This is a genomic window from Oribacterium sp. HCP28S3_H8, assembly GCF_052064775.1.
Lineage (GTDB): Bacteria > Bacillota > Clostridia > Lachnospirales > Lachnospiraceae > Oribacterium.
On sequence record NZ_JBQHUZ010000008.1, the window covers coordinates 1 to 57,671 of the forward strand.

48 protein-coding genes, 1 tRNA gene and 1 riboswitch (1 of these 50 running past the window's edge) are annotated in these 57,671 nt (G+C 48.5%); of the genes, 37 read left to right on the forward strand and 12 right to left on the reverse strand.

Going from position 1 to position 57,671, the window contains the following annotated elements; translation table 11 throughout:
* Window positions 1-143: 143 nt before the first annotated feature.
* Genes ACTNEN_RS10005 through thiM form a run of 3 tightly spaced genes read right to left on the reverse strand, consistent with a single transcriptional unit; the run spans window position 144 to window position 2,384 of the window.
* Window positions 144-866, reverse strand: a complete 723-nt coding sequence (locus ACTNEN_RS10005; RefSeq protein WP_441206210.1) for an HAD family hydrolase — start codon at window positions 864-866, stop codon at window positions 144-146.
* 31 nt (window positions 867-897) lie between these two features.
* Window positions 898-1,545: a thiamine phosphate synthase gene (thiE, locus tag ACTNEN_RS10010; RefSeq protein WP_441206211.1), complete on the reverse strand. Its 648-nt coding sequence runs from the start codon at window positions 1,543-1,545 to the stop codon at window positions 898-900.
* 17 nt (window positions 1,546-1,562) lie between these two features.
* Window positions 1,563-2,384, reverse strand: coding sequence for a hydroxyethylthiazole kinase (thiM, locus tag ACTNEN_RS10015; RefSeq protein ID WP_441206213.1), 822 nt, complete (start codon window positions 2,382-2,384; stop codon window positions 1,563-1,565).
* A 128-nt stretch (window positions 2,385-2,512) separates the two neighbouring features.
* Window positions 2,513-2,620: riboswitch (TPP riboswitch) on the reverse strand.
* A gap of 299 nt (window positions 2,621-2,919) precedes the next feature.
* Here thiM and bsh point away from each other — a divergent pair.
* From bsh to ACTNEN_RS10035, 4 genes are all read left to right on the forward strand, one after another.
* Window positions 2,920-3,924, forward strand: a complete 1,005-nt coding sequence (gene bsh, locus ACTNEN_RS10020; RefSeq protein ID WP_441206214.1) for a choloylglycine hydrolase — start codon at window positions 2,920-2,922, stop codon at window positions 3,922-3,924.
* Window positions 3,925-3,957: 33 nt separating this feature from the next.
* Window positions 3,958-4,398, forward strand: coding sequence for a NusG domain II-containing protein (locus ACTNEN_RS10025; RefSeq protein WP_441206216.1), 441 nt, complete (start codon window positions 3,958-3,960; stop codon window positions 4,396-4,398).
* A gap of 123 nt (window positions 4,399-4,521) precedes the next feature.
* The gene (locus ACTNEN_RS10030) at window positions 4,522-7,080 is read left to right on the forward strand and encodes an FAD-dependent oxidoreductase (RefSeq protein ID WP_441206218.1); all 2,559 of its coding nucleotides are present in this window, start codon (window positions 4,522-4,524) and stop codon (window positions 7,078-7,080) included.
* 503 nt (window positions 7,081-7,583) lie between these two features.
* Window positions 7,584-8,591, forward strand: coding sequence for a dipeptidase (locus ACTNEN_RS10035; protein ID WP_441206219.1), 1,008 nt, complete (start codon window positions 7,584-7,586; stop codon window positions 8,589-8,591).
* A 302-nt stretch (window positions 8,592-8,893) separates the two neighbouring features.
* On the opposite strand, the gene ACTNEN_RS10040 is transcribed toward ACTNEN_RS10035, so the two are convergent.
* The 4 genes from ACTNEN_RS10040 to ACTNEN_RS10055 form a co-directional block, all read right to left on the reverse strand.
* Window positions 8,894-10,249, reverse strand: a complete 1,356-nt coding sequence (locus tag ACTNEN_RS10040; protein ID WP_441206221.1) for an amidohydrolase — start codon at window positions 10,247-10,249, stop codon at window positions 8,894-8,896.
* Window positions 10,250-10,637: 388 nt separating this feature from the next.
* Window positions 10,638-11,990, reverse strand: a complete 1,353-nt coding sequence (locus ACTNEN_RS10045) for an MATE family efflux transporter (RefSeq protein WP_441206223.1) — start codon at window positions 11,988-11,990, stop codon at window positions 10,638-10,640.
* Between the two features lie 220 nt (window positions 11,991-12,210).
* Window positions 12,211-12,858, reverse strand: coding sequence for a DUF1275 family protein (locus tag ACTNEN_RS10050; protein WP_441206225.1), 648 nt, complete (start codon window positions 12,856-12,858; stop codon window positions 12,211-12,213).
* 192 nt (window positions 12,859-13,050) lie between these two features.
* Window positions 13,051-13,557, reverse strand: coding sequence for a GNAT family N-acetyltransferase (locus ACTNEN_RS10055; RefSeq protein ID WP_441206226.1), 507 nt, complete (start codon window positions 13,555-13,557; stop codon window positions 13,051-13,053).
* Window positions 13,558-13,769: 212 nt separating this feature from the next.
* Here ACTNEN_RS10055 and ACTNEN_RS10060 point away from each other — a divergent pair, with 212 nt between their 5' ends.
* From ACTNEN_RS10060 to ACTNEN_RS10085, 6 genes are all read left to right on the forward strand, one after another.
* Window positions 13,770-14,960, forward strand: coding sequence for a cation diffusion facilitator family transporter (locus tag ACTNEN_RS10060; protein WP_441206228.1), 1,191 nt, complete (start codon window positions 13,770-13,772; stop codon window positions 14,958-14,960).
* Window positions 14,961-15,373: 413 nt separating this feature from the next.
* Window positions 15,374-16,012 carry an ECF transporter S component gene (locus tag ACTNEN_RS10065; RefSeq protein ID WP_441206229.1) on the forward strand — a complete coding sequence of 213 codons (639 nt, stop codon included), beginning with the start codon at window positions 15,374-15,376 and terminating at the stop codon, window positions 16,010-16,012.
* 471 nt (window positions 16,013-16,483) lie between these two features.
* Window positions 16,484-18,010 (forward strand): polyamine ABC transporter ATP-binding protein, encoded by a 1,527-nt coding sequence (gene potA, locus ACTNEN_RS10070; protein WP_441206230.1) that lies wholly within the window; start codon window positions 16,484-16,486, stop codon window positions 18,008-18,010.
* Between the two features lie 16 nt (window positions 18,011-18,026).
* A complete protein-coding gene (locus tag ACTNEN_RS10075; RefSeq protein WP_441206231.1) occupies window positions 18,027-18,764 on the forward strand; it encodes an ABC transporter permease in 738 nt (245 codons plus the stop codon).
* 44 nt (window positions 18,765-18,808) lie between these two features.
* Window positions 18,809-19,612: an ABC transporter permease gene (locus ACTNEN_RS10080; RefSeq protein WP_441206233.1), complete on the forward strand. Its 804-nt coding sequence runs from the start codon at window positions 18,809-18,811 to the stop codon at window positions 19,610-19,612.
* Window positions 19,613-19,619: 7 nt separating this feature from the next.
* Window positions 19,620-21,179, forward strand: a complete 1,560-nt coding sequence (locus ACTNEN_RS10085; protein ID WP_441206235.1) for an extracellular solute-binding protein — start codon at window positions 19,620-19,622, stop codon at window positions 21,177-21,179.
* A gap of 134 nt (window positions 21,180-21,313) precedes the next feature.
* On the opposite strand, the gene ACTNEN_RS10090 is transcribed toward ACTNEN_RS10085, so the two are convergent.
* Window positions 21,314-22,411 carry a L,D-transpeptidase family protein gene (locus ACTNEN_RS10090; RefSeq protein WP_441206236.1) on the reverse strand — a complete coding sequence of 366 codons (1,098 nt, stop codon included), beginning with the start codon at window positions 22,409-22,411 and terminating at the stop codon, window positions 21,314-21,316.
* A 275-nt stretch (window positions 22,412-22,686) separates the two neighbouring features.
* Here ACTNEN_RS10090 and ACTNEN_RS10095 point away from each other — a divergent pair, with 275 nt between their 5' ends.
* The 6 genes from ACTNEN_RS10095 (at window position 22,687) to ACTNEN_RS10120 (ending at window position 28,272) form a co-directional block, all read left to right on the forward strand.
* The gene (locus ACTNEN_RS10095; RefSeq protein ID WP_441206237.1) at window positions 22,687-23,631 is read left to right on the forward strand and encodes a DUF2232 domain-containing protein; all 945 of its coding nucleotides are present in this window, start codon (window positions 22,687-22,689) and stop codon (window positions 23,629-23,631) included.
* A gap of 405 nt (window positions 23,632-24,036) precedes the next feature.
* Entirely contained in the window at window positions 24,037-24,282 is a 246-nt protein-coding gene (locus tag ACTNEN_RS10100) for an ACT domain-containing protein (RefSeq protein WP_441206239.1), read from the forward strand.
* A 275-nt stretch (window positions 24,283-24,557) separates the two neighbouring features.
* Window positions 24,558-26,204 carry a dihydroxy-acid dehydratase gene (gene ilvD / locus ACTNEN_RS10105; protein WP_441206240.1) on the forward strand — a complete coding sequence of 549 codons (1,647 nt, stop codon included), beginning with the start codon at window positions 24,558-24,560 and terminating at the stop codon, window positions 26,202-26,204.
* Window positions 26,205-26,428: 224 nt separating this feature from the next.
* Window positions 26,429-27,388 (forward strand): D-2-hydroxyacid dehydrogenase, encoded by a 960-nt coding sequence (locus ACTNEN_RS10110; protein WP_441206241.1) that lies wholly within the window; start codon window positions 26,429-26,431, stop codon window positions 27,386-27,388.
* 29 nt (window positions 27,389-27,417) lie between these two features.
* On the forward strand, window positions 27,418-28,062 hold the full coding sequence (locus ACTNEN_RS10115) for a flavin reductase family protein (RefSeq protein WP_441206242.1): 645 nt from the start codon (window positions 27,418-27,420) through the stop codon (window positions 28,060-28,062).
* A 139-nt stretch (window positions 28,063-28,201) separates the two neighbouring features.
* Window positions 28,202-28,272 (forward strand) — tRNA-Gly (locus ACTNEN_RS10120).
* A gap of 209 nt (window positions 28,273-28,481) precedes the next feature.
* On the opposite strand, the gene ACTNEN_RS10125 is transcribed toward ACTNEN_RS10120, so the two are convergent.
* The gene (locus ACTNEN_RS10125) at window positions 28,482-30,002 is read right to left on the reverse strand and encodes a polysaccharide deacetylase family protein (RefSeq protein ID WP_441206243.1); all 1,521 of its coding nucleotides are present in this window, start codon (window positions 30,000-30,002) and stop codon (window positions 28,482-28,484) included.
* Between the two features lie 169 nt (window positions 30,003-30,171).
* Between ACTNEN_RS10125 and ACTNEN_RS10130 the strand changes: the two genes are divergently transcribed.
* From ACTNEN_RS10130 to ACTNEN_RS10160, 7 genes are all read left to right on the forward strand, one after another.
* Window positions 30,172-31,284: an acyltransferase family protein gene (locus ACTNEN_RS10130; protein ID WP_441206245.1), complete on the forward strand. Its 1,113-nt coding sequence runs from the start codon at window positions 30,172-30,174 to the stop codon at window positions 31,282-31,284.
* Window positions 31,284-32,432, forward strand: coding sequence for a DUF4317 domain-containing protein (locus tag ACTNEN_RS10135; protein ID WP_441206246.1), 1,149 nt, complete (start codon window positions 31,284-31,286; stop codon window positions 32,430-32,432). The genes ACTNEN_RS10130 and ACTNEN_RS10135 overlap by 1 nt, the downstream gene beginning before the upstream one ends.
* A gap of 184 nt (window positions 32,433-32,616) precedes the next feature.
* Window positions 32,617-33,768 (forward strand): phosphate/phosphite/phosphonate ABC transporter substrate-binding protein, encoded by a 1,152-nt coding sequence (locus tag ACTNEN_RS10140; protein ID WP_441206247.1) that lies wholly within the window; start codon window positions 32,617-32,619, stop codon window positions 33,766-33,768.
* 73 nt (window positions 33,769-33,841) lie between these two features.
* Window positions 33,842-34,594, forward strand: coding sequence for a phosphonate ABC transporter ATP-binding protein (gene phnC, locus ACTNEN_RS10145; RefSeq protein WP_441206249.1), 753 nt, complete (start codon window positions 33,842-33,844; stop codon window positions 34,592-34,594).
* Window positions 34,591-35,412: a phosphonate ABC transporter, permease protein PhnE gene (phnE, locus tag ACTNEN_RS10150; RefSeq protein WP_441206251.1), complete on the forward strand. Its 822-nt coding sequence runs from the start codon at window positions 34,591-34,593 to the stop codon at window positions 35,410-35,412. Before phnC ends, phnE (ACTNEN_RS10150) begins: the two co-directional genes overlap by 4 nt.
* Window positions 35,413-35,424: 12 nt before the next feature.
* Window positions 35,425-36,234 (forward strand): phosphonate ABC transporter, permease protein PhnE, encoded by an 810-nt coding sequence (phnE, locus tag ACTNEN_RS10155; RefSeq protein WP_441206252.1) that lies wholly within the window; start codon window positions 35,425-35,427, stop codon window positions 36,232-36,234.
* Between the two features lie 149 nt (window positions 36,235-36,383).
* Window positions 36,384-38,066 (forward strand): bifunctional metallophosphatase/5'-nucleotidase, encoded by a 1,683-nt coding sequence (locus tag ACTNEN_RS10160; RefSeq protein ID WP_441206253.1) that lies wholly within the window; start codon window positions 36,384-36,386, stop codon window positions 38,064-38,066.
* A 67-nt stretch (window positions 38,067-38,133) separates the two neighbouring features.
* On the opposite strand, the gene mnmA is transcribed toward ACTNEN_RS10160, so the two are convergent.
* Window positions 38,134-39,222, reverse strand: coding sequence for a tRNA 2-thiouridine(34) synthase MnmA (mnmA, locus tag ACTNEN_RS10165; RefSeq protein WP_441206255.1), 1,089 nt, complete (start codon window positions 39,220-39,222; stop codon window positions 38,134-38,136).
* Window positions 39,223-39,436: 214 nt separating this feature from the next.
* Here mnmA and rfbA point away from each other — a divergent pair, with 214 nt between their 5' ends.
* From rfbA to ACTNEN_RS10220, 11 genes are all read left to right on the forward strand, one after another.
* On the forward strand, window positions 39,437-40,345 hold the full coding sequence (gene rfbA / locus ACTNEN_RS10170) for a glucose-1-phosphate thymidylyltransferase RfbA (protein WP_441206257.1): 909 nt from the start codon (window positions 39,437-39,439) through the stop codon (window positions 40,343-40,345).
* Window positions 40,342-41,376: a dTDP-glucose 4,6-dehydratase gene (gene rfbB, locus ACTNEN_RS10175; RefSeq protein ID WP_441206258.1), complete on the forward strand. Its 1,035-nt coding sequence runs from the start codon at window positions 40,342-40,344 to the stop codon at window positions 41,374-41,376. Before rfbA ends, rfbB begins: the two co-directional genes overlap by 4 nt.
* Window position 41,377: 1 nt before the next feature.
* Window positions 41,378-42,301 (forward strand): dTDP-4-dehydrorhamnose reductase, encoded by a 924-nt coding sequence (rfbD, locus tag ACTNEN_RS10180; protein WP_441206259.1) that lies wholly within the window; start codon window positions 41,378-41,380, stop codon window positions 42,299-42,301.
* 24 nt (window positions 42,302-42,325) lie between these two features.
* Window positions 42,326-43,687 (forward strand): phosphoglucosamine mutase, encoded by a 1,362-nt coding sequence (gene glmM / locus ACTNEN_RS10185; RefSeq protein ID WP_441206260.1) that lies wholly within the window; start codon window positions 42,326-42,328, stop codon window positions 43,685-43,687.
* A gap of 68 nt (window positions 43,688-43,755) precedes the next feature.
* Window positions 43,756-45,510: a 2-isopropylmalate synthase gene (leuA, locus tag ACTNEN_RS10190; protein ID WP_441206261.1), complete on the forward strand. Its 1,755-nt coding sequence runs from the start codon at window positions 43,756-43,758 to the stop codon at window positions 45,508-45,510.
* 52 nt (window positions 45,511-45,562) lie between these two features.
* Window positions 45,563-46,687, forward strand: coding sequence for a UDP-galactopyranose mutase (gene glf, locus ACTNEN_RS10195; protein WP_441206262.1), 1,125 nt, complete (start codon window positions 45,563-45,565; stop codon window positions 46,685-46,687).
* Between the two features lie 26 nt (window positions 46,688-46,713).
* The gene (locus ACTNEN_RS10200) at window positions 46,714-47,778 is read left to right on the forward strand and encodes a glycosyltransferase family 8 protein (RefSeq protein WP_441206264.1); all 1,065 of its coding nucleotides are present in this window, start codon (window positions 46,714-46,716) and stop codon (window positions 47,776-47,778) included.
* Window positions 47,753-48,619, forward strand: a complete 867-nt coding sequence (locus tag ACTNEN_RS10205) for a glycosyltransferase (RefSeq protein WP_441206266.1) — start codon at window positions 47,753-47,755, stop codon at window positions 48,617-48,619. The genes ACTNEN_RS10200 and ACTNEN_RS10205 overlap by 26 nt, the downstream gene beginning before the upstream one ends.
* Window positions 48,616-49,590 carry a glycosyltransferase family 2 protein gene (locus tag ACTNEN_RS10210; protein ID WP_441206268.1) on the forward strand — a complete coding sequence of 325 codons (975 nt, stop codon included), beginning with the start codon at window positions 48,616-48,618 and terminating at the stop codon, window positions 49,588-49,590. Before ACTNEN_RS10205 ends, ACTNEN_RS10210 begins: the two co-directional genes overlap by 4 nt.
* 12 nt (window positions 49,591-49,602) lie before the next feature.
* The gene (locus ACTNEN_RS10215) at window positions 49,603-50,583 is read left to right on the forward strand and encodes a glycosyltransferase family 2 protein (RefSeq protein ID WP_441206269.1); all 981 of its coding nucleotides are present in this window, start codon (window positions 49,603-49,605) and stop codon (window positions 50,581-50,583) included.
* A 5-nt stretch (window positions 50,584-50,588) separates the two neighbouring features.
* Window positions 50,589-52,043, forward strand: coding sequence for a lipopolysaccharide biosynthesis protein (locus ACTNEN_RS10220; RefSeq protein ID WP_441206270.1), 1,455 nt, complete (start codon window positions 50,589-50,591; stop codon window positions 52,041-52,043).
* Here ACTNEN_RS10220 and ACTNEN_RS10225 read toward each other — a convergent pair.
* Together ACTNEN_RS10225 and ACTNEN_RS10230 are read right to left on the reverse strand one after the other, a co-directional pair.
* Window positions 51,976-53,052, reverse strand: coding sequence for a glycosyltransferase family 2 protein (locus ACTNEN_RS10225; RefSeq protein WP_441206271.1), 1,077 nt, complete (start codon window positions 53,050-53,052; stop codon window positions 51,976-51,978). The two genes, ACTNEN_RS10220 and ACTNEN_RS10225, sit on opposite strands and share 68 nt — an antisense overlap.
* Window positions 53,053-53,191: 139 nt before the next feature.
* The gene (locus tag ACTNEN_RS10230; RefSeq protein WP_441206272.1) at window positions 53,192-54,787 is read right to left on the reverse strand and encodes a L,D-transpeptidase family protein; all 1,596 of its coding nucleotides are present in this window, start codon (window positions 54,785-54,787) and stop codon (window positions 53,192-53,194) included.
* A gap of 163 nt (window positions 54,788-54,950) precedes the next feature.
* On the opposite strand from ACTNEN_RS10230, the gene ACTNEN_RS10235 reads away from it, so the two are divergent.
* The 3 genes in view from ACTNEN_RS10235 to ACTNEN_RS10245 are tightly spaced (at most 52 nt apart) and all read left to right on the forward strand, a layout consistent with a single transcriptional unit that may run on beyond the window.
* Window positions 54,951-56,072 (forward strand): DegT/DnrJ/EryC1/StrS family aminotransferase, encoded by a 1,122-nt coding sequence (locus tag ACTNEN_RS10235; RefSeq protein ID WP_441206273.1) that lies wholly within the window; start codon window positions 54,951-54,953, stop codon window positions 56,070-56,072.
* A gap of 52 nt (window positions 56,073-56,124) precedes the next feature.
* Window positions 56,125-57,123, forward strand: a complete 999-nt coding sequence (locus ACTNEN_RS10240) for an ATP-grasp domain-containing protein (RefSeq protein WP_441206274.1) — start codon at window positions 56,125-56,127, stop codon at window positions 57,121-57,123.
* Window positions 57,111-57,671, forward strand: partial view of a glycosyltransferase family 2 protein gene (locus ACTNEN_RS10245; RefSeq protein ID WP_441206275.1) — the 5' portion only. 165 nt of this gene lie beyond the right edge of the window; only the first 561 of its 726 coding nucleotides appear in the window; its start codon is at window positions 57,111-57,113; its stop codon lies beyond the right edge, outside the window. Before ACTNEN_RS10240 ends, ACTNEN_RS10245 begins: the two co-directional genes overlap by 13 nt.

Below are 57,671 nucleotides of genomic sequence, written 5' to 3' on the forward strand. Positions count from 1 at the left end.
AGGGCTTATCCAAAAGGTTTTTGGTCCGGTTAGGTTTGATGTTTTATGAAATGTGTTTATGGATAAAGCGGTATGCGATTTTCAAGGCATGAGAGAAGAGCAGGTCAGATGGCCTGCTCTTTTTTTGTGAAGGCGACCGCTCATCATCGAGTGTAAAGCACAGTAAAGTCCGGCAGGTAATAATCTGCAGTTTCCAGGATCTTTTTGCGGTCGGAATCATTTGCAGGGTCCTCTACGGCGGCAGTCTGAAATCCGGCGGTTTTGGCAGAGGAGAGCGCCTGCAGGATATCTTCAAACACAACTGTTTCTGCTGGTTTTGCGTGTAGAGCAGCCGCGGCGATTTCATAAATCCGGGGTTCCCGTTTTGTCGTTTGATAATCCGTACAGACAAATAGATCCTGAAATATAGACAGGACATGGAGTCGAGTCAAGGCGGCTTTTGCAAGCTCTGCCTCTCCGACGGTGCAGAGCACCATAGGGATACCGGCGTCTGACAAGCCTCGCAAAAGCTTTTCAGCTCCTTTTTTTAGAGGCACTTCTTTTTTATAAAAATCTTCCGTGATCCGGTAAAGCCCGTTTTGGATTTCATCCTCGTTTTCTTTAAGATCATAATGTGCTTTCAGATAATGTACACTTTCAGGTATCGTCATTGGAAACAAGATATCTCGTAGATTTGTCTCTGGTGTTAAGCCATGCGCTAGTAGATACCTAGCGCCCAGTGTGTCCCAGATCGGCATGGAATCCAGCAGAGTGCCATCAATATCAAATATTGCGGCGTGAACGTTGTTTTTTATGAGACCGCGCACGATATCCGCGCCTGTAAGCTTTACAGTATAGTTCAATGAGTATAATAAACAATCTTCCATCCTGACTCCTTTACAGGTCTGCAGGCATACATTACTTACTTTGTTCCAGCGCTTTCCGTGTCTGTTGCTTCAGGTCAGCTGTGGCAGCGGTAATATCCTCTTTTGCAAAAATGGCGGAGATTACTGCGATCCCGACGATGCCAGTACCGGAGAGCTCATTGACATTATCTCGTGTGATTCCCCCGATGGCTATTACGGGAATGCTTACGGACCGGCAGATGTCCCGTAGAGTTTCGTGGCTTACCTCATCGGCATCATCTTTGGAGCCCGTTGGAAAAACAGCCCCTACACCCAGGTAATCGGCACCTGCTTTTTCTGCAGCGATTGCTTCTTCTACGGTTTGTGCAGACACGCCGAGGATCCGGTTGGGTCCAAGTTTTTGCCTTGCACAGTTTGCCTCCAGATCCTTCTGTCCTACATGCACGCCATCTGCATTGATTTCTACCGCCAGGTCAACATCATCATCCAGAACAAACGGAATGTGATATGCACGGCAAAGTGCCTGGATTTCAAGGGCTTCCGCTTTAAAGGAAGCCCGGTCGAGATCCTTTTCTCTCAGCTGTATAAAGGTAGCCCCTCCCTTGATAGCTTTTTCCACCTGATCTTTGAGGCTGTTGCCATTTAGCCAGCGGCGATCCGTGACAGCATATAATAGTAAAGCATTTTTATCCTCCAGCATTTGTGCTCCTCCCTTGTTCAGCGAATTTCGTATTTTGCGCCTTTATCCAAGGTGCTGCCATTCATGTTGTACACGGCGTCAATGATCCGATTTCGATATGTGGAGTTGCCATCCTCCGGATGCATATAAGAATATCCAATTTCACCTGCAAGTCCCATGGTGCATACCGCTGCAGCGGCAGCTTCCAGAGGATGCTCCGGATTTGCAGCCAGAAACGCGGCAGAAAGCCCGGATAACTGGCATCCGGTTCCGGTGATGGAGCTCATTTCCTTCCGACCATTGCGGATCACATAGCAGCTGGAAGCATTCGCAACAAGATCGATCGCACCGGTCATAGCGATGACACAGTCCGCAGCTTTGGCGTAGGTTTTGGCAAAGTTAACCATCTGATCGAGATTTTCATCAGTTACTACGTCCGCCGCATCCGCGTCCACGCCCTTTGTTGAACGGCTGCCAAGTGCAAGTGCCTTGAGCTCGCTGACATTCCCGCGGATCAGTGTAAAAGAAACTTCCTCCAGCAGCGAGGCAGCAGTGGTAGTACGCAGAGTGCTTGCCCCGGCACCAACGGGATCCAGTACGAGGATATGACCAAGCGAGGCAGCTTTTCTCGCTGCAAGGTGCATGCTCTCAATGGAGCGTTTGCGTAAGGTGCCGATGTTAATGTTTAAGGCAGCACAGATGGAGGTGATATCCTCGACATCGTCCGGCTCATCGGACATGATAGGGCTTGCGCCGCAGGCCAGTATGATATTAGCGACATCATTGACGGTGACATAATTTGTGATGTTATGTACCAGAGGACTTTTTTTTCTTACGTTTTCAAGATACTCTCCAAGCATGAAATACTCCTTCCTGCTATGCCAAATCAGAGAAACAGCCGGAATTTTAAACTGTCAGTGGATTTGGCAATTTACGTTAGGATCTATGCCTACAAAAAAAGATGCTTCCTGACCGGAAACATCCTTTATGTACGTGGTTCTTTTATCCCTACGTTGGCATTATCCAAATCAGGTTATGGGTCTGAACCAATCAGTTCACTCTCAGCTCGCTTCAGCGGGCTCCCCGTAGTTAAATTTTCTACATCATAGCGCCGCAGGGAGAGAATGTCAATAAAGCAATGTGTACGTATCGCAAGACCATCAGCGCTATGATGTACTTACCAGTGTTGTGAGCAGATTTTTCTTCATATACTGAATAGTCGGAGGAAATGGTCTTTCCAAGACGGAGGAAGGCATCTATTGAAATGAGAGTCTTTAACACAAAATATTTAAAAAAGACTTGCATTCTATGTTATGACTCTCATACAATAAATAAAGATTTTATATATCTCGCACATCCAGTATGACGGAACCTTAAAGAAAGTGAGGAAATCCTATGTGTACAGCGGCAACTTTTTATGCTAAGGATCATTATTTTGGCAGAAATCTGGATCTTGAATATTCGTATCATGAGAGTGTTACCATCACGCCCAGAAACAAGCCGCTGCCTATGAGGCACATGCCGGACCTTACGCGGCACTATGCGATGATCGGGATGGCATATGTACTGGACGATTTTCCTCTTTATTATGATGCGACCAATGAATACGGTCTCAGCATGGCAGGACTTAATTTCCCGGGAAATGCAGTCTATGTGCCAGCCGGGCAGGATCCCGCAAAGGACTCGGTCGCATCCTTTGAGTTTATCTCCTGGATACTGGGGCAGTGCCGCAGTGTAGAGGAGGCGCGGGTACTGTTAAAGAGGATTCAGATCACGGATACAGCATTCCGCACGGAGCTTCCGCCAAGTCCACTGCACTGGATGATTGCGGACCAGAAAGAGTCAGTGGTGTTTGAGCAGACCAGCCGTGGCGGAAATATTTACGATAATCCCTATGGTGTCATGACTAATAATCCGACGTTTGACTATCATTTGCTGCATATCCAGGATTATCTCGGAGCATCGGCAGAGGAACCGGTCAATCGTTTTGCGGCGAATGTTCCGGTCCACTACTATAGTCGTGGTATGGGCGGCATAGGCATTCCCGGGGATCTGTCATCGGCATCACGCTTTGTGAAGGTGGCTTTTACAAGGATGAACTCGATTGCGGGTGAGAGCGAAGCGGAAAATGTGAGCCAGTTCTTTAAGATTCTGGGCTCGGTGGAGCAGCAGAAGGGTTGCTGTCGTCTGGGTACGGATGATGATGGAAAACCGATCTGTGAGTATACAATTTACAGCTCCTGCTGCAATATGGATCAGGGCATCTACTATTACACGACCTATAATAACAGCCGGATTACAGGGGTGGATCTGCATCAGGAGGATCTGGACGGGGATCAGCTTATTACGTATGAGCTGGAAAAGGATCCTGACATCCGGATCGTAAATAAACATAAATAAGAAAGACCGGAAAATATTAGCACAAGGATTATAATGAAACAGAAAATCAGATCATTTATTAAATCTCATAGGAGGGACTGCCTGCTTGGACTGGCAGTCCTTTTTCTGCTGCTTGGAAGTGCTGCTGCCCTTTATTTCCGAAGACAGGTCGGGGATAAATCTCAGGTGGTGGTCAGCTTCCAGGGTACGGAGATCCTGAGGACAGACCTTGACAAAGATCAAAAGTATATCATTGAGGATGGAACCGCGAGAGAGACGGATTTCCATACGGTTCTTGCATCCTTAGGGGAGGAAGCGTATCCCTCCAATCATAATGTCAATCTCCTGACCATTAAGGACGGCACTGTTTATATGTCTGAATCCAACTGTCCGGGGCTTGTCTGTGTCTCAATGGAACCGCTTACGTCGGATGCCTATGATATTCCCATTGTGTGTCTGCCACATGGACTTTTGGTCACTATTGAAACATCCTGAGATATTTTTCGGATAAATGTAAAGTATCCGGTAAATATTTTACATATGGGAATTGAAATATTGACGTCTGTATGTTACATTTTTATCATATTGCTTAATGATTTATATAATCTTGGAGGTATTATGAAAAAAATTGTAACCACTTCTGTCAGTGCAATGCTGATTTTATCCCTGGCAGGCTGTGGCAGTTCGGCAGGTACCAAGGCTACAACTGCAGCGGCAGGCACAGCAGCTTCCGGTGTCTATACACCAGGTACGTATGAAGCATCTGCACAGGGATTTGGCGGAGAAGTCAAGGTAAAGCTTACGGTTGATGCGGATAAGATCACAGATCTTGAAATCACCGGAGACAAAGAGACACCGGATAAGGGCGGAGCTGCGATCAAGGAGCTGCAAAAGACGCTGCTGGAAAAAGGCAGCAGTGATGTGGATGCGGTATCGGGATCTACGATTACAAGTGATGCTGTTAAAAAGGCGTTTGATGATGCACTGAAGCAGGCTAAGGGTGAGGCATCTGCAAGTCAGGGCAGTGGTACTGTGAGCTTTAAGGCAGGCACGTATGAGGGTACAGCAACCGGTTATAATGGACCTGTTACAGTAAGCGCAACCTTCTCGGACAGCGCAATTACAGGGATCGAGGTGAAGGATTCCAAGGAAACAGAGCATGTGGGTGATGTGGCATATGACATTCTGATTCCGGAGATTGTCGAGGCCAATGGCACCGGCGTGGATTCGGTATCCGGCGCAACCTTTACCTCCAGAGCTCTGAAGGAAGCGGTGAATGCAGCCGCCAAGGAAGCGGGCGTAAGCGACGGAGATACATTCGCCAAAAATACAGTAGAGCTTAAGGCACAGGATCCGATTGAGGATACCTATGATGTGGTTATTGTCGGCGGCGGCGGTGCAGGTATCTCTGCGGCGGCACAGGCAGCACAGGAAGGCAATACGGTACTGCTTATGGAGAAAAACGCGGAGATCGGCGGTAATACGCTGGTATCCGGTGGACAGTATCAGTCTGTGATGCCGTATCTTGTATGGGATAAAAATGATCCGGATGCAACTACAGGTACTGGATTTGACGGTCAGACCTATAATAAGGTCAAGTCTGTGCAGGGTTGCATCGATGAGCTGAAGACGATCTATGGCTGGAGTGAGGAACCATTTGACGACAGCTATTATAAAGATCATGAGTATGTTGCAGGCGACATCCAGGAGCTCTCAAAGCATGGTGTACATGCAGATTATCTGCCGGTTCTCAAGGAGCTTAAGCAGGAGATCAAGGCATATCTTGACTGGGCACAGCCAAAGCTCGATGCAGGCACTCCGGAGTCGGAGCTTACGCTTTTTTCCACAGTAAATCTGCATATTTTCCAGACCTATTACGGTGGTCTTCGTCAGTCTGCAGATGGCTCTGAGTGGATCTATGGTAATGTGGATCTTGTAAAGCAGTTCATTACCGATGGTCAGGAGGTTAAGCCCTGGCTTGAGTCCATGGGAAGTACCTTTGTTGAGGATACACAGCCTACGTTGATTGGTGCTCTGTGGTATCGTGAGAACCAGTTCATCGGTGCCAATGTGGATACCGATGGTGATGGAAAGCCGGAGGAGTATAAGGGCAGATGGGGCACGTATTTTGTAGCTCCGATGACTTCCTTTAAAAAGGCAAATGAAAAAAATACCATTATAACAAGAACCACGGCGGAGGAGCTGATTGTTGAGGATGGTAAGGTAACTGGTGTCAAGGGTACGATGTATGATGGCACGCCGGTAACCGCGCATGCAAGCAAGGGTGTTATCCTCGCGACCGGAGGATATGCAGCCAACATTCAGATGGTTGTAGATACCAATAAGTACTGGTCCAGTGACTACCTGAGCACATCCACCAAGACGACCAACCGTTCTTCTCTGCAGGGAGATGGCATCAAGATGGCAGAGGCGGCAGGTGCGGCAACGACCGGTGAGGGCTGGACACAGCTGATGCCGATTTCCTGGATTGATAATGGTAATCTTGCGTTTGGCGGCGGTGACTATGCAATTTATATTAATCCGACCACAGGCAAGAGATTTGTAGATGAGACTTCTGAGCGAGATGTACTGTCGCTTGGTGAATTTAAAAATGGTATTGAAAAGGACGGCGCGAAGGGCGTATTTATTGAAATTGCCAATGCAGAGGTTCCGATTCCAGGACCGTATCCATATAAGGAAGAGGATGTTGCTAACCGTCAGTATGTAAGAACCGTTGCCGAGCTTCCGGAGCTCTTTAAGGAGCTTGGTCTTGAGACCGATGCGGAGACCGTCAAGGCTACGATTGAGGATTATGATAAAGCGATCATGACAGGCGGACAGCCGCAGGATGTCAGCAAGAAGCAGTTCTCTGCACTGATTGGTACTGCGGATAAGAAGGCTGATGGCTCCTATGATCCTTCAACCTATAAGCTGGATGATGTGAAGCTTCGTGTACGTCTGCTTGCACCGAGCACACATCATACCATGGGTGGTATTGTTGTAGATACCGACCGTCATGTACTGGATAAGGATGGCAAGGTCATCAAGGGACTTTATGCAGCCGGTGAGGTTACCGGAGGTATCCATGGCGGAAACCGTCTGGGAGGTAATGCTATCACAGAGATCATCGTTTCCGGACGTACCGCAGCCAAGGCGATCGCAGCAGATAATGCGTAAGTAAATCAGGAGAAGGAGATTCCTTTATGGGGTCTCCTTTTTCTTTTACCCATTTTTATCGATTCTTTTGCGCCTTGCAAACTGAAATTGGCTCAAATCTGGTTTGGAGTTGGTCTTAATTCGGCCTATGCAGGGTGTAAGGGGCAAACGTACCCGAATACATACGGATTTCACTGTAAAATTGTCTTTATTAGGGACATATAAAAGGAGCGTTTCGGCCTATACAGAAAAACTTTTAAAACGTACCCGAAAATGTGCCAGATATTCGGGTATGCAGACCACTAGAATTTCATATAGGCCGAAAAGACCATCATGGCTGCCTCTCGAAGCATTGCTTTTGCCGCAGATTCGGGTATGAAATCATATAAAAAACGCGATAGGCTGAATTTTCAGGATGACATCACCCATTAAAGTGTTAACCATAACTAATAAAAGAATGCTGTCTGAGAGTGTGAAAATATGCTATGATGATCATGGATTCAGTGTAGTGAAAGGTGGTTTTTATGATTTGTCATTATGCGGATATGCACTGCGACACGCTGTTAAGAGGCTATAGCGATGGTGCAGAGAGCTTATATGATGGAACAGGACATATTAATTTTAAAAAGATGGCAGAAGCGCAGCAGGTGCTGCAGTTTTTTGCTGTTTTCTTTCCTCCGGAAAAGGCATTTGAAATGCGGTTTGGAAGGAAGAACCCGGATGGCAGCCGGGAGGTACCGGATGATGAAAGCTTTTACAGGGATGCTGTAAAGGTGCTGCATGAAGCAGTAGACAGGCACAATGATGTGATCGCGCTTGCAAGGAATCGCACGGAAGTGGAGACCAACCGGAAATCCGGAAAGAGCTCTGCTGTGCTCACCATAGAGGATGGTCGGTTCCTTAATGACAAGATTTCCCGGCTCATCGGGCTATATGAGGATGGAGTGCGAGCCATTGCACTTACCTGGAATCATGAAAACTGTCTTGGATATCCTAATTCCACGGATCCGGAAATGATGAACCGGGGATTAAAGCCCTTTGGCATCGAGGCGCTGGAGGAGATGAATCGCCTTGATATCCTTGCGGATGTATCGCATCTCAATGCCGGTGGGTTCTGGGATGTTGCGAAGCATTCGCATAAGCCGTTTATTGCATCTCACTCTAACTGCTATGCGATTACACAGCATCCGAGAAATCTTACGGATGAACAGATCCGGGCGCTTGCGGATCAGGGTGGCATCATGGGACTTAACTTTTTCCAGAGCTTTGTTGTGCCGGGAGATACTGTGGGTAAAAAGAATTTGCCGGAAACAACGGTGGATATGTTGGCAGCACATATTGAGCATATGTACCAGATCGGTGGAGAGGACTTACCTGCGCTTGGAACAGACTTTGATGGCTTTGATGGAAAACCGGAAATTGATGGGCCGGACAAGATGGAGCTTCTGTTTAATCGCCTGGCAAAGGACGGTTTTTCGGAGCGGACCCTGGATAAGTTCCGTTATGAGAATGTGCTGAGAGTTTTAGGATAAACTTGGGATCATTGCAAAAAATCCGATCACAACATTTTACACAAAATTTATATAGGAGCTGTCGAGCCTGCGTATATAGGTTCGGCAGCTTTTTTTATACGAGAGCTTCTGGCTGTACGGAAGCCATCAAAAAGAGCTATAAAAAAGATGCCGCCACACGGCACTTTTTTTGGATCTTGAAGTGAAAAGTGACGCTTTTAAGCTATTTCTTTGGACTCCAAAATAAACAGTAAAAAACCCTGTATCTGCATCAATTAGATACAGGTACAGGGTTAGGATGATGACTGTTGACGGATGTGTGATCAGAAATCTCCTGGCTTTGCGCTGTCCGGCAAGAGCTTCTCGTATTTTTCATGTCCTTTGACTTTTACAAAATCCGCTTTGATTTCTGCGCCAAGCTCGGAGTCCGTAAAGAGCTTCTCGGCAGCTTCTGCCAGCACCAGGGCTGCAGCATGCATGCCCTTATGCGCAATTGAGCTCTTACCCTGCGCAGTGAGACACCAGGAGTGTCCCGGAGTTCCATTTGCCATGGTTGTAATGGAGACACCGCCGGTTGGGACAATCCAGCTGACATCACCTACGTCAGTACTGCCACCGCCGTCATGGCTGTCATCTTCGGTTACCGTGCTGTCAATGACCGGCGCACCTTCTTTTAGAAGCTCCGGGTCTGCAAACTGCCTTGCATAGGCAAGCTCCTCCTCGGTATAATCGAGCGGCATTACATCATGCATCTCCGCCAGCATCAGCTGATTCATTGCGGGTACGGAAACGGTGTCCGCATAGGCGCTGACAACCTTAATGTCCACCTTGGTGCCGGTCATAAGCGCGGCACCGCGTGCGACATCCGAGACACGCTCGATGAGCTCCTTCACCTGGGACTGCTTTGGAGCGCGCAGCGCATAGAGGATGGACGCTTCCGCAGGGATGACATTCGGCGCATCTCCACCGGCATTAAGATATGCGGAATGCATCCGGGCGCTGGAAATCACGTGCTCGCGGAGATACTGCACGCCGACATTGGTCAGCTCACAGGCATCCAGGGCGCTTCTGCCGGACTGGGGAGCACCGGCGGCATGTGCACTTTTGCCATGGAAGCTGAAAATGATCCGCACGTTGGCAAGCGAATGAGACATGAGTGCGTTATGTGGGCTTGGATGCCAGGCAAGAGCAAAATCCACACCATCAAAGCAGCCTTCGCGGACCATAAAGGCTTTGCCTGCGCCGCTTTCCTCGGCAGGACAGCCAAAATAGATGACAGTTCCGGGCAGATGATGCCGCTTGAGATAGGTGGCAATGGTGCATGCGGCTTCCATACATCCGGTGCCCAGGAGGTTGTGCCCGCATCCATGACCGGGCGCACCCTCGCTGAGTGGCGCATAGGAGGGCTGATCTGCGGTCTGGCTTAAGCCTGGCAGGGCATCAAACTCACCCAGGAAGCCGATTACCGGTTTACCACTGCCGGAAACTGCTTTAAATGCTGTCGCGATTCCGCCAATTTCCTTTTCCACCGTAAATCCATGCTGCTCCATAAAGCGTTCCTGCAGAGAGGAAGCATAGCTTTCCTTGTATCGTGTCTCCGGATGATCCCAGATGTCATTGGCAATTGCCTCAAAATCAGCCTTACCGGAATCCAGGATTTGTTTTAGTTCGATGTTCATGAGCGTACCTCCAGACGTAAGTGATCACTGACAAAGCGTGTCGTTCTGTTATTACCGGCATAATAGTCAGAACTCAGATTCGGATGCGTGCCGTACCTGCACTGTTTTTTGATGCCGGTAGCGCATGAGCCTTTGTTCTTGTGGGTCTCTGCAGATATTATCATCGCATTAACTATAAAGCAAAGGAGCCCGGTGTCCCGCCGCCGCAGGAAATCGGACTCCTTTATCCACGCTGTCATTAAATGGTATTATATTTTGCTTTTAGACGAGATGCAAGCAGTTTCTGAGATAAGCAGGTTATACCTGGTAACAGGGAATTACTTTGTATGCGGTTGGCAGCAATATAGGTCACGGCACGTTGTGTTTTGTGCATGTCATATGTCTCATATCACTCCGTCTTTCTGTTCCAGCGTACAATGAAATAGATGACCTCCATGATGCAGGTTGCCGCCCAGCCGACCGGGTATCCGAGTGCCACGAGAGAAGGTGTGTTGGCAACCATCCGGGTGATGAAAAAGAGGTAGATCTGACGGACAAGTACAAATCCAGTCAGCATAATTGCCATAGGACCGGTAGAATCCCCTCGTCCACGGAGAGATCCGGCGAGCACGTGGTTGATGCAGTTCAGCATCAGGAAATATACATTCTGACGGAGAAACAGGATACCGTAGTTAATGACAGATTCGTCCTGTGTAAAAAGCCGCATGGCGAACTCCGCAAAAATCCAGATAACGGTGGCAATGCATGCGGTAATGAGCAGACTCAAGCCGATGGAGGTTTTGGTACCCCGGTCCGCGCGCTTCATATTATCGGCGCCGACATTCTGACTTACAAAGGTTGTAGCCGCCATAGCCATGCTCTGCATGGGCAGCATGATGAACTGATCGATTTTATTATAGCTTGCCCAGCCTGCCATGACGCTTGCACCAAAATAATTGATATAGGACTGCACAAAGACATTGGAAAAGGCAGTAATCACGGATTGAATGCCGGCGGGCAGTCCGACAGCAAAAATCTGGATGAGCAGCTCCCCCTTGATCCGGAGATCCTTTACCGTGAGCCGGTAAACCTCATGGGTACGGAGCAGCAGCAAAAGTGTGAGTCCTGCGGAGATGAACTGGGAGAGAATGGTGGCAAGCGCAACACCTGCGATCCCCATATGAAACTTAATGACAAACAGAAGATCCAGGAAGATGTTGAGGATACTTGTGAGGATCAGGAAGTACAGAGGTCTTGTGGTATCACCCACAGCACGCAGGATGCCGCTTCCGATATTATAAATGAGGAGTCCTGTGATTCCGGCGAAGTAGATCCGGAGATAGGTGCTTGCCGCGCCAAAAACGTCTTCCGGTGTGGACATAAACTCCAGCATAAGGCGGACGCCATTTATCCCGAGGATCGTAAACAGGATACAAAACAGGAATGTCGCCGCCATGGTGGTTTCCACTGCGTCATGGAGCTTGGACATATTCCGGGCACCGAAGTAACGCCCGATGATGACACCGGCGCCAATGGAGAAGCCGTTAAAGAAAAAGACTGCCATATTGGTGATCATGGTTGTCGCACCGACAGCAGCCAGAGCTTCCGTCCCTACAAACTGACCGACCACAATGGAGTCTACCGTGTTGTACATCATCTGAAATACATTTCCAAGCATCAGCGGAAGCGCAAAAAACAGGATCTGTTTTACAATGCTTCCGCTGGTCATATCTTTTGTTTTGGTTTTGGTAAGAGCTGCCATACTGACCCCTCCCGTGGTCTTTTTAAGTGAATATTTATGCGTAAACATGTCAATTATAACACGATGTCAAAAAAAGAGATGTAAATCCTTCTGAAAATTCTAACCTGGATTTCACCTGGAATTTAGTTAGAATTACAGAAAATTTTACATCTCGGGATACACTTCGGGAATGTATTATTTAAACGGACAGGGTTTTATATGGTAAATCGTAAAATATCGTTTAACGATCGTTGACAAACCATGTCCAGCCCGCGATCGCCAGAGGAATCAGCTCAAACAGGATGGCTTTTTCCCGGTAGTCCTGACAGAGAAACAGGAAAATGACGGCGGCTCCGTAAAAGCAGAAAATCGTAGCTGTATAAAAGAGCCCTTGTTTATAATACTCGTGTTTTCCGGTGATGAGGAAATCAAGCCACCCGAAGACGGCGAGTTTACTGTTGTTGGTGCAGAAGATGGTTGCGCTTTTAAAGCCTTCGGCACCGGTAAAGGTTGCCCACTGGGTACCTGTCATAAAAAAGACCGGATACAGAGCTATGATTCCCGAGGTGCTCTCGGGTAGAGAAGCTGAAATCAAAATACAGATGAACTGGGAAATAAAGCATGCAATTTCCGCAATCCTCTGGCTTTTATACTGTAATAGATGTGTGACACTCAGCGCTGCAATAAATACCAGGATGGCACCAAAGCGAAAGAAGGCATCCTCCAGGTCATCGCCGATCAAAAGATGACGGAAGACATTCTCAAGGTTAGAGGTTACAGCCTGTCCGAAATTTCCACGGATCAAAATACCATACATACCGGAAGCACCGCCCATAAACGCCATGAGCAGATGAATCAGCAGATCTCTACGTTCTCTGATAAGCTTCATTGATTGAGCCTCTCTCCATACATAAAATCATACATACAAAAATCATACATATATAAAATATAAACTCATCAGAAATCCCGGATCCGCTCTGTCTGTCGAGCTTGAAATGTTACTGCTTCTTCCCGGATCTGCGGGTACCGATATAGCAAACGTGCTTACTATAGCACGGACTTTATAGAAATACCAGTCATATTATACATGATATACCATGTCGTGCCATGATTCTCCACCCCAGGTGGAAGCGCTCGCGCCCAGGTCTTCAAAGCCTGACTCCTGATAGAAGGAGACGAGACGATCATGGCAGGTCAGAATCAGCTTTTCCCGCCCCTGCTTACAGGAACGGTCAATATAGGTGCTGATGATGGTGGTTGCGAGATTGTTATGACGGTACTCCGGGCGCACGTCCAGCCCCAAAAGCATAACAACCTTTCCATCCTTCTTCTTTATGGAAGGATCCGTAAAAAATTCATCCCGGAACACCTCTTCATCTGTTGGAAGTCCATTTAAAAATCCGGCAATTTTATGGTTTACCCTGTCAAAGGCTACGAGGAATGTTTCCGGAGACTCCTTTACACGCCGGGTGATCATTGCATGACTGCACGCCTCGTTGGGAGGGAAACAGATACGCTCAATCTCGGCACATTCATCAGCCTCCTCCGGACGAACATCACGAAAATCAAAGCGCTTGAAATCGAACATAAGACCTCCTTTAAATATAGTGTGATAATGTGATATAACATCTATCTTATCGGAACTATGACAAAAGGTCAATGGAAGCAATACAGCGATCTGACTGGCTGTAGCATTACAGGATCAGGCAGATTTTTACTTGCAGTTCAAAAGAAACGGTAGTATAGTAATGCGTGCAATTAGATTTTACACAATGCATTTATCCAAAGGGGGAATCTCACATGGCATCAATCAGGGAAGTAAAAAACAGTATAGAGGAGACAGCAGAAGCACGAAGCTCTGAGGAGATAATGGAAAAAGCGGAGGCTCGTGACAAGGTGATTGTCCGTGCAAGCTGCATCGGTATTGGCGCCAATGTGCTGCTGGCGGCATTTAAGGCGGGAGTCGGGCTCATGTCACATTCCATTGCAATTGTTATGGATGCCGTCAATAATCTATCCGATGCCGCAAGCTCTATCATCACGATTGTAGGTACCAAGCTTGCCGGGAAGGAAGCCGATAAAAAGCATCCGTTCGGGTATGGCAGAATTGAGTACCTCAGTGCTATGGTGATTTCCATCCTTGTGCTTTATGCCGGCATTACTTCTTTTACAGAGTCGGTAAAGAAAATTCTGCATCCGGAAACGCCGGATTACGGTGCAGCGGCGTTGATTATTGTAGCAGCCGGTGTACTGGTCAAGATTCTGCTGGGGCGCTATGTGAAGGGCGTTGGGGAACGGGTGCATTCAGACTCCCTCGTAAACTCCGGTGAGGACGCTTCCATGGATGCTGTGATTTCTGCATCGACACTAGTTGCCGCATTGATTTACCTTTTTACGGGACTCTCGCTTGAGGCGTGGCTTGGTGCAGTTATCTCGCTGGTCATTGTCAAATCGGGTGTAGAGATGCTTGGAGGTACGATTTCGCAGATTCTTGGAGAGAGAGTTGATCCGGAGCTTTCCAAGGAAATCCGTAAAACCGTCAAGAGCTTCCCGGGGGTACAAGGCGCCTATGATCTTATCCTTAATAACTATGGACCGGATGACTACAGCGGGTCTGTGCACATTGAGGTGCCGGATACGTATTCCGCATGCCAGCTGGACCAGCTTCTTAGGGATATTTCTCTTACGGTATACAAGAAGCACCATGTAATTCTTACGGCGATTGGTGTGTACGCGGTTAATACACATGATCCGGAGGCTGTGGATGCCCGTAACAAGGTAAGTAAGATTGTGATGTCTCATCCCGGGGTCATCCAGATGCATGGGTTTTATTTTAATAAAGAAGAAAAAAAGCTGCGGTTTGATGTCATGATCAGCTTTGATGTCCCGGACCGGAAGGCATCCTATCGTGAGATCCGGGAGGAAGTGGAGAAGGCATATCCGGGCTATCAGCTGGAGATGTCATTGGATACAGACTTCAGTGAGAGTTGAGGCTGTTGTGAAGCTGTTGACATTCATCGCTTTATGTTTTTTTTATTAAACTTGCGGGGAATGACTGGTATTTTTTAATGCGCGTGCTACGATACTATCGAGCATTATCCCAAAAAGGAAATACATCGAAACAGATCAGAATCATTGTGTAAGGATGAGGCTTTATGGCGACCGTACCTATGAGGGTCAGCGTCAATTCAGCAAGTGTCCGGATATTATATACATACAGTGGTCAGCTTAAGAGTGTTTTAGTTTTATAAAAATAAAAACGATCTGATTTCATTCTATGCACTGGCTTTAATGCCATTTCCTTGGAATAATCTCCTGTCAAACTTTTGATGCTTAAAATAAAGCATCAGATGAAATGAGACCTGACTGCAGCAGACTGTCAGCAGGTACCCGAGGAGGATTCTATGAAAGCACGCAACGAAAAAACTACATTTCTGGTTGAGATGGCGATGATGATTGCCATCATCCTTATTATGGCAAATACCCCGCTTGGATATATCCGTACGCCGGGGCTGTCACTTACCTTGCTGACGGTACCGGTTTCTGTCGGCGCGGTTATACTTGGACCGCTGGGCGGCGTGCTTTGCGGGCTTACGTTTGGAATCAGCAGCTTTGTCAATGGCATGAGCAGCAGTATTCTGTTCCAGATCAATCCCTTTGGATATTTTATTACAACGGTAGTGACAAGAGTGCTGGTGGGGCTCTGCACCGGGCTGATTTTCCGGGCACTGCATAAGAGAAAGAGCACCAACAGGGTTTCCTATTATGTGACATGTCTTAGCTGTCCGCTGCTTAATACCTTGTTTTTTATGACGTCTCTTGTTTTGTTTTTTTATGGATCGGATTATATCCAGAATTTTGTCACAGCTCTCGGCGCAAGTAATCCGCTGGTGTTTGTGCTGCTTTTTGTCGGTGTGCAGGGTGCAATTGAAGCTGCGGTTTGCTTTGCTGTCGGCAGTGCGGTTTCACGTACGTTGTATGGAGTATTCCGTAAGAGCATGCCGGGACTGATCCACAGCGATCGCTTTTTGCTTGCGGCATGAATGGGATTTGGGTTTTGGAAATTTTAGCAAAATAAAAAACAAAAAAGTTAGAAATAAAAAAACAAGTGGCAATATATATGCTATGCGATAAGATGATTGCTTCCGGAAGCTGCTGCACAAGTTGCGGCAGCTTTTTTGGTATGTGGAAGTGCTTTTCATCCGAAATATGAGGATCAGGATAAAACCAGATGATTTTTCAAAACCAAAACTGTAAAAAAGTCACCAAAATGGGGATTATATCACCGAAAGTGAAATGCATAATTGACTGGAAATTCACAACACAAATAGTATAATCATGCTGTTATGTTTGTTTCGCAGCGAAGCAGAAAGTGTGTCTCTCAGTTTTTGGCACCATTTTTTCAGAAGCAGATGTAAACACACAGATTTAAAAAGAATGATCTGAAAATTTCATAATAACGATCTAAAAATACAGAAATAAAATACGGATCTAAAAATACAGAGGATACAGCAATGGAAAAAAACAGCGGCAGCACAAATCTCGGCGGCAATGCAAATCGCAGCGGAAGCATAAATTCCAGCGATGGAGCAAATCTCAGCGGCAGCGCAAATATCATCGAGCTAAAGCATGTCACAAAACGGTATGATGATAACGGCTTTGTGGCAGTCAATGATTTTAACCTTGAGGTGAAGCGAGGAGAATTTGTTACATTTCTCGGACCCTCCGGATGCGGCAAGACCACAACGCTTCGTATGATCGCCGGCTTTGATATCCCGACCTCGGGTGAGATCCTGCTAAACGGAAAGTCCATCACCAGCCTGCCGCCATATGAGCGTCCGATCAATACGGTATTTCAGCGGTATGCGCTCTTTCCACATATGAATATTTATGACAATATTGCATTCGGACTCCGTCAGAAAAAAATGGCTAAGGATGTCATTGAGCATAAGGTCAAGAGGATGCTGACGCTGGTGGATCTCGAGGGCTTTGAAAACCGAAGCGTTGCCACCTTATCCGGAGGACAGCAGCAGAGGATTGCCATTGCCCGCGCGCTTGTCAACGAGCCGGAGATTCTGCTTCTGGATGAGCCGCTGGGAGCGCTGGACCTTAAGATGCGGCAGGAAATGCAGATCGAGCTAAAGGCAATGCATGACAAGCTGGGGATCACCTTTATTTACGTTACCCATGACCAGGAGGAAGCGCTTACCATGTCTGACAAGATTGTCGTCATGAGTGAGGGACAGATCCAGCAGATCGGCACGCCGGAGGATGTTTACAATGAGCCTAAAAATGCCTTTGTTGCCGACTTTATCGGCGAGAGCAATATCTTCAGCGGTATTATGACCGGTAAGCTCCGGACCCGCTTCTGCGGTGGTGAATTTGTCTGTGTGGATGATGTCCCTGAGGGCACGCATATCACGGCGGTGATCCGTCCGGAGGATGTAGAGCTGACGACGCCGGAGCAGGGGATGATCCGCGCAGTCGTCACTTCTGTAATCTTCAAGGGAATGCATTATGAGATTACCATGCAGTCAGGCAAAAATGAAATCGTTGCCCGGTCTACGAGGGCTGCGAATGTCGGTGACCGTGTCGGAATCCGCGTGGAGCCCGATGGCATTCACATTATGATTGCAGAGGATCACACCAACACGTTTCTTGTGGACATCAACAAGGATTATCGTCTGGAATACAATGGTAAGCTTCTGCATGCGAGTCTTACGAAGCTCATTAAGGGCGGCAAACGTCAGGAGGATGGCAGCATCGTGGATGGAAATGGAGAGGTCATTGACATCAACAGGCTTCGGATCCAGGCATCCATCCAGCCGGAGGACATCGAGATGACGGATAATCAGGAGGAGGGTCTCGTGCAGGGCAATATTTCCAACCTGATTTATCTCGGTGAGCATTATCTTTATATTATCCATACGGATGATCTGGAACAGGATTTTGCGGTATATGATGAGGATTTATGGAACATGGGAGACCGTGTGGGTCTGATTATGCCGACAGAAAAGATGACATTTACCATTAAAAAGTAAGGAAAGGACGGCTGAAATGAGGTTTTCCAGAAAGAATCTCGGCATACCCTATGCCGTATTTCTGCTGCTGTTTGTGCTTATGCCGCTGGCAGTCCTGTTTTACTATGCATTCACCAACGGTTCAGGGCAGTTTACACTGATGAATTTCATCGGATTTTTTACCAATCCCAATACGCTGGGGACGCTTGTGTACAGCTTTGCGGTGGCGTTTGTGACTACTGTAGTTTGCGTGCTGCTGGCGTATCCGCTGGCATATATCCTCTCTTCCAGTAAAATCCGTGCAAAGTCCGCAGTGGTCATGCTGTTTGTACTGCCGATGTGGATTAATTTCTCCCTCCGGATCACGGCGCTGAAGGAAATGTTGATTTTTATAGAAGGAAATCTTGCCATGTATCCGTTTACCAATACCGTGATCGGCATGACCTATGATTTCCTGCCATTTATGATCCTGCCGATTTATACGAGCATCTCGCGGCTGGATCATTCGCTTCTGGAAGCTGCGCAGGATTTGGGCGCCAACGAGCGGGAGGCGTTTTTTAAGGTGACGCTGCCGTTGTCGATGCCCGGAGTTATGAGCGGGGTTTCGATGGTGTTTCTGCCGGCCATGACCAATTATGTGGTGCTGGATATGCTGTACAACAGCACCTACATCATGGGCTCACTGATCGGAAGCTATTTCGCTGCCTACAACTGGCATGGCGGGTCCATGATTGCGTTGATTCTACTGCTGATCATCTGCATCTTTACCTTGTAGACGGATTCAGATGAGACAGGGGATGTGAGAGGAGGCACGATATTATGAAAAAACTCTGGAAACCCGTGTTTTTTGCGATCGTGTTTCTGTTTCTGTATCTGCCGATCCTGATCCTTGCGGTATACAGCTTCACGGACTCGACCACCATTGGGGCGATCAGAGGATTCTCCCTCCGAAATTATGTGACACTTATAAGCACAGAGGAGCTTAGGAATATGATCGCCGGCACGCTTGCCCTCGCGGTGGGGTCTGCTTTTATAGCAACGATCCTGGGAACGTTGGGCGCGCTGGGAGCCTTTTACTCCAGGGAGAGGACGCGGACTGCCATTGCAACCGTGAACCGGATTCCGGTGATCAACGCGGATGTAGTGACGGGCTTTTCTATCTGCGTCCTTATGGTGGTTGTTATGCATATCAGTAAGGATAGCTATATTCCTTTGATCATAGGGCATGTTACGCTGAGCGCACCGTTTGTGTTTCTCAATGTGATGCCTAAGATCCAGCAAATGGACTCGAGTCTCTATGAGGCGGCGCTGGATCTCGGCGCGACACCATTCCGGGCGCTTCGTCAGGTTGTGATACCGGAGATCATGCCTGGAGTGCTGTCCGGCTTTGGTCTTGCTATTACCCTGTCACTGGATGATTATTTTATTGCTACCTATACCAAGCCTGCGATGTTTAATACTATAAGCACCTATGTGGTCAATGCCACCAAGGGCTCGCAGACCAGTATCAAGACAGCGCTCTGGGCTTTGTCTACTGCGATTTTTGTCATCGTGCTTCTGTTTGTTCTGATTGGAAATTTAAGAGCAGTGCAGGAGGAGAAGCGTCGGGAGAGGATGGACTGAGATTGAGATGAGACAGAAATTTTATAAGGCAGTGCTTGCGGCAGGCGCACTGGGCATGATGAGCATGCTCACGCTGATATCTCCGGGAGAGACTATCCTGGCAGCGACAGCAGCAGGTACAGGTTTGGAGGCAGGATTACAAGCTGATTCCGGGCGCGATGTTACGCTCCGTATCTGTAACTGGGAGGAGTACATGGATGAAGGCGGCTGGGATGCAGACGAGACGATAGACCTGCCGAGCGGCGACATCATCGGTCAGAACTCCATGATCGAGGATTTTGAGAACTGGTATAAGGAAACTTACGGCGTCAATGTGCACGTCGAGTATTCCACCTTCGGAACCAATGAGGATCTCTATAACATGCTGACGCTGGGGGATACCTATGATCTCATCTGTCCCTCGGAGTACATGTTTATGAAGCTGATCAGCGAGGGCCAGGTGGTACCGCTGTCAGAGCATTTCTTTGATGCATCAGATCCGGACAATTTTTATATCCGGGGCGTATCTCCGTATCTTCGCAGGATTTTTGAAGAGCATACCATCAATGGAGAGCCATGGAGCCGGTATGCGGCAGGCTACATGTGGGGCGTTACCGGCATTGTTTACAACCCGGAGCTTGTCACGAGAGAGCAGGCATCTACCTGGAACATCTTAAAAAATCCGGAGTTCCGTAAATGCGTTACCATCAAGGACAGTGTCCGCGACTGCTACTTTGCCGCAGTTGCCGCGCTGAAGGGTGAGGAGCTGACCAGTTCATCGTTCCGGGAGGATCCGGAATATAAAAAGAAGCTGGAGCAGGCGGTCAATGATACCTCTCCGGAGATGATCCGGAAGGTGCAGGACTGGCTGCAGGGCATGAAGGATAATGTATATTCCTTTGAGGTGGATTCCGGTAAGGCAGATATGGTAACCGGTAGGGTTGCTGCCAATTACCAGTGGTCCGGAGATGCTGTTTATACTATGGATCAGGCAGAGGCGGATAATTATTATCTTGAGTTTGTGGAACCGGAGGAAGCTTCCAATATCTATTTTGATGGCTGGATCATGCTTAAGCGTGGCATCCAGGGAGATCCCGCAAAGCAGCAGGCGGCGGAGGCTTTTATCAATTTTGTATCCAGACCGGACAATGCGATCCGCAATATGTACTACATAGGATATACCTCCTTTATTTCCGGAGGGGAGGATCCGAGGATCTTTGAGTATCTCAAATGGAACTATGGTGCAGATGAGGATAGCAAGGATACGGTAGATTACGATGTCTCCTATTTCTTTACCGGTAATGATGATGCAGTGGATCCCCGCTATGTGCTGACAGTTCCGGAGGAGCAGACCAGGAGACAGCTTGGTGCGCAGTATCCAAGTACGGAGGATATCCGCAGGACCAGTATCATGCAGTATTTTGACGATGCCCAGAATCAGGCAATCAACCGGATGTGGGTTAATGTGCGCTGCTATAATATCAGGCATCTTCCGTGGTGGGGCTGGTGTGTAATTGCTGCGGGACTGGTCGGTACGATTTACGCCTTTGTGCTCAAGTACCGGATCAGGAAAAAGATGGAGCCATAAAATATACTCAGACATAAAAATTGTTGATCCTTTAAATATAAACTTTAAAGGATGAAACAAGTACTAAAAAACAGTGCCTTTGGAAATTTCCTTAGGCACTGTTTTTTACTGTTGGATGTAATATGCTGTGAACTTTAGCTGTGCACCACAACGGGCATGCCGACATAGGCGATGTTGTACAGAGCTGCCGCAATATCAGGCGGGAGATTTACGCAGCCATGGGAGCCGGCATAAGTATAGATGTTTCCGCCAAATTTGGAACGCCAGGAGGCATCGTGCAGTCCCTGTCCCTTATAAAACGGCATCCAGTAATTGACATGGCTCTTGTATTTGCTGCCATCGTCATTATAGCCCTCCAGGTACCGGTCTGTCTGCTTGGCGTTGATGGTATGCACACCCAGCATGGTATCATGCTTATTGGCTCTGCCCGTCACGCAGGGACTGGACAGCACAAGCTGGTTGTTTACATAGCAGTACATGTTCTGGTTTGTAATGTCCACTTCAACGCAGGTGGGATATCCGGTAGGATTTTGGCGAGGTGCAGGATCTGAAACCTTGGAGCCCTGCGCATCGACCGTGGAGCCATCGGGTGTTTTTTCAGATGCATACATGGCACCATAAGGATGGGAAGCATCGGCTGCCTCAGCGAGATAGTATTCCGCACCGTTTACATTGCGCCATCCTGTAAGCATTTTGCCATCGGTATCAAGCAGATAGTAATGGCCTCCGTCTTGCTGCCAGCCTGTGAGCATTTTACCATCGCTACCGAGCAAATAGTACGTGCCACCGATATTCTGCCATCCGGTGAGAGCCCGGCCTTCCGAATTAAAAAGGTACCAGGTGCCGTTAAGATTCTGCCATCCGGTGCGCATCCGTCCGTCACTTCCCAGATAATACAGCCCGCTGCCGTCATTTTGCAGACCGGTCAGCATAGTTCCGTTACTATCCAGGAGATACCACTTCCCATCAGCATTGATCCAGGTGCCGGTAAGGATGCGGCCGCTTGCCATATAATTCCAGCTTCCGTTCTGCTGTTGGATCCAGCCGGTTGCACCCGGACCCGCGGAGCCCTGGGACAGCGTCACATTGGGATAGTTTTCTGCGTATGCCGGAACTGTCAGCAGGATCGCAAGTAGAATCATGAGCATCAGTCCGCGGAAATACTGTATATGTTTCGCTGTGGTTTTATATATAACATCAGATTTCACGTTACATTTCAGGTTTTGAAGCATTCACATTTTTCCTCCTCGTACTCTATAATCTTATCATAATATAGATTCTGATATTTTGAAGCCGGTATATGGAAATGTTACCTTTTCGTAAGGTTTGGTTTTCAGAATGCAGGAAAATCCGTATAATATAGTAAGACATAAAATCCGGCTGTGCCTATGCGGCGGATCAGTAACCGGAAGCTTCTTTACGGATACGCCGGTCCAGGAGCCTGATTTTCCATAGGAAATCGCGGAGACCGCGATACAGATCATTTTGACAGAGGATAATATAACGCATGAATAAAAGAACCTTAAAAATTACCACCGGAGCCATGATCGTTGCGATTTTTGGCGTTTTACTGCTTTTTAACCGGCAGATGGGAGGACTGCTGGAGGGCAGCTTTACCTATCTATTTCCGATTCCCATGGTCGCATACGCCGCAAGATACGGAGGCCGGAGCAGCCTCACGGTTTTTGTCTGCATGGTCTTTACTGCGTTTCTCACGAGTACGCTCACAAGTATGTTTTATGCCATCAGCGCAGCGTTTGTCGGGATGATTTTTGGTGCTATGATGTTTCGTAAGATGGATCCGACCAAAACGCTCCTTGTTGTCATGTTTCTCTGCGTATTGTCCAATCTCCTGAATCTCGTGCTTCTTGCCGGGATATCCGGCTACAATCTGGATGCGGAGGTGAGGGAAATGCAGGAAGGGATGCGTCTCGCCATGCAAAAGGCTAATGTCGCGCTGCCGGACGCCATGCTCGGTACAGACTTTCTCCGGCGAATATTTCTGGTCTCGATTGCGCTCGGGGGAGCCTTTCAGGGCTTTCTGATCTATGAAATCAGCCTTCTTATTCTGCGGCGCATGAGGATCCCTGTACAAAAGCCCAAGGCAGTTTCACAATACTATCCTCCAAAGTGGAGCGGACTCGTGGCGTTTATTGCATTCATGGGTTACAGCTATGCCTTTGCAAAGCCGGGAATGGATCCTTTGACGCAGGGCGTCCTGGAAACGGTCGGTATGCTGGGGTATTTTTATCTCATCGTGTTTGGCGTGATTGCACTGTCGCTGGTCATCCGTTGCTATGTTTCCGGGAAACGGGGAGTGGTGCTGCTGCTCAGTATCCTTGGGATGTTTCTGATGCCGCAGGGCGTGATGATTCTTGCCTTATTTTATATTTCGGGAGGGCTGCATCCGTATCTCCTTACAAAGCTTGAGGAAATGCAGCAACATGGTTAAGGATGAGCATGCAGGAAAGGTTGACAGACATTAATTCCGGTTATAAGAGACATAAAAAAACTTGACATCTCCAAAAATCGGGGCTAAACTTAGGACAATTCTTGGAAAGGGGAACGCGCTGGATGGTTCAGGAGCATAATTTCACAATTACATCTGTCATTATTATCCTGATTAACGTCATTGCAGTCGTGTGCAATAACGTTTCTTTTGCGTTACCGGATTCAAGGAGCTGACAGATAATAAAGTTCATGTCAATGAGGACCTTGCAAGTAACGCAGGGTCCTCATTTTTTATTGCTTTGTTATCTCAAGATCATCGTTTGGATGCTGCTGGAAATCCGGAGCCGGTGCATTCCGTAGCGATGTCGGAGCTTTATCTTTACATCGCAGGTTTAAGGAGAAGAAAATGAGTAAGTATACGGTTGAGCTTTTGGTTGATAACTGGTCTTATGCATTGGAGCGGATTACAGGCGTGTTTGAAAGACAGAATTATCGTATCGATTCGATCAACGCAGGACCGGCTGTCGGCAGCAATGCATCCAGGATAACGATCGTTTCCATGGGAGATGATTCCATGAATCAGGTCATTAAGCATCTCGGAGCGCTGCATTCTGTGCATGAAGCTATGATCGTCAGCCGCGAGGGACTGTGATTTCCTTAAGAAATACGATTTTGGTCTGAACTTGGAGGTACGAACAAGTATTTTTACCTGGCATGCGGCTATCTGATACAGCTATTGTATTTGATTCAGCAGGCAGAGATGTTTTTTGATTTAACTATCAGACATATCTGACGATCTAATAATAACTTGAGGTTATTTCCTGCATGAATTTGTGTTTCTTGACTTTAGATCTTGTAATAGATAAGATGATTTTGTAGTAGTCAAAATAGACATGTATATCAATCCTGATTTTGGAGGAAAATAATATGCGTAGTGATTTAGTAAAGCAGGGTGTGGAGCATACACCGCATCGTTCCCTGCTCAAGGCGGATGGACTTACGGATGAGCAGATGAGACGTCCGCTCATTGGAGTAGTTAATTCCTTTGCAGAGGTGGTTCCTGGACATATGCATATGGAGCAGATCGCAAGGGCTGTAAAGGATGGCGTGCTTATGGCTGGCGGTACTCCGCTTGAGTTTAATACCATAGCTGTCTGCGATGGCATTGCCATGGGACACGATGGAATGCATTTCTCACTTTCCTCCCGGGAGCTGATTGCGGATACCATTGAGTGTATGGCAACTGGACATGCATTGGATGCGCTTGTTTTCTGTCCGAACTGTGATAAAATCGTGCCGGGTATGCTGCTTGCTGCGGTTCGTCTCAATCTCCCGTGTGTTTTTGTCTCCGGCGGTCCGATGCTTTCAATCCATGAGCGCGATCTGAACACTGCATTTGAGGCAGTCGGTGCCTATAAGGCGGGACTTCTGGATGAGGCAGGAGTTGCGGATGTAGAGAACTCCTGCTGTCCGACCTGCGGTTCCTGCTCCGGTATGTTCACAGCCAATTCCATGAACTCTCTCTGCGAGGTTCTAGGCATGGCGCTTCCAGGCAATGGTACGATTCCGGCGGTGTACTCTGCAAGACTGAGACTTGCCAAGGAAGCCGGTATGCGTGTGATGGATGTCCTCAATAAAAACATTCGTCCGAGAGACATCATCACAGCAGATGCCATTGAGAATGCTTTAACCACAGATATGGCGCTGGGATGCTCGACCAATACCGCGCTGCACCTGATGGCAGTAGCGCATGAGGCAGGTGTGCCGTTTGACCTGCATAAGATCAATGAAATTTCCGACAAGACACCGAATCTCTGCCATCTGGCTCCTGCAGGACATCATCATATGCAGGATCTTATGGAGGCCGGTGGAATCTATGCGGTAATCCATGAGCTTGCAGAGCATGGTCTGATCCATGAGGATTGTATGACGGTGCTTGGTAAGACGATCGGTGAAGCCACAAAGGATGCCAAGGTTAAAAATACGGATGTGATCCGTCCCTGGGACAATCCATACCTTAAGGAAGGCGGACTTGCCGTACTGTATGGTAATCTCGCTCCGCACGGCTCTATCGTGAAACGGTCAGCAGTTGCACCGGAGATGATGGTGAATGAATGTACGGCACGCTGCTTCAACTCGGAGGAGGAAGCGATCGGAGCCATCTATAGCGGCAAGATCAAGGCAGGAGACTGCGTTGTGATCCGGTATGAGGGACCTGCCGGAGGACCTGGCATGCGAGAGATGCTGAGTCCCACTTCCGCGATTGCCGGCATGAAACTGGATACGACAGTTTCACTGATTACAGATGGCCGTTTCTCCGGTGCATCCCGCGGGGCCGCGATCGGACATATTTCACCGGAAGCACAGGCAGGTGGACCGATTGCTTATATAAAGGATGGGGATAAGATCAAAATTGATATCCCGCACTATTCCATTGAGCTTGAGGTTTCTGATGAGGAGATGGCGGAGCGTAAAAAGACGATGAAGATCCGTGAGCAGAGAAATCTCACAGGTTATCTTAAGAAATATGCTAAGCTTGTGCATTCCGCAGATACCGGAGCAATTGTAGAGTAAACACGGTTTTTATTTAATGCCATACTGTTTTGGGCAATATCAGGGGAGAGGTCTTGTGCCTCTCCCTTTATTTGTGCTATAAATGAAAAAGATGCCGTGGGGAGTTTTTCGGAAGTGGAATTTCATGCACAGTAAAACTTGCTGGGAGCCTGCGGGACATAAATATTCAGATCGTAAATATTTGGGTCAAAAACATTTGCATCAGTACAGGAAGGACGTTTCTTATGACTAAAATACTGGTTACCATGCCGTTTAATGAAAAGCATAAAAAGTATATTGAGGAGGTTGGAAAAAACTGCAGCTTTACCTATAAGAAAAATTCAGAGGTCCGCGAGGAGGATCTTAAAGATACAGATATTATCTTTGGAAATGTTAGTCCGAAGCTTCTGCCCAAAGCGGAGAAGCTTCAGTGGATACAGCTGAACTCTGCCGGAGCTGCTGAGTTCTGCACACCGGGCGTGCTTAAGGAGGATACGATCCTCACCAATGCGAGCGGCGCCTATGATATTTCCGTTTCGGACTGGATGCTGACGGCAACCTATATGCTGGCACGGAAGATGGATCTCTATATGGATAATCAGAGAAAGCATGTATGGCAGGAGATGGGAAGTGTCTGTACCGTGACAGGCTCTACCGTGCTGGTGCTGGGACTTGGAAACATAGGCAAATGCTATGCGGCTAAGGTTAAGGCGCTGGGCGCGTATGTGATCGGTGTCACAAAACATCAGCATAAGGAAATTCCGGCATGTGCGGATGAGATGCATACGATGGAGAAGCTGCCGGAGCTTCTGCCAAGAGCGGATTTTGTTGTCATGGTGCTGCCTGGCACAGAGGAAAACAAATATGTTATCGGGACCCGGGAGCTTAAGCTTATGAAGCCGACAGCATATCTTATTAATGCAGGACGTGGAAATGCTGTCAACAACATGGAGCTGAATCAGGCACTGCGTGAGGGCGTGATTGCCGGAGCTGCGCTGGATGTTACGGATCCGGAGCCACTGCCGGCGGACCATCCGCTGTGGGATGCGCCAAGATGCATTGTTTGCCCGCATATTTCAGGTAAATTTTATCTTGCAGAGACCTTTGAGAGGATTGTCCGCATTACAGGGGAAAATCTCGAGAAATATCTTGCCGGTGACAAAAAAGACATGATCAATCAGGTGAAGAGAGAGCTTGGATATTAAGGAGAGATTTGGAAAGGTTAGGAAATTTTATGGCAAAAACTGCATTCCCGAAACCAGGAAACTTCCTGTATCCGGTTCCCGCGGTTATGGTGAGCTGCCAGGATACGGAGGAAAATTCCAATATCTTTACCGTTGCCTGGACCGGAACGATTTGCTCGGATCCGCCAATGGTATATATTTCAGTCCGCCCCTCACGCGCAAGCTATGCGCTTATCAAAAGCTCTATGGAGTTTGTGATTAACATTCCGGATGAAAGTATGGTTAGAGCACTGGATTACTGCGGCGTGCGGAGCCTCCGGGAGCATGATAAGTGGGAGGAGATGCACTTTACCAAAGAAAAAAGCAGTAAGGTATCAGTGCCGTCGATTGCCGAGGCGCCGATCTCCATCGAATGCAAGGTTAAGCAGATTATCCCGCTGGGAACACATGATATGTTCCTGGCAGAGGTGGTAGCGGTTCAGGTGGATGAGAAATATCTCGATCAGAAGGGCGCATTTCACATGGAAAAAGTCGGACTGGTGGCGTATTCCCATGGAGAGTACTATGCGCTCGGGAAGCTGCTGGGAAGCTTCGGATATTCTATAAGGAAAAAACCTGTGCATCCTGTGCATAAGACAAAGAAGAAGGCTGTAGGGAAAAAGGCTCCGCAAAGTAAGGCTAAATCCCATAACTGATGCAAATTTAGCCAGATAAAATTCAGCTAAAATTCATGTGGCAGATCTGTCAATTGGGAGTTGACGGATCTGCCTTTTGTGAGTAAACTTTATTAGGTAATCAAATTTATTGATTGCGTCTAATCTCTCAATAAAGTCTGCGGATATAGTACATCGGTAGTACGCGGCCTTCCCAAGGCTGAGAGGCGGGTCCGACTCCCGTTATCCGCTTTTATGCGTAACAAATTGTGACATATTGATTTGTGAAGCGCAATTTACGTAAATCCCTGATAGGCTTTACTCTTAATCCTGGTACACATGGACGAGATTTTGTCCGGTGTGCGCAGGATTTTTTTGTGCAGAAATTTCTGCACAGATTTTAGTATGTTTCATGCATAATACTTTTATGTAATACGGTGCGATTTTCCCCGGATATCTCTTTAGAACCTCAGGAATCCCGGGAATCTGTGCTTTGCGAGAACATTGATAGAGGTTTCAGACGCCATATCTTCTCCGGTAGAAGATATGGCGTTTGTACTACTCTGAGATTCGGATTCTGCAGCGTTAGCGTTTGCTTCAGATGTGTCATCGGACTGTGCCGCGCTGCTTTCCGGTACTGCAGCGCTATCCTTTTCCTGCGCCTCTGTGCTGCTTGCGGCTTCCGTGGGCTTTGGACGGAAGCTCTCATACTGCTTTCCGCTGCTGGCGTCAACCGTAGCACCACGGAATTTGATCAGCTCGGAAACGGTGACCATCTGATATCCCTGCGATTGCAGCCAGGGAATGACGGTCTGGCATGCATCTCCTGTTGCTTCATAGATCTCGTGCATCAGGACAATATCTCCATCCTTGATATTGGATTCAATCGCATTAATCGTAGACTGTGCATCTCTTGTTTTCCAGTCCTCGGTATCAAGAGACCAGTAAATCATTGGCTGTGTCACAGTGCTCCGGACATCATCTGAAATAATACCGCCCGGCAGACGGATGAGAGTCGGTTTTACGCCGGAAACCTGCTCGATGATGTCATTGGTTTTGTTAAATTCGTTTGCAATATAATCCGTGCCCTTTTTGGAGAGCTTAAGATCATGATCCCAGGAGTGGTTTGCGACCTCATGTCCATCCTGTACCATTCGCTTCACTTCGTCCTGATTTTCAGAAACACGGTTTCCTACCATAAAGAAGGTTCCACGACCGTCGACAGCCTCCAGATAATCCATGAGATGATTTCCAACCTTACTGTCCGGACCGTCATCCCAGGTGAGAGCCACCATAGGTTTTGTGGTATCCACATATCTGCCGCCGGAGAGCACATGCGTCGGATCGGACATATCCAGACCGTCAACATTCTGCTCTGCACTTGCCGCGGTCGTGGTTTCCGGAGTGACCGGATCCGCTGCGTCGTAGCCGCTGGTCGGGGTGACGGTCTCCAGCACACCTCGCTGCTCCTCTCTCGCATGCTCCAAAGCATGATTCATGGCACGGATCCCCTTGACGCCGAGCAGAATCACGGCAGCAAAAAAGAAAAGTGCGGTGAAGCGGTACATCCATGCCTGCTGGCGGCGCTTTTTCCGGAGAGCACGACGACGCTGCTCCCGGCGTCTGGCTTCGATTTCCTGTTTGCTCTGCACACGGCGTCTGCCACCGGATGTGCTGCGAACGGTGCTGTGGCTTCTGGTGGGAGCGGGTCTCCTGATGGTGCTGGTACGATGGGCTCCAGAAGTCGCTGCCCCGGCTGCAGCTTTCCTGCCTGCACTGCCGGATCCGTTATCCTGCCAGCTTCCGGTCCATAAACGTCCGGAGTTGGCGCTTGTATTGTGAATGCTTCCGCCGCTCATACTGCGACTGCTGCTTTTATGATTATTATTTTGAGACGGATTTCTGCCTGTGCGTCCTGCTCCTCCATTGGTTCTTTGGCGGTAATTCTGCCGCGCTTGTCTATGTAATTGGTCCTTATCCATTTCGATAGTCCTGTTATCATTTTATTTATAAAGAAGTAAGTCGAATCTTATTGTAGCACAACTCCCTGTGAAAATTGCTTAAATTTCAATATCCGGTAAACTTTGTGATAGAATGATAGAGAAATGCTCCGGAAAGGGCAGAATACGGGCGAAATTACGGAGGATGGAAATGAAAAGACTTAGACAACTGGATGGACTCCGCTTTATTATGTTTTGCGTAATCCTCTTGTCTCATTTTGAGTTTCTCTGGAACTATCCTTATGGGGCATTTTATCGGCGCTTTTTATATAATTCCACCATGGGCGTGGATTATTTCTTTCTGCTTTCCGGATTTGGTATCTATTACAGCTCCCGGGATCAGGTTAAGATGAGGACTGGAGGGATAAGCTTTGCCATCCGGAAAATCCGGAAGGTGTATCCGCTCTATGTGGTCTCGCTTCTGTTAAGCTATCCTTATGCAGTGATGCTGATGCGCACGTATCGTACGGACTGGCTGTATCCGATCGTTACCAATCTGATCCTGCTGCTTCTGGCTCTTACGTTACTTCAGGAGCTGTCCGGGATGATGGTATTGAGTCATGCCATCAACGGTGTCGGCTGGTTTTTATCGACACTGTTTTTAAGCTACATGTTATGCCCGTGGTTTCGGAGGATCACGGAGCGTCATAGTGGAAGCCGTCGGAAAACCGTAGGTCTCTGGGGCGGCGTTATCCTTCTGATCCTGCTGATTACTGTAATCACGGAGCGGCTGGATGGCACGGTCGTAATGCCGGGACTTGTGCTTGATGATTTAAGCTATGGCTCGCCCTATGTCCGCTGCTGGTATCTGCTGCTTGGCATGACGGTGGCTGAGTTGTATTTTGAGCTTACGGCAGATGAAAAGGTCTGGTACAGGCATATGGCAGCTGCAGCGGTGCTGATTGCAGTGCTCTGGTTCTTTATCCGCGGGTCTCTATCGATGCTTCCGTTTGTCTTACGGAGAGCTGTAGATCTTATCCTGGTGAGCTTTCTCCTGCTCTCGGTTTCACTGGATCAGGGCAGAATCTCAAGTGTTCTTTCCGGTAACAGGCTGCAAAGGCTTGGAAAGGACAGTATGTATTTTTATCTCCTGCATTTTCCGGTCCGGAATTATGTGGATTTCCTTTTTACTGAAAAAGGGATATACTTTGGAGGCATCACCGGCATAATAGAGGCTGCCGTAATTACAGCTGCGTCACTGCTGGTTTCGCTGCTGGTTAAAAAATGCTTTGATCAGCGTAATATTTATAAGAGAGGTTTTTAATGGATAAAAAGGCGGTAACCGAAATCAAAAAACTGTTTAAAAAGGATGACTGCAGAGTAGATCGTATGCGGGCATGTTATGTGAATGAAGATATGGAAAAAATCAGCACGCTCCATGATACATTTCTTGCGCTGCAGGATGAAGAGATGGCAAAATACTGCGAGCTCTTTAAAAAGTCTCTTGCAGGTAAGTTTGGCAGAAATCTTTTTAATGTACCATTTCCACTGGAGGAGGAGAAGCCGGGAGGACATCAGGAGTTTCTGTACCGGTTGCAGCAGTCGGAGCTTAAGGATGATGCGCTTGTGCAGGAGTTTTTTGATAAGGTGATCGGATCGTATCAGTTTCCAGGGAAGTATCTGATCCTTCTTGTCCATGGAGTGTATGACATCCCGATGAAGACCAGTGATGACCTTATGGTGGAGGATGCTTCAGAATATGTGTATTCCTTTATCCTCTGCTCGATCTGCCCGGTGACGCTTTTAAGAGAGGGGCTTTGCTATGACGCAAGTGTGCAGACCTTCCTCAGCAGAACGGATGACTGGGGCGTGCAGAAGCCGGATGCCGCGTTTCTGTTTCCATCCTTTAATGACAGAAATACGGACCTTCATGAAACACTGTACTACAGCAAGAGTGCAGAGGAACGGCATGAGGAGCTTGCGCTGGATCTGTTTGGCACAGAGCTTCCGAGAGCGGAGAAGGATCAGCAGCAGGTATTCCGCGATGTGATCGAGACAACCTTAGGGAGAGACTGCGACTTTGAAGCGGTCAAAACGATTTCGGATACTGTAAATCAGATGATTCGGGAGCATGAAAAGGATCCGTATCCGCTTACCATCGGCAAACATGATTTAAAAAGGCTCCTTGAGGAGAGTGGCGCGGATGCGGATGCAATGTCCAATTTTGAGTCGATCTATGAGGAAGCAGTCGGGGATGATGATTCGCCGCTGATTGCAGAAAATGTGCAGAATACCAAAAGTATTACGGTAAGCTCCGATAACGTGAAATTAAGCGTCAAGTCGGAGGTCAGTGATGTGGTGGAAACCCGGGTCATTGACGGACGGGAATATTTCCTGATCCCGGTCTCGGATAACCTGGAGGTAAACGGCATTCGCATCCGACAGAAAAAGCTCCCCGAAACAGAGGGCTGAGCGTAAAATATCCGTTATCCATCTGCGAGAAGTGAGATTCTGCATATATTTTTATAAAATAGAACTTGCGGTGGTACTTTATGATAGATATAATGCAGAAGAGGTTTAAATTACGGCAGTTAGCACTGCCACTATTTAACGTGGAAATCTTTAGTGAAACCGGATTTCCCTTTAGGAGGAATGTATGAAAAAAACCGTATCAATGCTTGTTGCAGCCACAATGGCAGCATCTATGCTGGCAGGATGTGGAAGCTCAGCTACTTCTACACAGACCACGCAGGCTGCGTCACAGGGTGAAACTGCTCAGGCAGAAACCACTGCAGCAGCCGGAGAGAGCACCGCAGCAGCCGGAGAGACGACCGTAGCAGCTCCTGCTGAGACCAAGGACATCGACGTGCTGAATGTGGCGTTTGTTCCATCCCGTGAGCCGGATGAAATCGTCACAGCGACCGAGCCGCTCAAGGACATGATCAAAAAAGAGATGCTTCCGCTCGGCTATAACATCAAGGATGTGGAGATTACCGTCGGCACTTCTTATGAGGCAGTCGGAGAGGGTCTTGCAGCAGGTACCATTGATATCGGATTTATCCCGGGCGGTACATATGTGCTGTATGATGATGACTGTGAGGTTCTGCTTACAGCAACCAGAGATGGTCTTTCCATCGATGATGATGATCCTAAGGTATGGAATGAAAATAAGCCGACCAAGCCGACGGACGAGCAGGTTACCTTCTACCGTGCACTGATTATTGCCGGTCCATCGGAAGCAGGCAAGGCGATCGGAGACAAGGTAAACAATGGCGAGGCTCTGACCTGGGATGATCTCAATGCGCTGAACTGGGGCGTTATGGGACCGACCTCCTCTGCAGGTTATATTTATCCGGCACTCTGGATCCAGGAGAACTTCCAGAAAAACATTACGGATCTTACACATGCGGTACAGTGTGATTCCTATGGTACAGCATTTGCGCGTCTTGCACAGGGTCAGATCGATGTGCTTTGCACCTATGCTGATGCCCGTCGCGATTATGAGGATGAGTGGCAGGGCGATTACGCAATGAAAAATTCCATCTGGGATGATACCAATGTGATTGGTGTTACTCCGGGGATCTACAATGATACGATTTCCGGCTCCAAGGTTTCCAAGGTTATGCAGGATGAGGACTTCAAGGCTGCCTTTAAGAAGGCTATGATTAATATCGGCAACACTGAGGAGGGCAAGAAGGTTATTGCGATCTACAGCCACAAGGGATATGTAGAGGCCAATGATTCTGACTATGATTCCGCTCGTGATGCGCAGAAGCTTATCAAGTCACTGCGTCTTGACCAGAAATAATTGATTTCAGAGTCATTTCATCAGGGGAGGTAGCTTTTACCTCCCCCGTTTTTCTGCATGAGGGTAAAAGAGAATGATCAAGTTTGAAGATGTGGGCAAGAAATATCCCAATGGGTATGAAGGATTGAAGCATGTAAACCTGGAGATTGAACAAGGAGAATTTATCGCCATCATAGGTCTGTCCGGTGCCGGTAAATCCACTTTGATCCGTACCATCAACCGTATGCATGACATCACCAGCGGCAGGCTTACCGTAGATGATGTGGATGTCATGAGTCTCTCTGGTAAGAGTCTCCGTCGCTTCCGGAGAAAGATCGGTATGATTTTCCAGTCCTTTAATCTGATTACCAGGACGACAGTCATTAAAAACGTACTGACTGCGTTTGTGCCGGATATGCCATGGTTCCGTTCTGCCTTTGGCATTTATACCAAGGAGGAGAAGCTCAAGGCATTGGAGTGCCTCGATAAGGTCGGCATTGTAGATAAGGCGTTTGTAAGAGCCGACCAGCTGTCCGGAGGACAGCAGCAGAGAGTTGCTCTGGCAAGGACGCTGGCACAGGACCCTCAGATTATCCTTGCAGATGAGCCAGTTGCATCTCTGGATCCGGTAACCGCCAAGCAGGTTATGGATGACTTTAAGAGAATCAACCAGCATATGAATATCACCATCCTCATCAACATTCACCATGTGGATCTTGCGCTGCAGTACTGTGACCGGGTGATTGGTATCCGCGCCGGAGAGGTGGTTTATGACGGACCTGCCGCAGAGGTCAATGATGCAGTACTTAAGCAGATTTATCAGGGAGGACAGGAGGCGGAAGCATGAGCATCTATGACAAGCTGTTTCCACCCAAGGTCTATAAGCTCTCTGGCGGTAAGGAGGTTTCCCAGAAGCGCTCCCGTGCACCGATTTATGTAATTCTGGTGCTTGCCATGAGCATCCTCTCGATCAAGGTTACCGCATTTAATCCGACGACACTTGTTGCGAGAGGAAATCAGTTTTTTGTAATTCTGGGCAAAATGTTTCCACCCAATACGGGATATTTCGGCTCGATTGTGGATCCGATTTTAGATACCATCAAGATGTCCCTGCTGGGCTCTGCGATCGGTTCCATCCTGTGTGTTCCCTTTGCTATGCTGGCGTCTACCAATGTCTGTAAAAATCGCGTCGTGGTTACGCTGATGCGTCTCATATTCAGTATCATCCGGACACTGCCGACGCTGGTTTCCGCATTGATCGCGACCTTTATTTTTGGTCTGGGAACCATTGCCGGTACCACGGCGATTGCGGTATTTTCCTTTTCCTATATTGGTAAGATCCTCTATGAGGAAATCGAGACAGTGGATATGGGAGCCTTTGAAGCGATGGAGGCTATGGGGGCGACCCGGACGCAGGCATTCATCAGCTCCATCGTGCCGCAGGTGTTGCCAAGCTTTTTGAGTAACAGCCTTTATAACTTTGAGGGTAATGTTCGATATGCGGCGGTACTTGGTTATGTCGGAGCCGGTGGTATCGGTCTGATCCTTAATGAGCAGCTCGGCTGGAGAGAGTATCCTAATGTAGGAATGATCCTGGTTGTCCTGTTTGTCACGGTATTCTGCATTGAGTCCATCAGCCGCTGGGCTCGTAAAAAGCTTGTCTAGGGAGGGAATCGTATGAACGAACGTATTGAAAAAGCATATGAAAACCGTCCGAAGGACTGGATCTGGCATCTGACCATTGCTGTCGTTGTTGTATTCCTTATGCTCTGGAGTGCAGGCTCTATGGAAACCTCAGGTACGACTACGAACGGCGGCAGGATGGCGCTTAATATCCTGAAGGGTATCGTCAACCCGGATCGTGGACTGTTATTTAATCTGACCATGCAGGGCGTACCCTATCTTTTGCTGGAGACCATCTGCATCGCCTTTATGGGTACTGTGGTTGGCGCGATTTTTTCCATCCCACTGGCATTTCTGTCCGCAAGCAATCTGACACCCAAGCCGGTTGCCTTTATCGGACGGATCCTGATCATGGCGATCCGTACGGTTCCGGCCTTTGTCTATGGACTTATGTTTATCCGCGTTACAGGACCCGGACCATTTGCCGGCCTTATGACTATGTCGCTCACGTCCATCGGTATGGTTTCCAAGATGTATATTGAGGCGATTGAGGATCTGGATACCAAAATCCTGGAGTCTCTGGACGCCATGGGCTTAGGAACCTGGCAGAAGATCCGCTATGGCATCCTGCCGCAGCTTATGCCAAACTTTGCATCTACTGCCATCTATCGTTTTGATATTAATCTACGTGATGCAACAGTGCTTGGTCTTGTCGGGGCCGGTGGTATCGGTGCGCCGCTGATTTTTGCTATGAATGCTTATCGCTGGAATGAAGCAGGTTCCATCCTGATCGGACTGGTTGTTCTGGTTCTGATTGTTGAGTGGATTTCCACCAGGATCCGTGTTAAACTGACACGGGGCTGATAATTTTACATACAGAAATATGGTCCAGTCTCTTTTTTGAGACCGGGCCTTTTTTATACATGTACAGGACACTTTTTCTGTAAGTTTGCCGCAATCGTATTTTGCGGTGATCAGGCGGATAGAATTAAGAATAAGAAGGAATTTTATTCATGAAAAAGAACTTTGATATTTTTTACACCTCTGATACGCATGGAAAGATTTTTCCGGTGGACTATGCGACAGGACAGGAGAAAAAATGCGGACTCCTCAACATTGCTTCCGATATTGGTAAGACCGGAAACACACTGGTTATTGACGGAGGGGACAGCCTGCAGGGGACACCAATGCTTGAGTATTATCTGGAGCATAAGGACAGCTTCCCGTACCATCCGGTAGCGGAGGCATTTAACGATCTGCAGCTCGACTACTATACCCTTGGAAACCATGACTTTAATTTCGGATACGACGCGATCCGGGACTATGTCCGGGCTATGAAGGCAGACTGTCTCTGCGCCAATGTAGTAGATCTCCGTGGCGAGATTCCAATTCACAGAACCGCGATTCACCGTCTGGACAACGGCTTACGGATCGGACTTACCGGTGTGGTAACGGATTTTGTCAATGTCTGGGAGTCAGAGGAGCATCTTAAGGAGCTTGCGGTGACGGATCCGCTGGAGGCTGCCATGGATGCCTATAATGAGCTGGCAGGGCAGTGTGACATTACCGTATGCATTTATCATGGCGGATATGAGGAGGATCTCGCAACAGGGAAGAAACTCAGTGATACCCGGGAAAATATCGCCTGCGAGATTGCCAGAATGTGTGACTTTGATATTCTGCTGACCGGACACCAGCATATGGCAGTGGAGGGCACCAGCTTATATGGCGCCTATACGGTGCAGCCCCCTGCCAACGCGGAGAAATATATCCATCTCAAGGTCGCAGTAGAGGTTGCTGATCCGGAGCCAGGCGACAATTTTGAGTATTTCGGGCAGTATTCCGGCAGAAATACAAAATGGGAACGTCAGAACCGGACAAAAGGACGGGGTATGGAATCCGGCGGCTTTACAGGCGACAGCCTGGAGGATGGCATGCATTCGGGAGAGGTTTATGGTATTTCCTTTGATAGTAAGCTTGAGCCTGTCGGAGGTCGTCACCGGGATCGTGTGTTCCGGAAGCTTCTTCCGCTGGAGCAGAAAACAGAACACTGGCTGGACGAGCCGGTAGGAGAGCTCAGGGAGCCGGTTTTATCGGAGTCAAAGCTGGAGATCGGACTGCATGGAAGCAAGGTGGCAGCGCTATTTAATCAGGTGCAGCTCGAATCTGTTACTGCGGATTTTTCCTGCGTGGGGCTTGGAAATCAGGAAATCGGTTTTGGAAAGACCGTGAGCATCCGGGATATTTACGCGGCATATACATTCGCCAATACCTCTGAAGTGAAGGAAATCACAGGAGCGGTACTGAAGGAAGCGCTGGAGCAGTGCGCCCGCTATCTGGAGCTTGATGCAGAGGGCAGACCGTATATTTCCGACTATTTTATGAAGCCCAAGATCGAGCATTACAATTATGATCTGTATGCGGGGCTGGATTATGCCTTTGATATCCGGAAACCGGTTGGAGAGCGGGTGGTACGGCTCCGGAAGCTGGATGGTACGGAGATTCTGCCGGAGGAGAGCTATCGGCTCGTGACCAGCAATTACCGTGCTACGGGTACCGGAGGATATGAGATGATCGGACAGTGCCCGACGGTTTACACCGGAGCGGACAATGTCCAGGATCTGATTGTTGACTATATCCGGAAGCATAAAGAGCTGGAGATCCCGGATAACTATCGTTTTGAAGTGATATATTAAGGACCTGGGGATTGCCTATGGAAAAGGTGCAGGCCGGAAACGCACAGGCGACTGTTGGAGTGCGGGATTATCGGATCGCTTTTACGATGGTTCCGCCACCGACCACGAGATCGCCGTCATAGAGTACAACAGCCTGACCGATCGCGACGGCACGCTCCGGGGTGTCAAAGGTCACCCTGACCCGCCCGTCCTCGAGGACCTCTGCGGATGCCGGCACTTCCTTTGCCTTGTAGCGGGTTTTTACGGTCACACGGACGGGGTGGTCGGGTGCGTCATACGGGATCCAGTTAAAGTGGTCGGCAATCAACTGACGAGAGTAAAGCTCTGGTCCGGTGGTGAGGACGACGTTGTTGTGTTCCATGTCTTTTTCACATACATACATCGGCTGCTTCAGCGCAAGCCCCAGTCCCTTGCGCTGCCCGATGGTGTAGCGGATAATCCCCTTATGCTGTCCGAGCACGTGCCCTTCCGTATCTACGAAATTTCCGGGCGCAAAGCTTTTGCCGGTATAGCGCTCGATGAAATCGCCATAGTCGCCATTGACAACAAAGCAGATATCCTGTGAGTCATGCTTCCGAGCATTGATAAAGCCGTGCTTCTCCGCAAGCTCCCGGACCTCCTCCTTGGAGTGAAACTCTCCGAGTGGAAATTTTGTGTGCTCAAGCTGCTTCTGATTCAGGAAATAGAGCACATAGCTTTGATCCTTGGCAAGATTCCTTGCTTTTTTTAACAGCCATCTGCCGGTCTCCGGATCCTGCGCAATCCTTGCATAGTGTCCGGTTACAATAAAGTCACAGCCGAGAGCTTCGGCGCGCTTATAGAGCTTCTCGTGCTTCATATAGCGGTTACAGTCGATGCACGGATTGGGAGTGCCGCCGGCCTCATAGGTTTTGATGAAGCGCTCGATGACCTGTTTTCCAAAGTCGTCGGTGAAGTTAAAAACGTAATACGGCATGCCAAGACTTGCCGCGACCTGACGGGCATCCTCGGTATCCTCAAGTGTACAGCAGGTATGCGCGCGGCTGATGCCTGCGTCTTCATTGTTATATAGCTTCATGGTGACGCCGATGCAGTCATAGCCTGCCTCCTTCATGAGAGCAGCAGCTACAGAGCTGTCGACGCCTCCGCTCATTGCGATTAATGCTTTTTCTGACATATCTTTTCGTCTCCTCGTTCCGCTAGTCTAACATGATACATTACCGGGTGCAATCCTTAAAATGTCCTTAAAATAAGCCATCCGCATAGTGAAAAGATTTGTATATCCGCTTTTGTTGTGCTAAAATTCTTAAAAAGTATGTCAAAGATTCAATGGGGAATTCTGCGCTCATTTTCCGGCGGGGCTCCATGGATCCAAATATAAAGGAGAGTACATGAAAGGTATTATTCTAGCCGGTGGATCCGGCACAAGACTATATCCGCTTACCAAGGTGACCTCAAAGCAGCTGCTGCCGATTTATGATAAGCCGATGATTTATTATCCGCTGTCTGTTCTGATGAATGCAGGAATCCGCGATATCCTCCTGATTTCCACTCCGCAGGATACGCCGAGATTTGAGGATCTGCTGGGGGACGGCAGTCAGTTCGGATGTAATATTTCCTATAAGGTACAACCATCCCCGGACGGTCTTGCACAGGCTTTTATCATCGGTGCGGATTTTATTGGTAATGACCCTGTAGCGATGATCCTTGGCGATAATATCTTTTCCGGACATGGCTTCCGCAAGATTTTGCGTAAGGCTTCCTCTAAAACGCATGGTGCAACCGTATTTGGATATTATGTCGATGATCCGGAGCGCTTTGGTATTGTAGAGTTTGATGCAAACGGCAAGGCGATTTCCATCGAGGAGAAGCCGGAGCATCCGAAGTCCAATTACTGTGTTACCGGTCTTTATTTCTATGACAACAAGGTCGTGGACTATGCCAAAGGTCTTAAGCCGTCTGCACGTGGCGAGCTGGAAATCACGGATCTTAACCGGATTTATCTTGAGCAGGGCGAGCTCGATGTTTCCCTCCTGGGACAGGGATTTACATGGCTTGATACCGGCACGCAGGAGTCACTGGTGGATGCCACCAACTTTGTACATACCATTGAGACACATGAGCATCGTAAGATTGCCTGTCTGGAGGAGATTGCGTATCTTAACGGCTGGATCGGCAGAGACAAGGTCGAGGCAGCCTATGAGATGTATAAGAAAAACGAGTACGGCAGATACCTTAAGGACGTATTGGATGGCAAGTATGTAGATAAAATCACAGAGCAGAAGGAGCTTAACAAATGAAATATGTAGTAACAGGCGGTGCCGGCTTTATCGGCGGTAATTTCATGCATTTTGCAGTTAATACCTATCCGGAGGATATGTGGATCTGTCTCGATGCCCTGACCTATGCGGGTAATCTTGAGACACTGAAGCCTCTTGAGGGGAAGGCAAATTACAAATTTGTAAAGGGAGATATCGCTGACCGCAAATTTATCTTTGACTTTTTTGAGAAAGAAAAGCCGGATGTCATTATCAACTTTGCAGCCGAGTCTCATGTAGACCGTTCTGTAACCAATCCGGATATCTTTTTACAGACCAACGTCGGAGGTACCGTGACACTGCTGGATGCCTGCAAGAAGTTTGGCATCAAGCGTTATCATCAGGTATCCACGGATGAGGTTTACGGAGACCTGCCGCTGGATCGTCCGGATCTTTTCTTTACTGAGGATAACAAGATCAAGGCATCCTCTCCATATTCCGCATCCAAGGCATCCGCGGATCTGTTTGTGCAGGCATATCACAGAACCTTTGGTATCCCGACCACGATTTCCCGCTGCTCCAACAACTACGGACCGTATCATTTCCCGGAAAAGCTGATTCCACTTGTTATTTCCAGAGCTCTCAATGATGAGAAGATCCCGGTATACGGCAACGGCGCCAATGTCCGCGACTGGCTCTATGTAACGGATCACTGCAAGGCAATTGACCTTGTGGTTCGTAAGGGCAGAGTCGGCGAAGTTTACAATATCGGAGGCCACAATGAGCGTTCCAACCTTGAGGTAGTTAAGACGATCCTCAAGGCACTCAATAAACCGGAATCTCTCATTGAGTTTGTAAAGGATCGTCCGGGTCATGACCAGAGATATGCCATGGATCCGACCAAGATCGAGACAGAGCTCGGATGGAAGCCGGAGTATACCTTTGACACCGGTATCCCTGTAACCATTGACTGGTATCTCCACAACAAGGAGTGGTGGGAGCATATCATCTCCGGTGAGTATCAGAGCTACTTTGATAAGATGTATGTAGAAGGAAAGGGTCTGAAGGACTGATATGAAGGTATTTGTAACAGGTGTCGGCGGACAGCTCGGTCACGACGTGATGAATGAGCTTGCAAAGCGCGGATATGAGGGAGTTGGTTCGGACCTTGCCCCGGTATACAGCGGCATACAGGACGGCTCTCCGGTTACCGGCATGCCCTATGTGTCGATGGACATCACCAACCGTGAGCAGGTGAATGCTGTCCTCCGCGAGGTACGCCCGGACGTCATCATTCACTGTGCAGCCTGGACTGCAGTGGACGCGGCAGAGGATGAGGACAAGCAGGCAAAGGTGCAGGCAATCAATGTGGACGGTACGCAGTACATTGCGGATATAGCCAAGGAGCTGGACTGCAAGATGGTCTACATTTCCACGGACTATGTATTTAACGGACAGGGTACTACGCCCTGGGATCCGGACTGTAAGGACTACGCTCCGCTCAATATGTATGGTAAGACCAAGCTAGGCGGTGAGCTTGCAGTTTCCGGAACACTTACCAAGTACTTTATCGTGCGGATTGCCTGGGTTTTTGGACTGAATGGCAAGAACTTCATCAAGACGATGCTGAATGTCGGTAAGACACATGACACCGTGCGGGTCGTAGATGATCAGATCGGGACACCTACCTATACGCTGGATCTGGCAAGACTCCTTGTGGACATGATTGAGACCGATAAATACGGATATTATCATGCAACCAACGAGGGCGGGTATATCAGCTGGTATGATTTTACAAAAGAGATCTACCGTCAGGCAGGATACAGCACCAGGGTAGTTCCGGTTTCTACCGAGGAGTATGGTCTCTCCAAGGCAGCGCGTCCGTTTAACTCAAGACTGGACAAGTCAAAGCTTGTAAAGCAGGGATTTACCCCGCTTCCAACCTGGCAGGATGCGCTTCGGAGATATCTTACGGACCTTGCTGATATGCCGCAGTAAAATTATAAAGAAGGAACATTTAAAATGGGTAAATATTTTGGTACAGACGGATATCGCGGTGAGGCGAATGTTGTCCTTACGGCAGACAGCGCATTCCGTGTGGGTAAGTTCCTGGGCTGGTATTATCAGAAAAATCTAAAGCCGGGGGAACGCTGCAGGATTGTCATTGGTAAGGATACTAGACGCTCCAGCTATATGTTTGAGTATGCCATCGCAGCCGGTATTACGGCGGCAGGTGCGGATGCGTATCTCATGCATGTGACGACGACACCATCTGTCAGCTATATTGTGAGATCCGAGGATTTTAACTGCGGTGTTATGATTTCAGCATCCCACAATCCGTACTATGATAATGGTATTAAGGTCATCAATGAAAACGGTGAGAAGCTGGGCGATGATGTCATTCAGGAAATCGAGGATTACCTGGATGGCCGCACACCGGAGGTCCCGCTTGCCACGAGAGAAAATATCGGTCGTACGGTGGATTTTGCAGCCGGCAGAAACCGCTATATCGGATATCTTATTTCTCTCGCTACACATTCATTTAAGGGACGGAAGGTTGCACTGGATTGTGCCAACGGATCTGCAAGCTCCTGCGCCAAGGCTGTATTTGATGCGCTGGGTGCCGATACACATGTGATTCATAATGAGCCGAACGGACTGAATATCAACAATGGCTGCGGGTCTACGCACATCGAGAGCCTGCAGAAATTTGTCGTTTCCGAGGGATGTGAGGTCGGATTTGCCTTTGACGGCGACGCTGACCGCTGTCTTGCGGTAGATGAGGATGGAAATCTTGTCAACGGCGACCAGATCATGTATGTTACAGGTAAGTACATGAAGGAGTGCGGACAGCTGCAGGAGGATACGATTGTTACTACAGTGATGTCCAACTTCGGCTTGTACAAGGCACTGGACGAGGCGGGGATCAAATACCAGAAAACCAAGGTCGGTGACCGCTTTGTCTATGAAAATATGTCCAGAAACGGGTATTCTCTGGGTGGTGAGCAGTCAGGGCATATTATCTTTCTGAGGCATGCCACAACCGGAGATGGGATCCTTACCTCTATTAAGGTTATGGAAACAATGCTTGGCAAGAAGCAATCGCTGAAGGAGCTCTGCCAGGGCTTCACGGTGTATCCGCAGGTCCTCAAAAATGTGCGGGTGCTTGACAAAGAGGCGGCACAGAATGATCCCAGAGTCCTTCAGGCTGTGGACGAGGTGACCAAAGCACTGGGAGAGGATGGCAGAATCCTGCTCAGAGCCTCGGGCACAGAGCCGGTTGTCAGAGTTATGGTGGAGGCAGGGACAGAGGACATCTGTGAGAAATATGTGGATCAGGTGATTGATGTCATGCGTTCCGCCGGATTGGTTGTTACAATGTAGCAAGGGGCTTTGACAAGTCTCCGGCAGTGAACTGCATCAGGCCCCGCAACACACAAGAGGGAAAAGATATGTTAAATTACAAGCGGTATAGAAGATTTCCGGCGTTTCACTATCCGGAAAGAACATGGGTTGACAATGAGATTACCAAGGCACCAATCTGGTGCTCTGTAGATTTGAGAGATGGTAACCAGGCACTTGTGGACCCGATGGGAGTCGATGAAAAGATTGAGTTCTTTAACATGCTGGTGAAGCTTGGTTTTAAGGAAATCGAAGTTGGTTTCCCTGCAGCAAGCCAGATCGAGTATGACTTCCTGCGCCAGCTGATCGAGAGAAAGCTGATTCCGTCGGATGTGACGGTGCAGGTGCTTGTACAGTGCCGTGCCGAGCAGCTGGAGCGGACCTTTGAGTGTCTCGCGGGACTTCCGCAGGCAATTGTGCATATCTATAATTCCACATCTGTGCTGCAGAGAGATGTGGTATTCCATAAGAGCAAGGAAGAGATCATCGATATTGCGCTGACAGGAACAGCACTTGTCAAAAAATATGCCAAGAATTTCCCGGGCAAGATCCGTCTTGAGTATTCTCCGGAGTCCTTTACCGGTACGGAAATGGACTATGCGGCAGAAATCTGTAATGCGGTGCTGGATGCCTGGGAGTGCGGACCGGGACGAGAGGTGATCATCAATCTGCCTTCTACCGTGGAAATGAACACACCCAATGTTTATGCGGATCAGATTGAATACATGTCCAATCATCTGAATCATCGGGAATATGTTACGCTCTCTGTACATCCGCATAATGACCGCGGGGAGGGCGTTGCATCCACAGAGCTTGCAATGCTTGCCGGGGCCGAGAGAGTTGAGGGTACCCTGTTTGGAAACGGCGAGAGAACCGGTAATGTGGATATCCTGACACTTGCTTATAATATGTTCTCTCATGGCGTGAATCCAAAGCTTAATCTTGAGAACATCCGGGCAATCCAGGAGGTGTATGAGAGATGCACTAAGATGACCATCCCGCCGAGAGAGCCGTACGCCGGAAGTCTCGTATTTACGGCATTCTCCGGTTCGCATCAGGATGCCATCAACAAGGGCGTCCAGGCTATGCGGGAGCGTCACAGTCAGTACTGGGAGGTTCCATACCTTCCAATCGATCCTGCGGATATCGGCAGAGAGTACGAGCCGATTGTCCGGATCAATTCGCAGTCCGGCAAGGGCGGTGTTGCCTTTGTTATGGATGCACAGTTCGGATACAAGCTTCCCAAGGGGATGCAGCGTGAGTTTGCAGATTATATCCAGAGCATGTCAGAGAAGGTCGGCGAGGTTACACCGCAGCAGATCTTTGATGTATTCCGGGCAGAATATGTGGAAACCAAGGAACCGATGCATTTCAAGAATATCCGGACAACCGATACGGAAAATGGAGACGACAGCTTTACTACACTTGTGAATGTAAGCTATATGAACCATGGCGTGTTAAAGAGCTTCGGTGGTGTCGGAAACGGACCGATCGATGCCGTGCAGTCTGGTCTTGATCAGGAGCTCGATGTAAAGATCAAGGTGCTGGATTATTCCGAGCATGCACTGACGTCAGGTTCCGGAGCAAAGGCAGTTTCCTACATTCACCTTCTGGATGAAAAGACCGGCAAGACCTCTTATGGTGTCGGCATTTCCTCCAACATTACCCGTTCCTCTATCCGCGCGATTTTCAGTGCGGTGAACCGTATGTTCTACTATGATGAAGCGGAAAAATACGGTAAAAAGAGAGTAGCGGAGGAGAAGGCCGGAAATCCGGGCGGACAGTCGCTGTTTGAGAACTCCTGAGGCTGCAGGGAAACGGAGACTGAGAAAATCAGGGGTTAAAAAGGAAGAGCAGATGAGCAGAGCATATGATTATCTTGTAGTAGGCGCGGGATTGTTTGGTGCCGTGTTTGCGGAAGAGGCAGCGAAATCCGGAAAAAAGGTGCTGGTCATTGACCGGCGCCCGAATATTGCCGGCAATGTGTATACAGAGGACATTGAAGGCATTCACGTACATAAATACGGAGCGCATATTTTTCATACCAACGATACAAAGGTGTGGAATTATATTCAGCAGTTTGCGGTTTTTAACCGTTTTACAAATTCTCCGGTTGCGAACTATCATGGCGAGCTGTATTCACTTCCATTTAATATGTATACATTTAACCGGATGTGGGGCGTCATTACACCGGAGGAAGCAGCGGCTAAGATTGAGGAGCAGCGTAAGGCTGCCGGTATCACAGAGCCACGGAATCTTGAGGAGCAGGCAATCAGCCTTGTAGGTACGGATATCTATGAGAAGCTGATCAAGGGGTATACGGAGAAGCAGTGGGGCAGACCCTGCACGGAGCTTCCGGCATTTATCATCAAACGGCTGCCGGTACGGTATACCTTTGATAATAATTATTTTAATGCTTTGTATCAGGGGATTCCGGTCGGCGGCTATACGGCTATGGTTGCCAACATGCTGAAGGGAGTCGAGGTTCGGCTCAATACGGATTATCTTAAGCATAAGGCAGAGCTTGATGCACTGGCGGATCAGGTGGTTTACACGGGTGCAATCGACGCGTACTTTGACTATGCGCTCGGTTACCTTGCGTACCGGTCTGTTCGTTTTGAAACCGAGGTGCTCAACAAGCCTAATTTCCAGGGAAATGCTGCTGTGAACTATACTGATAGAGAGACCCCGTGGACGAGAATCATTGAGCATAAGTGGTTTGAGTTCGGCAAGGATTCCGAGGGCAGGGATCTGCCTAAGACCGTCATCAGCCGGGAGTACAGCTCTGAGTGGAAGCCCGGGGATGAACCGTACTATCCTGTGAATGATGAGAAAAACGGTGCGCTGTATCAGGAGTACCGTAAGCTTGCGGATCAGGAGAAGCAGGTGATTTTTGGCGGACGTCTGGGCGAGTACAAGTATTATGACATGGATAAGGTAATTGCGTCCGCACTGGATTTGTGCAGGAGAGAGCTTAGCTGAGTTTTTTAAAGAAACAGGAGATCAGCTTGAATATCATATATGCATCGGATGATGGATACTGTCAGCATATGGCAGTCTCCATCTTTTCGATTATAGAACATAATAGAAAGGAAGACCTTTGCTTCCACATCCTGGATGACGGGATCAGCGAGCAGCACCGCAGAGAGCTCACCGAATGGATTGCAAGTGAAGGACAAAACGTCCGCTTTTATCCGGTAGGGAAAGAGATGGAAAGGCTGAAGGAGGACATTCCGGGACTTACGACAGGTAAATTCCGGATTACTACGCTTGCAAGGCTTTTTCTGGGATCCATTCTGCCGGAAACCGTTACCAAGGCACTGTATCTGGACTGTGATACCGTGACGCTCCGGTCGCTGCATGGTCTGTATGCATGGAAGCTTGGCAATCATGTTGCGGCAATGGCACCGGAACCGACAGTATATCCGGAGGTCCGGGAGCTGGTGGGACTCACAGAGACGGAACCATACTATAATGCAGGCGTGATCCTATTAAATCTTTCCAAATGGCGGGAGCTTGGACTGGAGGGGCAGAGCCTGTGCTATTACCGGGAGATGGATGGGCAGCTTCCGTTTAATGATCAGGATATCCTGAACCATGTACTCCGTGGAAAGGTGCTGTGCCTCTTTCAGCGGTATAATTTTTTCAGTAATTACTACTATTTCCGATATGCTGCGATCCTGAAGGAGTCACCCTGGTATGCAGCACGGGAAACAGATGCAAGCTTCCATAAGGCAAAGCATCATCCTGTGATTGTGCATTTTGCAGGAGATGAGCGTCCCTGGTTCCGGGGAAGCCACAATCATTACCGGCGTGCCTATGAACTCTGCCTCCGGGAGACTCCCTTTGCCGGAGCCCGGAAACAGGAGGGGAAAGAACTCTATATGGCAGCATATTTTATGATGAATCTGCTTACCTTCCTCTGTCCCGTAACGCGAAAATGGATTTCGCATACCTATTACCAGCGCTCTGTAAGGGAGCACTTTAATAAAGATAAAGAGAAAGGAAAAGTAAAAGGAAAGGAAAAGACAAAGACAGGAGAGATGCATGGAACTTGCAGCGGTAATACTTAATTATAATGACAGTGAGCATACAGAGGAGCAAGTAAAACGGATCCGGAACTATGCAATCCTTAAGTACATCGTGATCGTGGATAATCACTCTACGGATGACAGCTTCACCAGATTGTCTCTGCTCCGGTCGGAAAAAGTAAAGCTGATCTGGGCAAGAGACAATGGAGGATACGGCGCAGGCAATAATTTAGGACTAAGCTACGCTTTTGACAAGCTGCATGTATCCCATTGTGTAATTGCCAATCCGGATACCAGCTTTTCCGAGGCATGCTTAAATGCCATGCTGGAGACCTTCCGCAGGAGTCCGGACATTGGCGTTGTGAGTGCGGTCATGAGAGACTATCAGAGGGGACTGCAGCAGACAGCATGGCCGATCCGTCCGTGGCTTGGAGAGCTTTTAAACTCCGGACCGATTTCACGGAGAGTTTTTGCCGGTCTGATCAACTACCGTCCGGCATATATGGCGGGTCGGCACGCAGTCGCCGTCGGAGTGGTACACGGATCCATGCTGATGATACAGGACGAGGCATATGAAAAATCCGGCGGCTATGATGAGCATGTATTCTTATACTGCGAGGAAAATATTCTGGGATGGCGGCTGAGAAATGCAGGATTTCATTCGGTGCTTTTACTGGATCAGAATTATCTCCATGAAAACAGCGGAACGATCTCCAAAACCTATCACAGTATGGTGCCAAAGCAGAAGCTGCGTCAGCAGTCGGAAATGTATTACTACAAGCAGTATCTTAAGATTGGTCCCTGGGAGGAAGCAATCACCAGAGTCTTCCAGAAAATCGTACTGCTGGAAACGATCGCAGCAGAAAGGCTTAAGCTTTTATGATCCGTATATTGATGTGCACCTTTAATGGAGCCGCGTATGTAAGGGAGCAGATTGACTCCATACTTTGTCAGGATACGACAGAGCCATTTGAACTCTGGATTTCGGATGATGGTTCGAGCGATGCAACGCTTACGATCCTCCGGGAGATGGAACAGCAGTACCCGGACCGGATCCGCGTGTCAGTGGAAAATCCGCCTACGGGTTCCGCATGCAGACATTTCCTTACGCTGTTTTCGGAGGGCGCCGCGGAGCATGCGGACTATCTGATGTTCTCGGATCAGGATGATGTATGGAAGCCATCCAAGATCCGTAAAAGTCTTGCGGCAATGCATGCAGTGGAGGCTGTGTATCAGAACAGTACACCGGTGCTTGTGCACTGTGACTCGGAAATTGTGGATAAGGAGCTGCATCCGGTTGCGGACTCCTTTGTAAAATACCAGAAGATGACACCGTCCCGCTGTGGATTTCATCAGCTCCTGGTGCAGAATAACGTGGTTGGCGGCGCCATGATGATCAATCACGCACTTGCCGAAAGGCTTGTGGATATCCCGGAGCATGCGGTGATGCATGATCAGTGGATTGCTCTTGTGGCAGCAGCCTTTGGACAGATCCGTTTTATCCCGGAAGCCTTATATCTGTACAGACAGCATGGAGATAATGTACTGGGTGCGGATCGCGGATCGCGGATCGGAGAGATTCTGGGACGGTTCGGAATCGGGCGGAAGGACGGGAGGTCCAAGGCAGATATGGATGCGCACTCCCATGCGGTATACCATGAGCTGTTTCTCCAGGCAGAAAGCTTTAATAAAATTTACGGAGCACAGCTTACAAAGCGGCAGCAGCGGGAGCTTGCGGCGTTCCTTAGGATCCCGGACGAGCATCGGCTTGTAAAAATCCTGACGATCTTCCGGTATGGCTTTACCTACAATCTACTGCATCGAACCATTGGGGAATGTCTTTTTATAGGATAGGAAGCAAAGATTTTGGATAATCAGAGAAACATCATGGTTAGTGTCTGTATCGTGACCTATAACCATGCAAAATATATAGGAGAATGCCTCGAGCATATTTTGTCCCAGAAACGCGACTTCCGGATCGAGATTCTGATTCATGATGATGCGTCTACGGATGGTGCACAGGAGGTGATTCTCAAGTGGCAGAAGCGGTATCCGGATATCATCAAGCCGATCTTCCGTACGGAAAATCAGTATTCGAGAGGCATCACCAATATCACCGGTGCTTTTAACATCCCTCGTGCAGTAGGGAAATATGTAGCAGTGATGGATGGGGATGATTACTGGTGTGATGATCATAAGCTTGAGAAACAGGTTCGGTATATGGAGCAGCACCCTGAATGTGTATTCACCTTTCATGCTGCAAAAGTAGAGGCGGAGCATGGTGCACTGGTTAATGCATCGCTCATGCGACCGTACATCGGATCCCGCGTGGTGACTCCGCAGGAGCTTGTGGATAAAGCCGTAGGGATACCATTCGCAAGCTTTATGCTCCGTAGGGACATCCTGATGCCGCTTCCGGAGTATTATTTTGACTGCCCGGTGGGAGATCGTCCATTGGAGCTTATTGCAGCAACACATGGAGATGCGTACTACTTTGATGAGCCTATGAGCGTTTACCGCTTCGGGATCGGCGGCTCCTGGACGGAGTCCCAGATGACCGGGGACTACCGACGTAAGCAGGAGCTTTACGCGGAACGGATGCGTAAAACCTATGAAGCCTTTGACGTAAGCACCAATGGCAGATTTCATGTGGAAGCGGTACGTGCAGCCGACCGGGTTAAGTTTCTGACAGAGGTGAATACGCGGAACTTTACGGAAATCTATAAGGACAAAAACAAAGCCTTCCGGGCGGAATTATCTTTGCATGACCGGTTTTTTATTGGAATGGAATACCGGATGCCGTGGCTTTACCATATGCTTCGAAGCATAAGAAACGGTGGGAGGTAAGGCGGATGGAAAACAACAGCTTAAAATCCAAGGTCTTAAACGGTATGTTCTGGAAGCTTTTGGAACAGACAGGATATCAGGGCATCCAGTTTGTGGTTGCACTGGTACTCGCCCGGCTTATGACACCGCGAGAGTATGGAACAATCAGTCTGATTACCATTTTTATTACAATTGCCAACACCTTTGTACAGTCCGGATTTGCTACAGCACTGATCCAGAAGGATGAGATCCATGAGGAGGACTATTCCTCGGTTTTCTGGCTCAGCATGCTGCTGGCACTGCTATGCTATATCGCACTTCTCGTGGCTGCACCGTGGATTGCCATCTATTATCACACACCTGTGCTTACCGAGCTGATCCGGGTAATGGGACTTGTACTGTTTCCGGGAGCTGTGATTTCGATCCAGACAGCCCGGATCTCAAGGAAGCTGCAGTTTCGCAAGCTGTTTCAGGCGACTATGATTGCTGTACTCCTGTCCGGTGTCATTTCCATCATGCTTGCGTTCCGGGGATTTGGAGTCTGGGCGATGGCTGCGCAGCAGATGATCTACTATTTTGCCCTGATGGCGAGCCTTTTTTTATTTACACGATGGTTTCCAAAACTGCTGCTTGAGATGGGACGGATCCGTGTGCTGTTTTCCTTTGGGTGGAAAATCCTGGTTTCAGGTCTGATTGATACGATCTGGCAGAACATCTACGGACTTGTGATCGGTAAAAAATACAGCAGTGCGGAGCTTGGAGTTTATAATCGGGGAGAGCAGTTTCCTAAAATTCTTACCGGAAGCCTTACAGCTGCGGTGCAGTCGGTCATGCTTCCAGCGTATGCAAGGAAGCAGAAGGAACCGGAAACGCTCCGCAGGATGTGCCGGCGTTCCATACAGTTCTCGGCTTTTATTGTTTTTCCGATGATGGCGGGGCTGATCGCCGTTGCAAGACCGCTTGTGCTCCTGCTGCTCACGGAAAAATGGATAGATGCAGCACCATATCTTGCACTGCTTTGTCTCGGATATGCCTTGCTTCCGATGGACTCGATCAATCTGCAGCTCATGAACGCGATGGGGAGGTCGGACCTTTTTCTCCGACTTGAGATCATAAAAAAAGCACTGGGGATTCTGGTCCTCGTGCTTAGTCTGCCCTTTGGCATCATGCCTATGCTGATTATGAAGATCGTGGATGAATATCTCTGCCTCATCATCAATGCATTACCCAACGGAAAACTCATAGGCTATGGTCCCGCAGCGCAGCTCCGGGATCTTCTGCCCGCTGCGGTATGTGCGGCACTGATGGGAGCCGGAGCCTGGGCTGTGCAGCTGCTTAAATGGAGCCCTTTATGGACGTTGATGCTACAGATCCCTGTGGGCGTTGTACTCTATCTTTTCTTTTCTTTTTTATTTAACCGTGCTTCCTTTGACTATACTTACGGATTAATTTTGAAATATATTCAAAGGTCGCCGCAATAAGGCGCATTTCTATGAGGAGGTAACGCATTGGCGGGACCTCCTCTAATTTTGCTCTCCTTAGATCAGGCAGGCGTCTGAGCCCCTCCCAAAGCCCCAGAAGATAGTCTCTGCCGTAGCCAAGCCTTGTAAAATACAGTTGCTTAATCAGGATCCCTGAGATCAGAGGAAATGAATTTAATATCATAAGGAAAACCGGCAGGTTTTTGTAAATCAGCCAGATACTGTTTCTGGCAGAGAGCTTCACTTTGAAGTGATTATACTTACTGCCGGAGGTACCGGAGCCTACATGTTCACAAACTGCTTCAGGACAATACCAGATTTCGTAGCCATAGAGATTTGCACGAAATGAAATATCAATATCCTCAAGATATGCAAAGTGGTTTTCATCAAAAAGTCCGACAGTTTTAAATGCCTCCGTCCGGTACATTGCCGCGCCGGCACAGGCGGAGAATACCCGGGCAGGCTTCTGCCATGCGGAGACCGGCTCATCCAGTCCCCGCTGAAACTGCCAGCCAAGGAGATTGTACTGGTCTCCGGCATCATCTATGATGGTGTTATCATGCATTTTGATCATCTGAGAGGAGAGGGCAAAAATACGGTGCTCCGGGTCCTGGTCCATCCGTTTCTCGAGCGCCTGTATAAACTCCGGACGAGCCTTGGTGTCATTATTTAAAAGCAGCACAAACGGAAGCGAATGCTGTTCTGCCCAATGAATCCCCTGATTTACAGCACCGTCAAAGCCGAGATTTGCTTCATTAAAAATGACATGCCGCATTTGAGGATCCTTTAGAGACCAGCTTCTTAGCCATTCCACGCTGCCGTCAGTAGATCCGTTTTCGATGACAAGGATGTGAAAGGCGCTGACGGTCTGTCGGTCCAGTGCAGTCATACAGTCCGGCAGGAAGCGGAGTCCGTTGAAATTGGGGATTACTACAACGGTTCTTGGGGAAGTGAGCTTCTCTGCTCCGCGATGTGATTCTGCTATGGACGGTTGATCTTCAGTATGCATATAAAATTCCGACTCCTTTTTAGAAATGAAAGAAATGGTAGACAAACAAACAGACCGCCGCATCTGCGGCGGCCTGTTGTCTAAGCTGGCTTCATGTAATTATCTATAGTATATAAGCTTTATTTGATTTTTTAAAGGCTCAGCCTTCATTTGGCTCGATATTTCCCTCAGCCTCATCTACCGCAGCCTGGCTCTGCGCCTGCGCGACAGCCTGCTTATCTGCATCGGACTGGGCATTGCCAACGACCGGATCCGTCGGATCATAATCCTGACTTCTCGGGATTGCCTGCTCAACAGCACCCTTCTCTACAGGCCCCTTATCCCAAGGATCGCTGAAGATCGTCACAGTAGTACCCTTGCCGCAGTTGTTGTATACCCAGGCAGCATCACAAGCTCTCAGACGGATGCATCCGCCGGAAATTGCCTGATCAATGAAGTTATAGTTGATCGCATCAAAGGTATGCGGATTGGCTTCTGTATACAGCAGAGAATGAATGATAAAGCCATTGTAGAACCGGTTCAGGAACTGACAGTAGCAACCCTCATGCATGTATTTCCATCTGTACTTCTCATAAATATGGAAGGAACCGATCGGCGTGTCGGTACCAACCGAGCACATAAAGGTCTTGAACGGGATCGTATAGTTGCCGCTGGAGTCCTTTGCCAGGACATATACAGTACGGGTAGCCTTATTGATCCGGATCGCATAGGAGCTCTGCGCACCCATGATCGGCTCCAGATCCTTCACCGCATGACCGTTCTGATCAAAGTATACATTGTATCCGTTGACATTCTGCCAGCCGGTGACCGCGGTTCCGTCCACAAAATAGTACTGATTGGAATCCTTGTCAAAACCGGTACCAGTGTAAGCGCTGCCATCGGCCTTGGAGTATTTAACGACGCCGGACGCATCCGTATAGACTCCCTCGGTGTAGGTATTGTCCAGCGGCTTATCGGTAGGATATGGGAAGGCTACGCCGTTTTTCCAGAGTGCAAGCTTCAGTGCTACGATGTATTTATCTGTGCCGATCGCTCCGCAGGCCTGTCCGGCTACTGCCCAGTCCGTTTCCGTGCCATCATTTAAGACAGCTCTATAGTAGAGCTCTCCGAGATGATGGGTATATCCCTTGACACGGAACATTACAGCCTGAACCGTACCCTGGTCCGGTGTGGTTTCTCCGGAAACCGCCCATGGTCCCCAGCCGCTTGCCTTGGAGTAGGTCCTGTAATACCATCTGCCGACATTCTGATGCTCCAGCATCATACGGTTAAATCCGTTTTCTGCAAAAACAAACGAGTCGTTCTGCTGCGAATATCCATAATCGATACGATTTCCCGCGGAATCATAGATATAATAGGTCGCGAGAGGAACAAGATTCAGGACGGGATCCGGGGACAGATCACCATCATGACCAGTGGTCAGAGTCGGGCGGATTGCATCGACACTGACAGTTACCTTGCCAAGGGTTTTACCTGAGGAAATCTGCTGTGTAGCAGAGCCCTGGGAAGCAACGCTTGTGGAACCGGAAGTTCCGGAACTGCTCTGGCTGTTGGAAGCGTCACTGACAGGAGTGTCAGCTGTCTGTACATTGCCATTTCCCGTATTGGCGGAATAAATGGCAGAACTGTTATTTGCAATGTTATCGCCAGGACCGGCAGCAAAGCTTGTTACGGACTCTGCCAGGAGCATGGCGGCAACGGTTAAAAATGTTGCTGCTTTTTTGATACTATACATAAAATCTCCTGATTGTATTATTTTTACCTTACTACATAAATTAACATGTAAACCATATCACAACTCTCTTAAAGATGCCATACAGGATTTACTTTTGAAAGCAATTAATATAGAATTGTAAAGAACTTGACAGAAGTGAAAATAAAACAATGAAGGTGAATTTATGGATCATAAAACCATTAATGTAACCCGTGCAAGTCTTCCACCGCTTGAGGAATATGAAGCAATGCTCCAGGATATCTGGGACTCTGCATGGCTTACGAATATGGGTAAGTACCATGAGGAATTAAAAAAGCAGCTTCTTACTTATCTTGGAGTCGGATCAATTGAGCTTTTTGTAAATGGACACAGTGCGCTGGAGCTCCTGCTTCAGGCAATGGATCTTAAGGGCGAGGTGATTACGACGCCATTTTCATTTGCGTCCACTACCCATGCCATCGTACGGAACGGGCTGAAGCCGGTCTTCTGTGATATTAATGACCGGGATTATACAATTGATATAGATAAGCTGGAAGCGTTGATCACACCGGAAACGAGCGCTATTGTGCCGGTGCATGTATACGGCAATGTCTGTGCAGTGCATGATATACAGGAGATTGCGGACAAGCATCATCTCAAGGTGATTTATGATGCCGCGCATACCTTTGGGGAGAGTTATGATGGCAAGGGGATCGGCACCTATGGAGACGCTTCGATGTTTTCCTTCCATGCAACCAAGGTGTTTAATACCATAGAGGGTGGAGCCGTTACGACGGGAAAGCCGAATCAGGAACTTATGGAAAAGCTGTATGAGCTTAAAAATTTCGGTATCCTGGGTCAGGAGGAGGTTGCTTCTGTCGGTGCCAATGGTAAAATGAATGAATTTTGCGCTGCGATGGGACTTTGCAATCTCCGGCATGTGGATGCATGGATTCAGAAGCGCAAGGCGATTTTTGAGCGGTATATGGAAGTGCTCGGCAATATTCCGGGGATTCTGCTGCCGCTTCGTAATCATAATGTCAAGTTTAACTATGCCTATATGCCGGTCAGATTCCATCAGTTTGGATTCAGCAGAGATCAGATTTACCGGAATCTTGAGAAATACGGCATTCATGCCCGGAAGTATTTCTATCCGTGCATCAATGCCTATGCATGCTACCAGGGAGCATATCATCCTGAGGATACTCCGGTGGCAAAGCTGGTTTCAGAGGAGATTTTGACGCTGCCGATTTATCCGGATCTGGAGCTTACAGATGTGGACCGGATCTGTCAGATTATCCTCAATGGAAAGCCTGACCGGGTATAGCAGATAAAAACCTATGAGCAGTAAAATCAGTATATTTAAATAAGGAAAAGCGATGAATCATCAGAGAAATGTACTTGTTACAGCCATCGGCTCTTTTTCCGCGGATGCCGTGATCCGGGAGCTTAAAAAGGCGGGAAACAGAGTCATCGGATGTGATATCTATCCGGCAGAGTGGGTGGCGCAGTCGCGAGATGTGGATGCGTTTTATCAGGCACCCTATGTCAGCGATGAGGAAGCATATCTTACGTTCCTTAAAAATCTGATTCAGAAGGAGCAGATCAGCCGGATTGTTCCACTGATTGATGTGGAAGTGGATCTTATGAACCGGGATCGGGATGAAATCGAGACCGGAGAAACCAGGATCTGCATGTCGGATGTGGATACCATTGAGCTGCTCCGTAATAAACTGGAGCTTGGGTTAAAGGTACAGGGCATTGTGAATGAGCTGGAGGATCCGGAGCTTAAAAGTCTGGTCCGGACGATCCCCAGCACACCGGCAGAGGAAGTGGATTTTGAGAGAGTCACGCTACCGCTGATCCTGAAGCCGGTTCGGGGGCGGTCCAGCCAGGGACTGTACCGGATCCGGAAGCAGATAGAGCTTCGCGGCGCACTCACGGAGATCGAGGATCTTGGCAATTATATCATGCAGCCTATGCTGCAGGGGAATGTCATCACCGTGGATATTGTCAGAGACCATGAGGGACATTGCCTTGCGATTCCGAGAGAGGAGCTTCTGCGTACTTCCAATGGCGCAGGCTTATCTGTGAGAGTTTTTGAGGATCCTGGCTTTCAAAAGGTTGTCTGCCGGATTGCGGATGCGCTGGGAGTACTCGGATCAGTTAATTTTGAGTTTATCCATGGAGAGGGATCCGGCGTATACTATTTTATAGAGTGCAATCCCCGTTTCAGCGGAGGTGTTGCATTTACCGAGCTTGCGGGCGTGCCGGTGATTTCGGATCATATGGCAGTGTTTGACGGAGAAATCATAGATGACAGTGTGAAACCGGAGTCCGGCTTCATGACGAGGAAATATCTTGAATGCAGAATGTAAATGCAGAGCAATGTCAACAAAATAAAAATAAGGTGCTGCTGATTATCCCGGCATATAATGAAGCGGAGAACCTGCCCGGAGTTGTGGAGGATATCCTGTCTCAGAAGCAGGAGATGGACTATGTGATCGTCTCGGATGGTTCTACGGACGGTACACTGGAGCTCTGCCGGAAACAGCAGTATAACTATATTGCGCTTCCCATCAATCTCGGACTTGCCGGATGCTTCCAGGCCGGGATGAAGTATGCCTATCGTGCAGGCTATACCTATGCAGTACAGTTTGATGGAGATGGTCAGCATCGCGCAGAGGATGTGGCAACCCTCCGTGCCAGGATGGATGAAGGAAATTATGACATCGTACTGGGCTCCCGGTTCCTAAGACAGAAAAAGGGCGGTTCCATGCGGGAAATCGGATCCAGGATGATTTCTGCCGCGATTCGGCTGACAACCGGTAAAAAAGTGACGGATCCTACCTGCGGTCTCAGAATTTATAATCGGCGTGTCATTGCAAGCTTTGCATACCGTCTCAATTACGGACCGGAGCCGGAT

Bases quoted from the DNA above. Each gene is read 5' to 3' on its own strand.
- ACTNEN_RS10040 (WP_441206221.1), bottom strand. From the start codon at position 10,249: ATGAACATCGAACTAAAACAAATCCTGGATTCCGGTAAGGCTGATTTT.
- ACTNEN_RS10025 (WP_441206216.1), top strand. From the start codon at position 3,958: ATGAAACAGAAAATCAGATCATTTATTAAATCTCATAGGAGGGACTGC.
- ACTNEN_RS10205 (WP_441206266.1), top strand. From the start codon at position 47,753: ATGGAACTTGCAGCGGTAATACTTAATTATAATGACAGTGAGCATACA.
- ACTNEN_RS10030 (WP_441206218.1), top strand. From the start codon at position 4,522: ATGAAAAAAATTGTAACCACTTCTGTCAGTGCAATGCTGATTTTATCC.
- ACTNEN_RS10055 (WP_441206226.1), bottom strand. From the start codon at position 13,557: ATGTTCGATTTCAAGCGCTTTGATTTTCGTGATGTTCGTCCGGAGGAG.
- phnC (WP_441206249.1), top strand. From the start codon at position 33,842: ATGATCAAGTTTGAAGATGTGGGCAAGAAATATCCCAATGGGTATGAA.
- ACTNEN_RS10230 (WP_441206272.1), bottom strand. From the start codon at position 54,787: ATGTATAGTATCAAAAAAGCAGCAACATTTTTAACCGTTGCCGCCATG.
- mnmA (WP_441206255.1), bottom strand. From the start codon at position 39,222: ATGTCAGAAAAAGCATTAATCGCAATGAGCGGAGGCGTCGACAGCTCT.
- ACTNEN_RS10110 (WP_441206241.1), top strand. From the start codon at position 26,429: ATGACTAAAATACTGGTTACCATGCCGTTTAATGAAAAGCATAAAAAG.
- ACTNEN_RS10235 (WP_441206273.1), top strand. From the start codon at position 54,951: ATGGATCATAAAACCATTAATGTAACCCGTGCAAGTCTTCCACCGCTT.
- ACTNEN_RS10220 (WP_441206270.1), top strand. From the start codon at position 50,589: ATGGAAAACAACAGCTTAAAATCCAAGGTCTTAAACGGTATGTTCTGG.
- glf (WP_441206262.1), top strand. From the start codon at position 45,563: ATGAGCAGAGCATATGATTATCTTGTAGTAGGCGCGGGATTGTTTGGT.
- ACTNEN_RS10095 (WP_441206237.1), top strand. From the start codon at position 22,687: ATGAATAAAAGAACCTTAAAAATTACCACCGGAGCCATGATCGTTGCG.
- bsh (WP_441206214.1), top strand. From the start codon at position 2,920: ATGTGTACAGCGGCAACTTTTTATGCTAAGGATCATTATTTTGGCAGA.
- ACTNEN_RS10130 (WP_441206245.1), top strand. From the start codon at position 30,172: ATGAAAAGACTTAGACAACTGGATGGACTCCGCTTTATTATGTTTTGC.
- ACTNEN_RS10005 (WP_441206210.1), bottom strand. From the start codon at position 866: ATGGAAGATTGTTTATTATACTCATTGAACTATACTGTAAAGCTTACA.
- rfbA (WP_441206257.1), top strand. From the start codon at position 39,437: ATGAAAGGTATTATTCTAGCCGGTGGATCCGGCACAAGACTATATCCG.
- ACTNEN_RS10060 (WP_441206228.1), top strand. From the start codon at position 13,770: ATGGCATCAATCAGGGAAGTAAAAAACAGTATAGAGGAGACAGCAGAA.
- ACTNEN_RS10050 (WP_441206225.1), bottom strand. From the start codon at position 12,858: ATGAAGCTTATCAGAGAACGTAGAGATCTGCTGATTCATCTGCTCATG.
- ACTNEN_RS10125 (WP_441206243.1), bottom strand. From the start codon at position 30,002: ATGGATAAGGACCAATTACATAGACAAGCGCGGCAGAATTACCGCCAA.
- potA (WP_441206230.1), top strand. From the start codon at position 16,484: ATGGAAAAAAACAGCGGCAGCACAAATCTCGGCGGCAATGCAAATCGC.
- thiE (WP_441206211.1), bottom strand. From the start codon at position 1,545: ATGCTGGAGGATAAAAATGCTTTACTATTATATGCTGTCACGGATCGC.
- ACTNEN_RS10090 (WP_441206236.1), bottom strand. From the start codon at position 22,411: ATGCTTCAAAACCTGAAATGTAACGTGAAATCTGATGTTATATATAAA.
- ACTNEN_RS10035 (WP_441206219.1), top strand. From the start codon at position 7,584: ATGATTTGTCATTATGCGGATATGCACTGCGACACGCTGTTAAGAGGC.
- ACTNEN_RS10075 (WP_441206231.1), top strand. From the start codon at position 18,027: ATGAGGTTTTCCAGAAAGAATCTCGGCATACCCTATGCCGTATTTCTG.
- ACTNEN_RS10115 (WP_441206242.1), top strand. From the start codon at position 27,418: ATGGCAAAAACTGCATTCCCGAAACCAGGAAACTTCCTGTATCCGGTT.
- phnE (WP_441206252.1), top strand. From the start codon at position 35,425: ATGAACGAACGTATTGAAAAAGCATATGAAAACCGTCCGAAGGACTGG.
- ACTNEN_RS10160 (WP_441206253.1), top strand. From the start codon at position 36,384: ATGAAAAAGAACTTTGATATTTTTTACACCTCTGATACGCATGGAAAG.
- thiM (WP_441206213.1), bottom strand. From the start codon at position 2,384: ATGCTTGGAGAGTATCTTGAAAACGTAAGAAAAAAAAGTCCTCTGGTA.
- ACTNEN_RS10240 (WP_441206274.1), top strand. From the start codon at position 56,125: ATGAATCATCAGAGAAATGTACTTGTTACAGCCATCGGCTCTTTTTCC.
- ACTNEN_RS10085 (WP_441206235.1), top strand. From the start codon at position 19,620: ATGAGACAGAAATTTTATAAGGCAGTGCTTGCGGCAGGCGCACTGGGC.
- ACTNEN_RS10225 (WP_441206271.1), bottom strand. From the start codon at position 53,052: ATGCATACTGAAGATCAACCGTCCATAGCAGAATCACATCGCGGAGCA.
- ACTNEN_RS10100 (WP_441206239.1), top strand. From the start codon at position 24,037: ATGAGTAAGTATACGGTTGAGCTTTTGGTTGATAACTGGTCTTATGCA.
- leuA (WP_441206261.1), top strand. From the start codon at position 43,756: ATGTTAAATTACAAGCGGTATAGAAGATTTCCGGCGTTTCACTATCCG.
- ACTNEN_RS10135 (WP_441206246.1), top strand. From the start codon at position 31,284: ATGGATAAAAAGGCGGTAACCGAAATCAAAAAACTGTTTAAAAAGGAT.
- rfbB (WP_441206258.1), top strand. From the start codon at position 40,342: ATGAAATATGTAGTAACAGGCGGTGCCGGCTTTATCGGCGGTAATTTC.
- ACTNEN_RS10210 (WP_441206268.1), top strand. From the start codon at position 48,616: ATGATCCGTATATTGATGTGCACCTTTAATGGAGCCGCGTATGTAAGG.
- glmM (WP_441206260.1), top strand. From the start codon at position 42,326: ATGGGTAAATATTTTGGTACAGACGGATATCGCGGTGAGGCGAATGTT.
- ACTNEN_RS10065 (WP_441206229.1), top strand. From the start codon at position 15,374: ATGAAAGCACGCAACGAAAAAACTACATTTCTGGTTGAGATGGCGATG.
- ACTNEN_RS10045 (WP_441206223.1), bottom strand. From the start codon at position 11,990: ATGGCAGCTCTTACCAAAACCAAAACAAAAGATATGACCAGCGGAAGC.
- rfbD (WP_441206259.1), top strand. From the start codon at position 41,378: ATGAAGGTATTTGTAACAGGTGTCGGCGGACAGCTCGGTCACGACGTG.
- phnE (WP_441206251.1), top strand. From the start codon at position 34,591: ATGAGCATCTATGACAAGCTGTTTCCACCCAAGGTCTATAAGCTCTCT.
- ilvD (WP_441206240.1), top strand. From the start codon at position 24,558: ATGCGTAGTGATTTAGTAAAGCAGGGTGTGGAGCATACACCGCATCGT.
- ACTNEN_RS10080 (WP_441206233.1), top strand. From the start codon at position 18,809: ATGAAAAAACTCTGGAAACCCGTGTTTTTTGCGATCGTGTTTCTGTTT.
- ACTNEN_RS10140 (WP_441206247.1), top strand. From the start codon at position 32,617: ATGAAAAAAACCGTATCAATGCTTGTTGCAGCCACAATGGCAGCATCT.